48 protein-coding genes (1 of these 48 running past the window's edge) are annotated in these 57,671 nt (G+C 69.3%); 30 read left to right on the forward strand and 18 right to left on the reverse strand.

The annotated features are described in order from the left end of the window. A partial coding sequence (locus ON38_RS03220; protein ID WP_245563889.1) for a helix-turn-helix transcriptional regulator occupies nt 1-779 on the reverse strand: 779 nt, incomplete at its 3' end. 72 nt (nt 780-851) lie between these two features. Here ON38_RS03220 and ON38_RS03225 point away from each other — a divergent pair. Next, nucleotides 852-3,098, forward strand: a complete 2,247-nt coding sequence (locus ON38_RS03225; protein WP_039822235.1) for an ATP-binding cassette domain-containing protein — start codon at nt 852-854, stop codon at nt 3,096-3,098. A 104-nt stretch (nt 3,099-3,202) separates the two neighbouring features. Then, the gene (locus ON38_RS37860) at nt 3,203-3,325 is read left to right on the forward strand and encodes a hypothetical protein (RefSeq protein WP_281004592.1); all 123 of its coding nucleotides are present in this window, start codon (nt 3,203-3,205) and stop codon (nt 3,323-3,325) included. A 25-nt stretch (nt 3,326-3,350) separates the two neighbouring features. Here the strand turns inward: ON38_RS37860 and ON38_RS03230 are convergent, their stop codons facing one another. The 3 genes from ON38_RS03230 to ON38_RS03240 form a co-directional block, all read right to left on the reverse strand. Then, nucleotides 3,351-4,061, reverse strand: coding sequence for a GAP family protein (locus ON38_RS03230; RefSeq protein ID WP_039822237.1), 711 nt, complete (start codon nt 4,059-4,061; stop codon nt 3,351-3,353). Between the two features lie 155 nt (nt 4,062-4,216). Then, nucleotides 4,217-5,563 (reverse strand): benzoate/H(+) symporter BenE family transporter, encoded by a 1,347-nt coding sequence (locus ON38_RS03235; RefSeq protein ID WP_083872178.1) that lies wholly within the window; start codon nt 5,561-5,563, stop codon nt 4,217-4,219. A 409-nt stretch (nt 5,564-5,972) separates the two neighbouring features. Next, complete coding sequence (locus ON38_RS03240; RefSeq protein ID WP_218000730.1) at nt 5,973-6,611, reverse strand: hypothetical protein; 639 nt, start codon at nt 6,609-6,611, stop codon at nt 5,973-5,975. Nucleotides 6,612-6,774: 163 nt separating this feature from the next. Between ON38_RS03240 and ON38_RS03245 the strand changes: the two genes are divergently transcribed. The 6 genes from ON38_RS03245 (at nt 6,775) to ON38_RS34630 (ending at nt 11,924) form a co-directional block, all read left to right on the forward strand. Continuing rightward, nucleotides 6,775-8,022: a sensor histidine kinase gene (locus tag ON38_RS03245; protein ID WP_051164315.1), complete on the forward strand. Its 1,248-nt coding sequence runs from the start codon at nt 6,775-6,777 to the stop codon at nt 8,020-8,022. Beyond that, nucleotides 8,015-8,716: a response regulator gene (locus tag ON38_RS03250; protein WP_051164316.1), complete on the forward strand. Its 702-nt coding sequence runs from the start codon at nt 8,015-8,017 to the stop codon at nt 8,714-8,716. Before ON38_RS03245 ends, ON38_RS03250 begins: the two co-directional genes overlap by 8 nt. Before the next feature lie 406 nt (nt 8,717-9,122). Next, the gene (locus ON38_RS03255; protein ID WP_039822239.1) at nt 9,123-9,941 is read left to right on the forward strand and encodes a hypothetical protein; all 819 of its coding nucleotides are present in this window, start codon (nt 9,123-9,125) and stop codon (nt 9,939-9,941) included. A 114-nt stretch (nt 9,942-10,055) separates the two neighbouring features. Beyond that, nucleotides 10,056-10,244, forward strand: a complete 189-nt coding sequence (locus ON38_RS03260; protein ID WP_051164317.1) for a hypothetical protein — start codon at nt 10,056-10,058, stop codon at nt 10,242-10,244. 66 nt (nt 10,245-10,310) lie between these two features. Next, nucleotides 10,311-11,081 (forward strand): hypothetical protein, encoded by a 771-nt coding sequence (locus ON38_RS03265; protein ID WP_039822356.1) that lies wholly within the window; start codon nt 10,311-10,313, stop codon nt 11,079-11,081. A gap of 390 nt (nt 11,082-11,471) precedes the next feature. Next, a complete protein-coding gene (locus ON38_RS34630) occupies nt 11,472-11,924 on the forward strand; it encodes a transposase (protein WP_245563890.1) in 453 nt (150 codons plus the stop codon). Here the strand turns inward: ON38_RS34630 and ligA are convergent. Beyond that, nucleotides 11,812-13,803, reverse strand: a complete 1,992-nt coding sequence (gene ligA, locus ON38_RS03270; RefSeq protein ID WP_039822240.1) for an NAD-dependent DNA ligase LigA — start codon at nt 13,801-13,803, stop codon at nt 11,812-11,814. The genes ON38_RS34630 and ligA overlap by 113 nt on opposite strands. Nucleotides 13,804-13,928: 125 nt before the next feature. Beyond that, nucleotides 13,929-14,891 carry a zinc-binding dehydrogenase gene (locus ON38_RS03275; RefSeq protein WP_039822242.1) on the reverse strand — a complete coding sequence of 321 codons (963 nt, stop codon included), beginning with the start codon at nt 14,889-14,891 and terminating at the stop codon, nt 13,929-13,931. 81 nt (nt 14,892-14,972) lie between these two features. Between ON38_RS03275 and ON38_RS03280 the strand changes: the two genes are divergently transcribed. Beyond that, the gene (locus tag ON38_RS03280) at nt 14,973-15,608 is read left to right on the forward strand and encodes a TetR/AcrR family transcriptional regulator (protein WP_039822243.1); all 636 of its coding nucleotides are present in this window, start codon (nt 14,973-14,975) and stop codon (nt 15,606-15,608) included. 166 nt (nt 15,609-15,774) lie between these two features. Here ON38_RS03280 and ON38_RS03285 read toward each other — a convergent pair whose 3' ends face one another. Continuing rightward, nucleotides 15,775-17,607 carry a helix-turn-helix domain-containing protein gene (locus tag ON38_RS03285; RefSeq protein WP_245563891.1) on the reverse strand — a complete coding sequence of 611 codons (1,833 nt, stop codon included), beginning with the start codon at nt 17,605-17,607 and terminating at the stop codon, nt 15,775-15,777. Nucleotides 17,608-17,798: 191 nt separating this feature from the next. On the opposite strand from ON38_RS03285, the gene ON38_RS03290 reads away from it, so the two are divergent. The 6 genes from ON38_RS03290 (at nt 17,799) to ON38_RS03315 (ending at nt 24,658) form a co-directional block, all read left to right on the forward strand. Then, a complete protein-coding gene (locus ON38_RS03290; RefSeq protein ID WP_083872184.1) occupies nt 17,799-19,286 on the forward strand; it encodes an aldehyde dehydrogenase in 1,488 nt (495 codons plus the stop codon). 97 nt (nt 19,287-19,383) lie between these two features. Next, nucleotides 19,384-20,793, forward strand: a complete 1,410-nt coding sequence (locus ON38_RS03295; RefSeq protein ID WP_039822245.1) for an MFS transporter — start codon at nt 19,384-19,386, stop codon at nt 20,791-20,793. Then, on the forward strand, nt 20,790-21,980 hold the full coding sequence (locus tag ON38_RS03300) for an FAD binding domain-containing protein (protein ID WP_039822246.1): 1,191 nt from the start codon (nt 20,790-20,792) through the stop codon (nt 21,978-21,980). The genes ON38_RS03295 and ON38_RS03300 overlap by 4 nt, the downstream gene beginning before the upstream one ends. Nucleotides 21,981-22,009: 29 nt before the next feature. After that, entirely contained in the window at nt 22,010-22,471 is a 462-nt protein-coding gene (locus ON38_RS03305; protein WP_039822247.1) for a cupin domain-containing protein, read from the forward strand. Next, nucleotides 22,468-23,451 (forward strand): amidohydrolase family protein, encoded by a 984-nt coding sequence (locus ON38_RS03310; protein ID WP_039822249.1) that lies wholly within the window; start codon nt 22,468-22,470, stop codon nt 23,449-23,451. The genes ON38_RS03305 and ON38_RS03310 overlap by 4 nt, the downstream gene beginning before the upstream one ends. A 52-nt stretch (nt 23,452-23,503) precedes the next feature. Continuing rightward, nucleotides 23,504-24,658, forward strand: a complete 1,155-nt coding sequence (locus ON38_RS03315; RefSeq protein WP_051164319.1) for an NADH:flavin oxidoreductase/NADH oxidase — start codon at nt 23,504-23,506, stop codon at nt 24,656-24,658. A 155-nt stretch (nt 24,659-24,813) separates the two neighbouring features. On the opposite strand, the gene ON38_RS03320 is transcribed toward ON38_RS03315, so the two are convergent. The 4 genes from ON38_RS03320 to ON38_RS03335 form a co-directional block, all read right to left on the reverse strand. After that, nucleotides 24,814-25,461 (reverse strand): LysE family translocator, encoded by a 648-nt coding sequence (locus ON38_RS03320; RefSeq protein WP_039822363.1) that lies wholly within the window; start codon nt 25,459-25,461, stop codon nt 24,814-24,816. Nucleotides 25,462-25,728: 267 nt separating this feature from the next. Then, entirely contained in the window at nt 25,729-26,832 is a 1,104-nt protein-coding gene (locus tag ON38_RS03325; protein ID WP_157181644.1) for a GGDEF domain-containing protein, read from the reverse strand. A gap of 237 nt (nt 26,833-27,069) precedes the next feature. Continuing rightward, on the reverse strand, nt 27,070-28,458 hold the full coding sequence (locus ON38_RS03330; RefSeq protein ID WP_085995333.1) for a wax ester/triacylglycerol synthase family O-acyltransferase: 1,389 nt from the start codon (nt 28,456-28,458) through the stop codon (nt 27,070-27,072). Further along, on the reverse strand, nt 28,455-29,846 hold the full coding sequence (locus ON38_RS03335; RefSeq protein WP_083872209.1) for a wax ester/triacylglycerol synthase domain-containing protein: 1,392 nt from the start codon (nt 29,844-29,846) through the stop codon (nt 28,455-28,457). The genes ON38_RS03330 and ON38_RS03335 overlap by 4 nt, the downstream gene beginning before the upstream one ends. A 327-nt stretch (nt 29,847-30,173) precedes the next feature. On the opposite strand from ON38_RS03335, the gene ON38_RS03340 reads away from it, so the two are divergent. Then, a complete protein-coding gene (locus ON38_RS03340) occupies nt 30,174-31,082 on the forward strand; it encodes a universal stress protein (RefSeq protein ID WP_169333241.1) in 909 nt (302 codons plus the stop codon). 369 nt (nt 31,083-31,451) lie between these two features. Here the strand turns inward: ON38_RS03340 and ON38_RS03345 are convergent, their stop codons facing one another. Beyond that, entirely contained in the window at nt 31,452-32,432 is a 981-nt protein-coding gene (locus tag ON38_RS03345) for an Acg family FMN-binding oxidoreductase (protein WP_039822251.1), read from the reverse strand. Between the two features lie 289 nt (nt 32,433-32,721). On the opposite strand from ON38_RS03345, the gene ON38_RS03350 reads away from it, so the two are divergent. The 5 genes from ON38_RS03350 to ON38_RS03370 all read left to right on the forward strand — a co-directional run bounded on the left by ON38_RS03350 (nt 32,722) and on the right by ON38_RS03370 (nt 38,607). Continuing rightward, nucleotides 32,722-33,276 (forward strand): flavodoxin domain-containing protein, encoded by a 555-nt coding sequence (locus ON38_RS03350; protein ID WP_039822253.1) that lies wholly within the window; start codon nt 32,722-32,724, stop codon nt 33,274-33,276. 31 nt (nt 33,277-33,307) lie between these two features. Then, entirely contained in the window at nt 33,308-35,602 is a 2,295-nt protein-coding gene (ppsA, locus tag ON38_RS03355; protein WP_039822255.1) for a phosphoenolpyruvate synthase, read from the forward strand. Continuing rightward, complete coding sequence (locus ON38_RS03360; RefSeq protein WP_083872192.1) at nt 35,599-37,104, forward strand: bifunctional aminoglycoside phosphotransferase/ATP-binding protein; 1,506 nt, start codon at nt 35,599-35,601, stop codon at nt 37,102-37,104. The genes ppsA and ON38_RS03360 overlap by 4 nt, the downstream gene beginning before the upstream one ends. Before the next feature lie 247 nt (nt 37,105-37,351). After that, nucleotides 37,352-38,131 (forward strand): 1-phosphofructokinase family hexose kinase, encoded by a 780-nt coding sequence (locus tag ON38_RS03365; protein WP_051164321.1) that lies wholly within the window; start codon nt 37,352-37,354, stop codon nt 38,129-38,131. A 218-nt stretch (nt 38,132-38,349) separates the two neighbouring features. Continuing rightward, the gene (locus ON38_RS03370; protein WP_039822257.1) at nt 38,350-38,607 is read left to right on the forward strand and encodes a DUF1918 domain-containing protein; all 258 of its coding nucleotides are present in this window, start codon (nt 38,350-38,352) and stop codon (nt 38,605-38,607) included. Here ON38_RS03370 and otsB read toward each other — a convergent pair. Both otsB and ON38_RS03380 read right to left on the reverse strand, forming a co-directional pair. Continuing rightward, nucleotides 38,586-42,614: a trehalose-phosphatase gene (gene otsB / locus ON38_RS03375; protein ID WP_281004594.1), complete on the reverse strand. Its 4,029-nt coding sequence runs from the start codon at nt 42,612-42,614 to the stop codon at nt 38,586-38,588. The genes ON38_RS03370 and otsB overlap by 22 nt on opposite strands. A 130-nt stretch (nt 42,615-42,744) precedes the next feature. Next, on the reverse strand, nt 42,745-43,725 hold the full coding sequence (locus ON38_RS03380; protein ID WP_039822259.1) for an Acg family FMN-binding oxidoreductase: 981 nt from the start codon (nt 43,723-43,725) through the stop codon (nt 42,745-42,747). 318 nt (nt 43,726-44,043) lie between these two features. On the opposite strand from ON38_RS03380, the gene ON38_RS03385 reads away from it, so the two are divergent. Continuing rightward, on the forward strand, nt 44,044-44,910 hold the full coding sequence (locus tag ON38_RS03385) for a universal stress protein (protein WP_039822261.1): 867 nt from the start codon (nt 44,044-44,046) through the stop codon (nt 44,908-44,910). Nucleotides 44,911-45,017: 107 nt separating this feature from the next. Here ON38_RS03385 and ON38_RS03390 read toward each other — a convergent pair whose 3' ends face one another. Beyond that, complete coding sequence (locus ON38_RS03390; protein WP_039822372.1) at nt 45,018-46,013, reverse strand: zinc-binding alcohol dehydrogenase family protein; 996 nt, start codon at nt 46,011-46,013, stop codon at nt 45,018-45,020. Between the two features lie 11 nt (nt 46,014-46,024). Then, nucleotides 46,025-46,477 (reverse strand): pyridoxamine 5'-phosphate oxidase family protein, encoded by a 453-nt coding sequence (locus ON38_RS03395; RefSeq protein ID WP_245563892.1) that lies wholly within the window; start codon nt 46,475-46,477, stop codon nt 46,025-46,027. A 397-nt stretch (nt 46,478-46,874) separates the two neighbouring features. Between ON38_RS03395 and ON38_RS33895 the strand changes: the two genes are divergently transcribed. The 8 genes from ON38_RS33895 to ON38_RS03435 all read left to right on the forward strand — a co-directional run bounded on the left by ON38_RS33895 (nt 46,875) and on the right by ON38_RS03435 (nt 57,003). Then, nucleotides 46,875-47,735 (forward strand): DUF302 domain-containing protein, encoded by an 861-nt coding sequence (locus ON38_RS33895; protein WP_051164322.1) that lies wholly within the window; start codon nt 46,875-46,877, stop codon nt 47,733-47,735. 125 nt (nt 47,736-47,860) lie between these two features. After that, complete coding sequence (locus ON38_RS03405; protein ID WP_039822262.1) at nt 47,861-48,505, forward strand: response regulator; 645 nt, start codon at nt 47,861-47,863, stop codon at nt 48,503-48,505. Between the two features lie 68 nt (nt 48,506-48,573). Beyond that, nucleotides 48,574-50,313 carry a sensor histidine kinase gene (locus ON38_RS03410; protein WP_039822264.1) on the forward strand — a complete coding sequence of 580 codons (1,740 nt, stop codon included), beginning with the start codon at nt 48,574-48,576 and terminating at the stop codon, nt 50,311-50,313. A 351-nt stretch (nt 50,314-50,664) separates the two neighbouring features. Further along, entirely contained in the window at nt 50,665-51,696 is a 1,032-nt protein-coding gene (locus ON38_RS03415) for an Acg family FMN-binding oxidoreductase (protein WP_051164323.1), read from the forward strand. 242 nt (nt 51,697-51,938) lie between these two features. Further along, nucleotides 51,939-52,652, forward strand: a complete 714-nt coding sequence (locus tag ON38_RS33900) for a DUF2267 domain-containing protein (protein WP_083872195.1) — start codon at nt 51,939-51,941, stop codon at nt 52,650-52,652. Continuing rightward, nucleotides 52,649-53,587: a universal stress protein gene (locus ON38_RS03425; protein ID WP_039822265.1), complete on the forward strand. Its 939-nt coding sequence runs from the start codon at nt 52,649-52,651 to the stop codon at nt 53,585-53,587. The genes ON38_RS33900 and ON38_RS03425 overlap by 4 nt, the downstream gene beginning before the upstream one ends. Nucleotides 53,588-53,597: 10 nt before the next feature. Next, on the forward strand, nt 53,598-56,306 hold the full coding sequence (locus tag ON38_RS03430) for a cation-translocating P-type ATPase (protein ID WP_245563893.1): 2,709 nt from the start codon (nt 53,598-53,600) through the stop codon (nt 56,304-56,306). A 133-nt stretch (nt 56,307-56,439) separates the two neighbouring features. Next, entirely contained in the window at nt 56,440-57,003 is a 564-nt protein-coding gene (locus ON38_RS03435) for a CBS domain-containing protein (protein WP_039822266.1), read from the forward strand. A gap of 20 nt (nt 57,004-57,023) precedes the next feature. On the opposite strand, the gene ON38_RS03440 is transcribed toward ON38_RS03435, so the two are convergent. Next, a complete protein-coding gene (locus ON38_RS03440; protein WP_039822267.1) occupies nt 57,024-57,428 on the reverse strand; it encodes a DUF302 domain-containing protein in 405 nt (134 codons plus the stop codon). Nucleotides 57,429-57,459: 31 nt separating this feature from the next. Further along, a protein-coding gene (locus tag ON38_RS03445) for a metal-sensitive transcriptional regulator (RefSeq protein WP_039822268.1) crosses the window boundary here: on the reverse strand, nt 57,460-57,671 show its 3' portion. Its footprint extends 55 nt past the window's final position; the window shows 212 of its 267 coding nt (coding positions 56-267); its start codon lies beyond the right edge, outside the window; it ends in the stop codon at nt 57,460-57,462.

The raw sequence follows: 57,671 nt of genomic DNA on the forward strand, positions 1-57,671 counted from the left end.
ATGTCCGCGTGCTGATAGGTCAGCACGTCCGCGACCCGCTCCGGCGGCGCCGCGACCCGCAGATCGACGCGCTGTTTGCCGGCGTCGAGGCCACGCTGCAGGTACTCGACCGCGGAATCGGCCGGTAGCGGTCGCGGTTCGTATCGCGCGCCGGTTCGCCGCAACTCACCGACCCGATCCACCCGGAACACCCGCCAGTCCGCGCGATCGGTATCCCAGGCCAGCAGGTACCAGCGCAAGTGCTGATGGATCTGGCGGTAGGGGTGGACCCGTCGGGGGCTCGTCGCACCACGGCCGTCGGTGTAGGTGAAGGTGACGATCTCCCGTTCCGCGGTCGCGGCGGCCAGGGTGGCGAGATGGTCGGGCGACACCGCGGGCGCGGCCCGGCGGCCGGTATCCAGACCGGCGCGGATCGCCGCCACGCGCGACCGGAGCCGGGCGGGCAGGAACTGGTCGATCTTGCCGTAGGCGCGGTTCGCGGCGTCGTCGAGCCCACCGGCGGTCGCGGGGCCGGTCGCGCCGAGCGCGGCCAGGCCGAGCAGGGTGGCGATCGCCTCGTCGTCGTCGAGGAGCAGGGGCGGCATCGTGCGCCCGGCCCGCAACCGGTAGTACCCGCCCGGACCCGGCCGGGTCTCCACCGGATAGCCGTAACCGCGGAGCCGCTCGATATCGCGGCGCAGCGTCCGCGGGCTGGTATCGAGCCGCCGCGCCAGGTCCGCACCCGAGTAGGCGCCTCCGGTCTGCAGTGTCGACAACAGCGCAAGCATTCGTTCGGTCACATCCGCCACCCTGCCGATTCTTCCGTGGATCGCGGTCAGGAACCGGCCACATCTGTTTCTAACGTCGGATACATGGATACGAGCAGCATCACCATCCGCGGCGCGCGCACCCACAATCTGGCCGGTCTCGACCTCGATATCCCCCGCCACCGGCTGGTCGTTTTCGTCGGCCGGTCCGGCTCCGGCAAATCGTCCCTGGTCTTCGACACCGTGGCGGCGGAAGCCGGCTATCAGCTCAACGAGACCTATCCCCCGTTCGTGCGCAACCGGCTGCCGAAATGGGCACGGCCGCCGGTCGACCGCATCGACGGAGTGTCGCCGGTGGTGGTGATCGATCAGCGGCGTATCGGCGGCAACGCCCGCTCCACAGTCGGCACGATCACCGATACCTGGACCTATCTGCGGCTGCTGTATTCCCGGATCGGTGAACCCTGGGTCGGGGAGTCCGGCCACTTCTCCTTCAACGAACCCGCGGGCATGTGCCGGGCCTGTTCCGGATTGGGCGAGGTGGTGGTGAGCGCGACCGAGCGCTTCCTCGACCTCGACAGGAGCCTGGCCGACGGAGCGATCCTGCTGCCCGGATTCGGCCACGGCGGCTACTGGTACGACCAGTACGCGGGTATCGGCGTCTTCGACCCCGGCATCCCGCTGCGGGAGTGGAGCCGAGCCGAGCGCGACGCGCTACTGTACGGCGGCTCCGCCGCGGCCCGGCTGGACCGCCGCCTGCCCAAGGACTACGAGGGAATCGTCGAGCGATTCGAACGGATCCATCTGCACACCTCCGACAACCTGTCCGAGCGCAAACAGGACACGATCCGCCGGTTCACCCGCTCCGAGTGCTGCGCCGAGTGCGGCGGTGACCGGCTGAACGAAAAGTCGCGCACCGTGACCGTGCTGGGTCACACGATCGGTGAGATGGCCCGGATGGAAGTGAGCGAACTCGCCGGGCTCGTCGCCGGCATCCGGGTGCCGCGGGTCGCGCCGGTGGTCGAGGCGCTGGGAGCCCGCCTGGACGCGATGACCACCATCGGACTCGGCTACCTCACCCTCGGCCGCGCCACCACAACACTGTCCGGAGGCGAATCACAACGCATCAAGACGGTGAGACACCTCGGTTCGAGCCTGGTCGAAATGACCTATGTCGTCGACGAACCGACGGTCGGCCTGCATCCCACCGACGTCGCAGCGATGACCCGGCTGCTCGCCCGGCTCCGCGACAGCGGTAACAGTGTGCTGGTGGTCGAACACGATCCGGCCGTGATGGCGTGTGCCGATCAGATCGTGGAACTGGGCCCCGGTGCCGGTGCCGAGGGAGGCCGGCTGGTATTCCAGGGCACATTCACGGATCTGCGCACCGCCGATACACCGACCGCCCGCGCACTGGCACGGCAGCGCACCACACGCCGGAATCCCCGGCAGGCGACCGGCAAACTCACCGTGGCCGAGGTGTACCGCAACAACCTGCGCGGCGTCACCGTCGACATCCCGACCGGGGTACTGACCGCGCTCACCGGCGTCGCGGGCTCCGGAAAATCCAGCCTGGCCGCCGAATTCGCTGCCCGGCACGAGACGATAGCGCTCGATCAGAAACCGGTGAGCGCCGGCCGCCGATCCACTCCGCTCACCTACACCGGTATCGCGCCCGCCGTCCGCAAACTCTTCGCCCGGCACAACCAGGTACCCGCCGCGCTGTTCAGCGCCAACTCCGCGGGTGGCTGCCCGGACTGCGGCGGACTCGGCGTCGTCCATACCGATCTCGCGTTCCTCGACGGCCAGGAAACCGTCTGCGACAGCTGCCACGGGCGACGTTTCACCCCGGAGGCGCTCTCGCACACGGTGGACGGCCTGTCCATCGCCGATATCGACGCCCTCACCGTCGCCGAGGCCGTCGAGCGACTGCCCGAACCGGCGATCACCCGGGCCCTGGAACGGCTCGCCGAAGTCGGGCTCGGATACCTGCGGCTGGGCGAACCGCTGAGCGGCCTGTCCGGCGGCGAATGCCAACGGGTCAAGATCGCCAGGGAACTCCGGGAAGCCGCGGAACCGGCTGTGTATCTCCTGGACGAACCGACCACCGGCCTGCACCCGGCCGATATCGAAACACTGTTGCGCGTACTGGATGCCCTCGTGGACGCCGGGCACACCGTGGTCGTCATCGAGCACAACCTCGAGGTGATCCGGCACGCGGACTGGCTGATCGACCTCGGCCCCGGCCCGGGCAGACACGGCGGGACGGTGCTCTTCGAGGGACCGGTCGCCCACTACACCGGTCACGCGACGCCCACCTCCCGGGCGCTGGACACCGCGCACGGTGGGTAGCCGGCCGGAGGGTGCAGCGAACGCGCATCTGGCGGCAGCAGTCGGTGTCACGCCGATGACCGTGGCGAAGTGGCGAAAACGGTTCATCCTGCCCGGGCCGGCCGATGAGCCTCGGGCCGGGCCGGCCACCGTCGATCCTGCTGGACCGCGTGGAACAGGTGCTGGCGTTGACCCTGGAGCAGACGCCGCGTGATGCCACGCACGGGTCCCGGGCCGTGCCTCTGTGACGCGTGCAGAACGTCTGTGGTCGGTTCAGGCCGGGGTGAAGGCGAGAACGGTGGCGGCGTTGAGAGTGATGCCGATGCCGAGCCCGCCGACCGTCCACCCGAGCGCTTTTGCGCTGTTTCGGGTGAACCAGTCGTTGATTCGTTGCAGGAACGGATCGACCCGCTGGTGTGCGGCGAGGCGGGCCAGCGCCAAGGCGATGGCGGGCAAGGTCATGACGACGCAGTAGGCAGCCAGCACGAAGCCGGTCAGCTGCCAGGCGAGATCGGCGTTGGCGATCAGGCCGACGGCGGCGAGGTAGGGCAGCATGGTGGCGGCTTCCAGGGCGGCGGCCACGAGTGCGAGCTTCATCAGACTCCGTGCGTTGCCGCTGCCCGACATCGTTCTGGACCGCCAGCGGTGGATCTTGCCGGGGCTGCCGGACCGCCGTTCGGCCCTGGCCTCGAGCCGATAGCTCAGCGCGATGATGAGGATGCCGAGAATCAGTTGCCCGATCCGCAACGGAACCGGTGGGAGGTCGATCGCGCCGACCGCTGTCAGCGCAGCATCCGCGCCGAGGACCAGCAGAATTCCGATGCCGAAGTAGAACGCCGCGACGGTCCCGAGGTAGGCCGCGATCCGGCCTGCCCGCAACCGCCCCGGAGTCAGCAACAACCAGATGGGGATCAGCAGCGTGCCGAAACTGGTGCTGTCGATGAGCGCGAGTCCGATCAACGCCGCGACAAGTGTGAAAGTCATCCATTCCCTTTCGGACCGGTAGGACTCCCATCGTCGAGCAGCCGAACTTCTACCCACATCCGACAAAAGAAGGACACCGGGTCGTACATCGATGCGCCCCGGTGCGTCGCAGACTGCTCCGCCCTGTGGTCTAAGTCACGGTCGGGTCGTATGTATCACGGGCCAGGCTTCGGTGGCACGTGATCGACCATATCGACTTCCATGGCGGCCGATGTGGCCGATTCAGCGCTGCTCGGCCGGGGCGCCCGGCAGGGACGGAATCCAAACGACACCGTTGCCCACGACCACGGCGACGAGCGGTTCAGCACTGCTCGCACGGCCAGGCCCGCCAGCAGAGCCCAGAGCGCCGCGCCAATCCCGCCGAAGCTCATCCCCGATGCTGCGATGAGAATCGTTACGATGCTTGCCTCGCGATTTTCGCCGGAAGCGAGGGCGCCGGAGAGCGCTGTACCCAGCGTAGCCAGCAACGCCAATCCGGCAACAGTCGCGAACACGCCCTTCGGGGTAGTGGCAACCAGGGCGATGAGCACACCCGAAATCAGCGCGAGAAAAAGGTAGGTCACGCCTGCGGCGAACGCCGCGATCCATCGCCGCCGAGGGTCGGGGTGCGCTGTGGGAGCGGCCGCAAGGGCCGCGCTGATCGCGGCGAGGTTGATCGCGTGTCCGCCCGCAGGGGCCCCGATGAGGGTGCCGAGGCCGGTAATCGTCATGGACGCACGCCACGGGACGGTGTAGCCGTACGACTTCATGACAGCGACGCCTGGAATATTTTGCGACGCCATGGTGACAACATAGAGCGGAACCGCAATTCCCACGATCGCCTGCCAATTCCACTCCGGCACAGATACCGCCACGCTCGGAATGATCCCGCTGACATCCAGACGACCATGGTGCGCAGCGATGCCGATCGCAGCCTCGAGCACTGCGGTACCGAAGGCCGCGAGAACCGACCAGCGAGGGGCAAAGCGCTGCAGAATCAGCCAGACCAGGATCACCGGTACGACCAGGACCGGGCTGGTCTGGACTGCCCGCACCGGAGCCAAGCAGATCGGCAGCAACACCCCCGCCAGCATCGCCTGCGCGATCTCCACAGGAATCGCGGCCACGAGATCGCCGAGCCGACGCCACAGGCCCGTGCACACTATGAGTACACCGACCAGAAGGAACGCACCGACCGCGGCAGACCACCCGCCGGCTACTGTCCCTGCGCTCGCGAGCAGCGCCGCGCCCGGCGTGGACCACGCGAGTGTGATGGGGATGCGATACCGGAAGCTGAGCAGCAGTATGCCGAGTGCTTGAGCGATGCACAGGACACGCAGGCCCGATGCGGCTTGCGCCGGCTCGGCCCCGACCGCAGTGAGACCGGCGAGCACTACCGCGAACGAACTCGTGAACCCGATGAGCGCGGTGACCACGCCCGCGCTGACCGGTAGAGCCGGTCCTACCGTCACAGTGAGCGACTCGTGATCGTGGTCGCCGGGAGCATCGAGGGCGCGGGTCATCTGCTGAACTTTTCCCCAGGGCAGAGTAAATGTCGCGTGCCAGCACACGAAAACTGGTTTGAATACACAGCAGACGTGAACACCTCCTCACCGCACGTACCACTTGCCTGACCGGTCAACCGCACCCCACCCCGTGGGAGCGTGGGGTTAGCCGTCCAGATGGGTTGCGTCGGTAATCCGGGTGTCGGTTTGAGCTGCTGCTTGTCGTCGGTGATGCCGCTGGTGGAGGTGGTTCGTAGAGGCATGACCTCGATGGAGCCGCGTGCCGAGATCCGGGAAGTCCTGCGCACCCGCCGCGCCCGGATCACCCCCGGAGCCGGCCGGGCCATCCGCCTGCGGTGGCGCTCACCGCCGGGTGGCCGGGTCGCGCCGCGAAAAGGGCGCCCTGCTGACCGGGGGCATTTGTCGATTACGCACTCGTCGAGGTGTCCGCGTGCGCTGGGCGGCGAGACGTTCTCCCGGTCGTGCCGAGCGGCAAAAGCAGGAGGTCCAGCAGGCCGGCTGCCGTCGCCATCAGCAGGGCGCCGTCAAAGTAGTGGCACGCCATTGCGCCCAGGTAACTCGGGCCGCCCCAGGCGTTGACGGTGAAATTGGGGTCGAGGCCGGCGAGTATCTGCTGCCCGATACGCCACGGGCTGTACACGAGGATCGTCATGGGCACTATGCCGATCAGCAGCCGTAGCAGCGCTGTCGGGTGGCGGAAGACCGAGGACAGAGTGTGCGCAACTCGTTTCGCGGCGGTGGCGCCCATCGGGGCGAGCAGTAGGAGACCATCCGGATGTGCGCGGCGGCGTCGGCGCAGTACAACACCGGCGGCAATGATGGCAGGCACGAACAGCGCGAGGTGTGGCCACCATGCGGCCGTGCCGTCGACATGCGCCTCGAGGTGGCGGGATCGCTGGAGATAGGAGACCCCGCCGGACACGATGCCTACCGCGAACGACGCGGCGGCGATGGCGACCAGCGGGCCTGACAGCTGCGATCCGATGCTCGCCGCGCGGCCGTGCCGAGACCCGGACCGGAGATGTTGGGAGCCTTGGTTGTTCATGCCCCTACCTTCGTTTCTCACCGTTGCCGTGTCGTCATCCTCTGGACGCGAGAAGTCGGGCAACCACGGGTGGAGGCCGTGGGGTCTGTCCAACTTGCGGATGATGCGTGACCCCGGCTCCGGGGCGATGCACGGTACTCGCCGGCCGATTACCGTCAGCGCCATGTCGACCACTTCATCGCTGCCGGGCCGGGCCGCGCGGCCACCGTGGCATCAGCGGCTCGCTCCGGTCCGGCGCGGGGAAGACTCCACCGGGCCGGATCGGATCGATATCGCGATCGCCATTGCCTGCTTCGCGGTGATAACCGGGCCCGTGCTCATGGACTGGATCAGCGGGATCGGGTCGACGCCGGCGATCGCCGCGTTTGGTGGTGCCGCCGTCGCGCCGCTGATCGTACGGCGGCGCCTGCCGCTGGCTGTCCTCGTCGTTGTATCGGCTGTACTGTGCCTCGCTGCGGTAGCCGGGATCCGCTTCACCCCGTGGGTGAGCAATGCGGGGCCGGTCGTCGCCGTCGCCGTCTTTACACTCGCCGACCGGCGACCACGTCGCGAATCGCTGCTCGGTACCGGTATTGCGCTCATCGCTTTGTGTTTCGCCGCGCGGATCGGTGTGGACCTGTACATCGATCAGGATCAGAACTTCGTACAGCTGCCGATTGCGGCCGCCGCCTGGCTGGCCGGCGATATGACCCGAACGCGGCGCGAGTACCGGCGCAGTCTCGCCGAGCAGCAACGCCGACGAGCGGTGGAGGAGGAACGCCGGATCCGGGCCGAGGAACGATTGCGAGTGTCGCGAGACGTGCACGACCTCCTCTCGCACACTCTGAGTATGGTCGCGGTCCGGTCAGGAGTGGCTCGTCTGCTGGTCGATGAGCAGCCGGGCGAGGCACGCCGGGCGTTGAGCACTATCGAGACGGCCAGCCGGTCGGCGCTGAACGAATTACGGGCGGTGCTGGCACAGATCCGGGAGCCCAGGCAACCGGACGAGCCGAGCGAGCCCGGTCTCGCGGAGATCGACGACCTTGTCGACGGGCTGCGTCATAACGGTCTCGTCGTGGAGAATCACGTCGTCGGTGCGGCATTCGGCTACCCGGCACTGTTGCAGACCACCGTGTACCGCATCGTCCAGGAGGCACTCACCAATGTGGTCAAACACGCGCACACCAACCGTGCGCGGGTCGAGATTCGTCATGCTCCGCACGAGTTGACCGCATCCATAACCGACGACGGACCGGCGCCCGGCACTGCCGGGCGGTCCACCGGCATCGCCGACAGCGGCTCCGGTCTCGGTCTGGCCGGGATGCGGGAACGGGTGTCGTTGTTCGGCGGTCGGCTCGACGCCGGACCACGACCCGAAGGCGGATTCGGCGTCACCGCAAGTTTTCCGATCGATCGGGAGCATCATGTCTGACCCCACCCACCGGGCCGGAAAACGTGCTGGCCCGATACGGGTACTCATCGCCGATGATGAGGCGCTCGTGCGAGCCGGGTTTCGTGTTCTCGTCGATTCCGCGCCGGATCTCACCGTGGTCGGCGAGGCCGGCAATGGCGGCGAGGCCGTCCGGCTCACCCGCGAATTCCGGCCCGATGTCGTCCTGATGGATATCCGGATGCCGATCATGGATGGCCTCGAGGCGACGCGGCATATCGCGGCCGACAGCACCGACGTCCCGCATGTATTGATTGTGACCACCTTCGACCAGGATGAACACGTCTTCCGGGCGCTACGCAGCGGTGCCGGCGGCTTCATCCTCAAGGACTCCCCACCCGAGCAGCTACTGCACGCGGTCCGAGTCATCGCCAGTGGCGACGCCCTGCTGACACCGAGCATTACTCGCCGCCTCATCAGCGTGTTCGCTCGTCAACCCGCGGCCCCGGCACCACAGTCGAACGTCCTGGCGACGCTCACCGACCGCGAGCGCGAAGTCCTCGCACATATCGCCGCAGGACGGTCCAATGTCGAAATAGCAGCCGCGCTGTACATCAGTGTTGCCACGGTCAAAACCCATGTCGGCCACTTGCTGACCAAACTGGATGCCCGCGACCGCGCCCAACTCGTAGTCTTCGCCTACGAATCCGGCATGGTCGTGCCGGGTGGGAGTTGACGGCGAGTATGGAGCCGGTGCAACCTGTCGGAGTCTCGGTCGACTACTACGTGCGCATGGAGCGCGGTAACCTGGTCGGCGCCTACGGCCGCCACGTCATCCCGGCCACTAACCACCTTGTCCGTGCCCACTACGCCCCCGTGCCGGCCGACCCCCGCCGCCCGGCCCACCGAACAGGGCACACCCAGCACCACCCGGCCACACTGAAAACCGGTGCCGTCAGGGACATACCCGTGCCGCGGGCCTTCCAGGACCTTCTGCTCGCCGGTTTTGGATTTGGCATCGATACAAAACGGCCATCATCTTCTGATGAGTCCTTGTGTGGTTGTTCAGGGGTCTGCGCGAAGGAGCGAAACGATGCAGAACGAGTGCTCTCTGGTTTGGTTGGTGGGTTTCATCGATGTGGATGAGCTACAGCATCAAAAAGGCGGTACTCGAATCCGCCCGCCGCGTCGATGGCGCTTTCACCGATTTCAGTCGGTGTGCCAGCGGTCAAGTGCACAAGATTGCCGGCAACTCCAGTGAATCAACCCGCTGGCTACCCGAAGTGGATGGCGCCGGCGGCCAGATCCTGCGCTACGGCGACAGCGACACCAGCATCGGCGGGAGCAGCGGCGCGTGGCGGCAGCTCGATTCCTACCGCTCTGCCCACCACAGAATGGACGACGCGCCCGGGTTCATGCGGCGCTGGAATCAATGGCGATCCGGTAATCCGGAACCACAGTTGCATCACGTCCATGTCGCCGAGGACGGCGGTATCGATTCGGCCGAGGGCAGTAGTTGGATCGGGACGGCCGAAATCGTGCCCGGAGACCAGGTGAGCGTGGACGGTGGTCCACCCGGGGCGTGGACCGACGGTATCGACGAGGATATGCGCGATCTCATAGAGAGGGTGAACCGTGAGGTAGGGCCGACCGTCAGCGCCTGCGCAGGCCATCACCACCCAGATTCCGACAGCAAGCGCCGGCTGATGCGTTTCGTGTGTTCGGATGGATCCCACGCGAACGAGATGGTGGACAAATTGTTGCCCGCCGCGAAAGCCGCATCGACCCCCGCGGTGCAGCTGGTGTTACAGCGTGGCGACGTACTGTCCAAGACCGACGGACAGCGCTATCCCATGATTCTCGCTGCCTTCGAACGGCGTGCGGGGGTGTCGGATGAAAAGTACTTTGCCGAGCTCGGTCCGATGACCGAGACGTTCGCCGAGCATTTGGGGTCTCGATAGTTTCGAGCCGAAGCAACGGTTTTAGCAGATACTGCAAGAGAAGCACGGACTCCCTCGTCAGCACTTCTGGCCGACATAACCGCTGGTCAAGCCCCCTCGGTACGCCGCGTAGCCATGGCCGAAGTGCCGCTCCCCTACGCCATGGAGGCGCCGATGGCGGCGCCGAAGTGGGTGGCCGACGGTACCTGGGGACGGGTCTTCACCGCTCTGACGGCGCAGGCTGACGCCGAGAGCGACCGGGAGTGGGTCGTTGTCGATTCCACCGTCGACCGTGCCCAGCAGCACGCCACCGGGTCCCGTTGAAACGGTCCCGGTCGGCCCCCAGACGCTTAGGCTGGCGCGCATCATGGAGTGATGGATTACACGAGGGTGGACGACGGAGCCGCGACGGGGTGGCTGGAAGAGCGGCTCACGAAGTTCGATGGGACGGTAATCGGTGTGGTGCCGGACGGTTTCGCGGCGTACGCACGGATACTGCACCCGGCGTACCGCGACGATGTAGCCGTTGCCTGGCGCGAAGTGGCCGCTGCCAACGGGCGGGCCGCGTACCCGCTGATGCAGTGGGACCACATCGTCGGAGCGCGGCAGGTGCGTGAGCAGCCGGGGGTGTGGGACGAGGCGCCGTACGAAGGGAACGTTCCCGAGGCGCTGTTGCGGCAGCTCGCGGGGGTTCTGCGCAAGCACACCAGTACACCCGGCAATTGCTGGTTCGGCTTGTGGGAGGGATGGGGTGACTCGGTTGTCGGGCCGGGCGACACGGCGCGGTTCGAGATTCCGGACCGGGAGATGCTGCTGCTGGCCGGCTTTTTGGACACCGTTTATCGGTCGTCGCTGCAGCCCGGGCCGTGGGGCACCGACGACCCGTCGGTGGCCGTCGCTGTAGGCCCGGAGCCGTGGCAACCCGCCGCTGTGGAGCAGCCGTTGGACCGTGACCCGTTCTGGCGGTCGCCCAATTTGTGGTGGCCCGACGACCGGGCCTGGTGCGTTGCGACGGACATAGACCTCACCTGTACGTACGTGGGCGGTTCGGAAGCGTGCATCGACGCCGTTCTGGCGGCGGACGGCATCGAGGCGTACCGCGCGTACCCGATCGACCCGGTCACCGACGAGAGTGACCACCTCAACCCCTGCCCGGGATGACGGCGGACGGCCCACCACCGAGGGTGGCGGGCCGTCGGAATGCGGGCCAGGTGCTCTGCTGGATTCAGGTTTCAGGTGGCCTGGGTCCGACCCGGTCGGCGCACTTCTTCTTGCACTTACTGATCCTGACCGTCGCTCAGTTCCGCGGTGCGGGGCGAGAGCCGGGCGGGAAGATACCGGAAGCCTTGGCGTAGCCGGCGTAATTCTGGTTCTTCACGCAGCGGCGTTAGGCGTTCTGCTTGTCGATCCGGACTCGGCGGGGCTCCCCAGGAAAGCCCATTTGCACCTGATTCAGGCCGGAAACTCCAGCCGGGTCGAGCAGCTCCGGTTTCGCGGAGCTCTACGGGCCGACAGCGGCCGCGCAAGTTCCTGGTCACGATCGATAAGACCATGCCCGCCGCACTGGAGGTCCATCCGGTGTGCGACAACCTAGCCACCCACAAGACACCGATCGTCAACGAGTGGCTCGCCTGGTACCCCCGCCTCCACGTCCACTTCACCCCGACCGGGTCGTCCTGGCTCAACCAGGTCGAACGCTGGTTCGGATACCTCACCGACCAGCTCACCCGCCGCGGTGTCCACAAAAGCGTCGCGGCGCTGGAGAAAGACGTCACCACCTGGATCCAGCACTGGAACGAAAATCCCCGGCCGTTCGTCTGGAAGAAAACCGCAGAGGAGATCTGCGACTCCCTCGCCCGATATTCAACGGATTTCAGGCGCGGAACACTCGCTAGACGACATTGGCGGCGATCAGCAGATTCCAGATCTTCTCCTGATCGACGACTTCCACGCCCAGTTTCGCGGCCTTGGACAGCTTGCTCTCACCCACTCCCGCACCGGTGACGAGCAGATCGGTGTTGGCCGAGACCGAGGACGCCACCGCGGCACCCGCCCTCTCGCACAGGCGTTGGAATGTCGGGCGGGCCACCTTCTCCCCGGAGCGCGGGTCACTGATCGCGCCGGTGATCACCACCGTCTTGCCGTCCAGGGGCGCACCGGCCGCGACGACCGGCGGTAGGTCCTCGTCGAGCACGTCCAGGCTCACGCCCGCGTCGCGCAACCGTTGCAGTTCCGGGCGCAGCCGGGTGAGATGCTCGACCAGGGAAGCCGCGACCTTCGGGCCGATGTCCTCCACCGCCACGAGTCGTTCCACACCCGCCTCGGCGACCTCTTCCAGGGACCGGAACCCCGCTCGGGCCAGGCGGGCGGCGGTGCCCTCGGAGGCCATCGGGATCGCCAGGCCGATCAGCGCGCGGCGCAGACCCACCCGGCGGGAGGCATCGACCGATTCGATCATGCGCGCGGCCGAGGTCTCGCCGATACGGTCGAACTCGAGCAGGCGCTCGGCGGTCAGCGTGTAGAAATCCGAGGGACGCTCCAGGATGCCCGCCTCGGCCAGGCGTTCGATCCACACCTGACCGAATGCCTCGATATCGGCCGCCGGCCGCGATGCCCAGTGGATGAGCCTGCGCACCGTCTGCGCGGGGCAGGAGACATTGGTGCAGAACAGCTCCCGGCTGTTGCCCTGCTCGGTCACCGGCTGCGCGCAGGACGGGCAGTCGGTGGGCGGCACGATCTCACGCTCGTCGCCGGTCCGCTTCGAGGCGTCGAGTACGCCGGCCACGAACGGGATCACATCACCCGCGCGGCGGACCAATACGGTATCCCCGACCAAGATGTCGCGGGCGCGGATCACCTGCTGGTTGGCCAGCGTCGCTTTCGTGACCGTGGTCCCGCCCACGAACACCGGCTCCAGCCAGGCGACCGGGACGATCTTGCCGGTCTTGCCGACATCCCAGACCACCTCGTTGAGCACGGTGGTCTTCTCCTCGGCGGCGAACTTGAAGGCGAGCGCCCCACGCGGGCTGTTGGACCGGGTCCCGGCCGCGGCGTAGGCGTCGCGGTCGGCCAGCCGCAGCACCGCGCCGTCGATGTCGTAGTCCAGGTCGTTGCGCCCCTGCTCGATCACGGTGATCGCCGCCTGGGCCTGCTGGGCGTCGGCGCACAACCGCATCTGCGCCCCCGCGATCCCCAGCGCCCGCAGCCCCTCCGCCAGATCGGCCGCGGCCCCGCCGGCGGAGGTGTCGAGATCGAAGCCGAAGAACCGCAGCCGCCGCTGCGCGACCGTGGCCGGGTCCTTCGCCCGCAGCGTGCCCGCCGCGGCATTACGCGGATTGATCAGCGGCTTGTCCGGGTGTGCGGCGTTGTAATCGAGGAAGGTCGACCGCAGCATCACCGCCTCACCCCGCACCTCCACCCGCCCCGGCACGTCGATCCGATCGGGGACACCGTCCACCAGCGCACGGACCAGCATCGTCACATCGTCACCGGTGGTGCCGTCACCGCGGGTCACCGCGCGCACCAACCGCCCGTCCTCGAAAATCAGGGCCAGCGACAAACCGTCGAGCTTCGGCATCACCACCACCGCCTGGCCGGGAAACCGGTCGAAGAACGCCGCGACCTGATCAGAGGTGGTCGCCTTCTCCAGCGACAACATCGGACGTGAATGCCGGATCGGGGCGTGCAGTACGGCGGGCGCACCGACCTGCTCCAGGGGGTTCGGGTCGGGTGCGAGATCGGGATGCGCCTCGATCAGGCCCCGTAGTTCGTCCTCGATCGCGTCGTACTCCGCGTCGGCGACCAGTGGCGAACCACGGTAATAGGCGTCCCGCAACGCCACCACACGGTCCGCGAGCTCTCGGATGCGTTCCCCAGTTTCCACGACACCAGACGCTACCCAGCCCCACCGACACCGATATCCGTGACCGGCACGTTCGGCGGCGCTGCCGCGCGGATTCGGGGTCGTCGCGGGCGGGTCGCCGAGCGGACCGATATCCGGAGCGCCGGTCAGGGAGTGAGCACGATCCGGCCGAAGACTGCGCCCTCGTCCATCCCTCTGTGCGCGTCGGCAGCCCGTCCGAGGGGCAGGACCTCGTGCACGACGGCATGCAGTTCGCCCCGGGCGGCGGCCGCGAACTGCGCTGCCCGGACCGCGTCCCGCGTGGGTACCGGGACGGTATCGAGGCTGAACGTGGCGAACGAGCGGGACTGCTGGAACGTGCCCAGAAGTCGCATGCCGAAGTCTGCCGGCGGCAGCCCGGCCACCACGCCGACCAGGACGAAACGCCCGTTCGGCGTGAGCCGGTCGAGGAACGCCGGTAGCTCCGCCCCACCGGCGATATCGAAGATCACGTCGAAGGACGGTGGGGCAGTCGGATCGCCTCCTCCGGACCGGTCCAGGACATGAGTCGCACCGAGGTCGCGGAGCCTGCTGCCGCGGTCCGCAGAGGAGGTCGTGACCGCGACCGCGCTCGCACCGCCGCGGACCGCGAGCTCCACCGCCGCGATGCCGATACTGCCTGCCGCCCCGCGCACCAGCACGGACTCACCGGCCGCGAATCGCGCATGGGCCAAACCGAAATGCGCGACGGGCACCGCACTGCCGAGCGTCACCGCCTCGACCGGTGACAGGCCGGCCGGAAGTTCGACGACATCGCCGACCCGCGCGACCGCCTGTTCGACATAACCACCGCCCATACCGGTGAACGCCCACACGCGCCGGCCGGTCCACGATTCGTCGACCCCCGCACCGACCGCGCGCACCGTGCCCGCGACCTCGCTGCCGGGTATCAGTCCCGCGGTGAACCCGTATCCGCCGAGTGTCCCCCGCCGGATCACAGCGTCGACACCCCCGACTCCGATCGCCTCGGTCTCGATGACCACCTGCCCGGGACCCGGCGCCGGCGCCGGCACTTCTATCACCGTCATGCCGCTCGGATCGCCGAATCGCTGGATCGCCACTGCTCGCACCGTCGTGTCCTGCTCTCGTCGTCGGAGGTACCGTGACCGAAAGTAACGGACGCCCCCGTCCATTTCCGCGAAGTGAGAAGCATGCCGGATCGATTGCCTCATATGCTCCGCGCCGACGCGCAGGACAACCGCGACCGGATCCTCGAGGTCGCCCGCACACTGTTCGCCGACAAAGGAATAGACATCACCATGCGCGAGGTCGCGCGCCGGGCCGAGGTGGGGCCCGCCACGCTGTACCGGCGGTTCCCGACGAAGCAGGCCCTGATCGACGCGGCCTTCGCGGACGAGATGCGGTCGTGCCGGCAGATCGTGGAAGACGGCTGCGCCGATCCCGACCCCTGGCGCGGATTCAGTTCGGTGATCGAGCGGATCACCGTACTCAACGGCCGGAACCAGGGCTTCGTGGACGCGTTCATGTCCGCGAACCCGGAGGCCGAGTCCTTCACCGCCCACCGCGCGGCACTGCTCTCGCAGCTCGCGGGCCTGGCCACCCGCGCCAAGAAGGCCGGTGGGCTGCGGCGCGACTTCGCCATCGACGACCTCGTGCTCGTCCTGCAGACCGGCCGCGGACTGGCCGCGGTGCCACCGGCCCGCCGGGAGGCCTCGGCGCGCCGGTTCGCCGCCCTGGTCATCGACGCGTTCCGCGCATCCGGGACGAGCCCGGACTTCCCCCGGATGTCGCACGCCCGGTCCGGGAGGCCACGGACCGCCGGGTAGCGGACACCGGGACGCCCGAGTATGTCCGCGGCTACCGCTGCTGGGCATGCCGATCCCGCGGACGTGACGCAGGCGCTCCGATCCGATGGCGGCAGCGCATGTGCACACGGTGATCCACGCGGTCCCCAGCCGATCATCCGCGAGGACCCATGCGGATGACAGCGAATCATCTGCCGGCTGCGCCGACCGCCACCGGTGCGGATTCACGGCCGGCGTGCGCGACATCGCGGAGGGTGAGTGCGGTACCGAACTGCACGACCGTATCGAGATCGGTGAAGTCGGAGCCGGTGAGCTCCTCGATGCGGTGGATACGCTGCTTCACGGTGTTCACGTGGACGTGCAGTGCCGCCGCCGTTTCGGGTCGGCTCAGCTTGCACCGGAGATACGCCTCCAGGGTCTCGACGAGGTGGGTCCGGTGTTTGCGGTCGTAGCCGGTCAGTGGAGCCAGAACACGATCGGAATAGGCCGCCAGCTGGACCGGGTCGTCGAGCTGTAGCAGCAGACCGGCCAGGCCGAGATCGCCCAGTTCCACCACCACGCCCCGGTTTCCCGACCGGGCGGCGACTTCGAGTGCGCCTCGGGCGACACGATAGGACTGCGCCACCGTACCGCCGCTGTCGGCGAGGGCGACACTCGCGCTGACCGCGCGCGAGCCCGTCGCCAGCGCCATCCGGACACGTTCGGCGACCGGCCGGCCCACCACCTCGACGGCACCGGTTTCGGTCTCGGCGCCGTGCGGCCACAACACCACGATATGCCCGCGGTGCATGGCTGCCAGCGGTCGCGGGCGGTAGCCGCGGACCAGTTGGGTCACCGCGGTGAGAGCGCGCGAATACGTGCGGAGATCGGCTTCCGCGCCGTCGGCCGCCAGCGATCCCACAATCGCGCAATGCGGGCGGGACAGGTCGTGGCCGAGCCGCTGCGCCCTGCGCATCGCCTCTTCCGCAACCTCGCCGCCGGTGAGCAGTTCCGCGAGCAGCTCACCGCGGAGCCGGTGCTCGACCTCTGTTCCGGTGCGGAGGCGGAAGAGCTCGAGCGAGACGACCAGCGCCGCATGCTCCACCGCGCGCTCGCCCAGCGCGTCGAGGGGTCCCCGGTCGCCCGGATACCAGATCCGGGCCACCACCTCCCCGTCGAGCCGCACCACCGACACCCAGTACGGCCCCGATTCCGTGGATATCGCAACGGGTTTCGCCGAGACGGCCGCCGGGATGTCGGCATCGCCACGGTAGCGCGGATCGGGCAGTCCCGCCGTATCTCCCGTCGTCGCGAGCACGGCGCCGCCGGCGTCCTCGACGAGCACCGGCCGCGCGATCAGCTCACCGAGGACCTCGGTGATACCCGGCAGTCCTCCGGATCGCAGTGTCACGTCGAGCAACCGCTCGTGAATCTGTTCCGAGCGGGTCAGAACGTCACGCTGAGCGCGCAGGGACGCGTTGAGCCGGCTCAATTCCGCGAGCCGGCGCGCGGAGGTGAGGGCGATCGCCGCATGGTTCGCGAGCAGCGCCATCCGCTCCGTCTCGTAGTGGGTGAAGGTGTGAACCGGCTTGTAGTACCCGTTGAGGGTGCCGAGGACGTGTCCCGCCGCGACGAGCGGCACCGACACCATGGCGCGGTACCCCTGGTCGCGGGCCACATCGCCCCACGGGCCGAACCGCGGTTCGGCCGCGATATCCCGGATCACCACCGGCCGCCCGGTCCGGAACGCGCGCGTGGAGGGGGCGGCGCTGTCCATTCCCACCGGACGGTCGGCGTTGATGCGGGCGACATAGTCGTCGGACAGCCCACTCCAGCCGGTGATGAGCAGACTCTCCTCGGCGGCGCCCGGGGTGAGGACTCCGCAGAAATCGAAACCGAGCAGTGAGCGGGCCGTCGCGGCCACCAGATCGAGCACCTCACGCAGCTCGTCGCCCGATACCGCGGCCGCACTGAGTGTGCGCAGGCTGTTCAACCAGGTCACCAACTCGGCGGAGTGGCCGCCGCTCTGTCCTTCGCTCACCGGCCCAGACTGACACACTGTGTATTCATCGGACATACATTTCGGTCAACTATGTAGCCGGAGACATTGATGTGGCTCACGCCGGACTCGATACTCGATGAGCACCCACGTTGTGACGAAGTTCTCGGCCCGAGCACAGTCGTCACAACCGGGTGCTCCCCATCGACAAGCGACACGAAGGGCTCGGCGCCATGACCGACACCACGACCGACCTGTCCTCGGACCGGACCGCGGCAGCCACGCGCGAAATCCTGGATCCGTCCACCGGTGCGGTGATCGATATCGTGGCCGAGCAGGGCGCCGAGGCCGTCGACGAGGCCGTCCGGGTCGCCCGCGCGGCCTTCGAGTCCGGTCCGTGGCCGGCTCTACGGCGCAGCGAACGCGCCACACTGCTGCTGCGTATCGCCGACGCGATCGAAGCCGCCTCCGAGGACCTGTTCCGGCTCGAGACCCGCAATAACGGCCGGCCGGTCACCGAAACCCGCGCCCAGCTGTCCCGAGTGCCCGAATGGTTCCGGTACAACGCCGCCCTGCTCACCGCCCAGCGGGACGCCGTCCTGCCCGGTGACGGACCGTATCTCACCTATCAGCGCCGCGCCCCGCTCGGTGTGTGCGGCATCATCACGCCGTTCAATCACCCCATGCTGATTCTCGCGCGCAGCCTCTCGGCCGCCCTCGCGAACGGCAACACCGTGGTGGTCAAGCCCTCCGAGATCACGCCGCTCACCACCCTCGCACTGGCCCGGATATTGCGGGACGCCGGACTTCCCGACGGAGTCGTCACCGTCGTCACCGGCGGCCGCGCGGCCGGTGAGCGGCTGACCCACCACCCCGACGTCGCGAAGATCACTCTCACCGGGGGCACCGAGGCCGGCCGCTCGGCCGCTGTCGCCACCGCGTCCCGTTTCGCGCGCGTCACCGCCGAACTCGGCGGAAAGACACCGATCATCGTCTTCGACGATATCGATCCGGTCGTCGCCGCCGAGGGCGCGGCATTCGCGGCGTTCGTCGCCGCGGGCCAATCCTGCGTCGCCGGCTCCCGGTTCCTCGTGCAGCGCGCGGTCTACGACGAGTTCGTCACCGCGCTCGCCGGGCGGGCCCGCGCCATCCGGATCGGCGATCCCGCCGCAGCCGACACCCAGTTGGGTCCGCTCATCAGCGCACGCCAGCGCGACCGCGTCCGCGAACTCATCGATATCGGTGTCCGGGAAGGCGCTCGCCTCGTCGCGGGCGGCGGCGTCCCCGACCTGCCGGCGCCGCTGCACGGTGGGTTCTTCCTCGAACCCACCGTGCTCGCCGACGCCACAAATGACATGACGGTGTCCCAGGAGGAGATCTTCGGTCCCGTCGCGGTCGTCATCCCGTTCGACAGCGAAGGGGAAGCCGTCGCGATGGCCAACGACAACCGCTACGGACTCGGCGCGGGCGTGTGGACCCGCGATATCGCCCGCGGACACTGCGTCGCGGACCGGATCGTCGCCGGCATGGTGTGGCTCAACGACCATCACCGGCTCGAACCGTCGCTGCCCTGGGGCGGGGTCAAGGAATCCGGTATCGGCAAGGACGCCGGAACCGAATCCTTCGACGACTTCTCCTGGATCAAAACCGTCGTCGTGCGCATTGCCGACGACCACGTCGACTGGTACGGCAGCCCGGACGACAACACCCGCCTCAACTGATCCCTCGGCGCCACGGCCACCCCGGCGAGCCCGCCCGGGGCGATGCCGCGCGCCCACCTCCCCTTTCGACCACGCGACCTTCGCGGAAGGAGCGTCGATGATGACGCCACAGACCGGTGCCGGCACCGTGCGCACCGAGATCAGCCGGATGCAGTGGCTGGTACTCGTCGGTACCACCCTCGGGTGGGGCCTGGACGGATTCGCCGGCAGCCTCTATGTCCTGGTCCTCGGTCCGGCCATGTCCGAACTGCTGCCCCGCAGCGGAATCACCGCCGACAGCTCGGCGATCGGCTTCTACGGCGGCCTCACCGTCGCCCTCTTCCTCCTCGGCTGGGCGGTCGGCGGCATCCTGTTCGGCATACTCGCCGACTATTTCGGCCGGACCCGGGTCCTGTCCCTCGGAATCCTGACCTACGCGGTGTTCACCGCGGTCGCCGCGTTCGCCGATACCTGGTGGCAGATGGGTATCCTGCGCTTCATCGCGGGCGTCGGCTCCGGCGTCGAGGCACCCGTCGGCGCCGCGCTCATCGCGGAGACCTGGCGTAACCGGTATCGTGCCCGCGCGGGCGGCGTCATGATGTCCGGCTACGCCGCCGGATTCTTCGTGGCCGCGGCCACCTACGCGCTGCTCGGCAGTCACGGCTGGCGAACGATGATGGCCCTGGCGGTCGTTCCCGCGCTGCTGGTCTGGTTCATCCGCCGCTACGTTCCGGAGCCGCCCGAGATCGAAGCGAACATCCGGGCGCGCCGGAATCGCAAGAGCCGCGAGAACCCCGCTGCCGAAGACGTATTCGTACTGCGGCGCCTGTTCTCGGGACACCTGTTGCGTCCCACCCTGGTATGTACCGCGCTGGCAACCGGCTCACTGATCTCCTTCTGGAGCGTATCGACCTGGTACCCGCAGATCATCCGGCAGATGACCGCGAACGAGGCCACCGTGCCCGTCGGCACCGCCGATCACCGGGTGGCGCTCGCCTCGATGCTCTTCAATGCCGGCGGGATCCTCGGCTACGCGTCGTGGGGTTTCCTCGCCGAAGCGCTCGGGCGACGCCGCACCTTCGCCCTGAGCTTCGTCCTGTCGGCTGTCGCGATCGGCTACGTATTCCCCTTCGAACACACTTATCTCGGCTTCCTGATCGCGATGCCGGTACTCGGTTTCGGACTGTTCGGTGCCCTGTCCGGCACCTTCATCTACGGACCCGAGGTCTTCCCGCCGAGCGTGCGGGCCACCGCCCTCGCCGTGGTCAACAGCGTCGGGCGGGTGATCACCGCGGCCGGGCCGCTGGTCGCCGGGGTGATCGCGACCTCCTGGTTCAGCGGCGACCTCGGCCTCGCCACCGCCGCGATCGCCGCACTGGGCCTCGTCGCCTTCCTCGGACTCGCGTTCGCGCCCGAGACCCGCGGCAAGCCGTTGCCCACCGATGCGCCATCCCCGGACTCCACCGGCGCACCGGAACCCTCCCATCCCTGCGCACCGGCCACCGGCCGAGAAGAGAGCCATTCATGAACACCTACGACTCGGCCCGGGCGATCGTCGTCGGCGGATCCATCGGGGGGCTGACCACCGCGCTGCTCCTGCGCGACCTCGGATTCTCCGTCGATATCTACGAACGCACGCCCACCGCCCTCGACGGGCGCGGCAGCGGGATCGTCCTGCAACCCGATACGGTGCGCTGGTTCGCCGAGCGCAGCACCCAGCGGCTCGCCGACCTGAGTACCTCGACCTCGTATGTGCAGTACCTGGACCGGGCGAACACCATCGTCTACCGGGAGGAACGCACCTGGACCTACACCTCGTGGGGAACCTTCTACCGGGCGCTGCTCGCGGATTTCGGCACCGAGCACTACCATCTCGGCGAATTCGCCTGCGGCTTCGAACAGGACGACGACGCGGCCACGGTCCGGTTCGTCAGCGGCCGTACCGAGACCGCCGACCTGGTGGTCTTCGCCGACGGCATCACCTCGGTCGCCCGCGCCCACTTCGACCCCGACGCGACACTGCAGTATTCCGGCTACGTCGGCTGGCGCGGGACCGTCCCCGTCCGCGACGTCTCCCCGGCCACCTCCGAGCTGACCGGGGACGCCATCACCTACAGCGTGGTACCGAACTCCCACCTCACGCTCTATCCGATCCCGGGCGATGAGGGCCCGGGATCGGAGCACCGGCTGATGAACTACGTCTGGTACCGCAATGTCCCCGCCGGACCCGAGCTGACCGAACTACTACTCGACAAACGCGGTTTCGCGGGTACGGTATCGGTCCATCCAGGCCAGGTGCAGGACCGCTACATCGCGGAGATGAAAGAGACCGCGGCGGCCGTGCTGGCGCCGGCCGTCGCGGAGGTCGTCACCGCGACGGAGCAGCCCTACCTCCAGGTGGTTTCGGACTGCCGCGCCACGAGCACCGCCCTGGGGCGGGTGGCATTGATCGGTGATGCCGCCTGCAGCGCGCGTCCGCACGCGGCGGCGGGCACCGCGAAGGCCGCGGCGGATGCCTGGGCGCTGGCTTCGGCGCTGGCCGACGCCGACGGGCATATCGCCGCGGCGCTGGCGAAATGGGAACCCGGCCGGCTCGAACTGAGCGCGTCGCTGCTGGCCCGGGTACAGGCGATGGGCACCCGCTCCCAGTTCACCAACACCTGGACGCCCGGTGATCCCGAGCTCCGCTTCGGCCTCTACGGGCCGGGCCACTGACCCACCACCCTCTCGAGACAGGAGAAGATATGACCGACAACAGGTTCCTCGACGACCTGCCGATCGCGGGCGAACTCGTCGCCACCGATTTCGACAGCTGGCCGGGCTGGCTGCGCACCGAGTTCGCCGATCATGCCTACGACGGCCACGTCGGCTCGGCCCTGCTCAGTGAATCGCCCCGGGTACGGGTATGGGAGATCCGGCTCGCCCCGGGCGAGCGATGGCATGCCCACCGGCACGTCCTCGACTACTTCTGGACCGCCGTCGACGCGGGCCGCAGCCGACAGCACACCCACGACGGCACCGTCCGGGAGGTGTCCTACACGGCCGGCGAGACCCGGCACTTCCACTTCGGCCCGGGCGAATACCTGCTGCACGATATCGAGAACATCGGTGATACCGACCTCGTCTTCACCACGGTCGAACACCTCGACAGCGCGAACCCGCCGCTGCCGCTGAGCGATGCCGGCACCGAAGGCGGCCGGGCATGATCGAGTCCGATATCGCGCCCGGCGTCGTCGATGTCCACGCCCACTGGCTGCCGCGCGAACTCTTCCACCTGCCGCCGGGTTCTCCGTTCGGGCGGCTGCACGACCGCGACGGCGAGCTGTACCTCGGGAACGTCCCGTTGTCGATCCGGGCCACCGCGATGAGCGATGTGCCCGCGATCCGCGCGGATATGCGCCGCGCCCGGGTCGGTGTCCGGGTGCTCTCCGCGCCACCGTTCGCCTTCCCGGTGCACGACGCCGACGGGACCGAGGACTACGTCGCCGCGTTCAACACCGCGCTGGCCGAAGTCGTCGCCTCGTCGGCGGGCAGCCTCGTGGGCCTGGGCATGGTCACCTTCGGCAATCCCGGCCGGACCACCGCGCAGCTCGAACAACTCGCCGGGACACCGGGGATCGCCGGGGTCGCGATCCCGCCGCTGCTCGGCAGCGAATCCCTCGACCGAGGTCCGCTGCACCATGTACTCGCCGAGGCCGCCCGGCTGGATCTGGCGGTGCTGGTGCACCCGATGCAACTCCCCCGGCCCGAATGGCCGGACTACTACCTGGTCAATCTGATCGGGAACCCGGTGGAGACGGCCACCGCGGTGGCTTCGGCCCTGCTCGGCGGCGTCCTCGAGGAACTCCCGCGACTTCGCCTGTGCTTCGTGCACGCCGGCGGCTGCTCGGCCGGGCTGCTCGGCCGCTGGTCCCACGCCTGGCACGCACGCGCCGATGTCCGGAGCGGATCCGCGCGGCCACCGGCGGAGTCGTTCGAGAAGCTGTGGTTCGACACCGTCGCCCACGACCCCCAGCTGCTGACTCTGCTGCGCGGCCACGCGGGTGCCGGCCGGATCGTCTGCGGCAGCGACTACCCCTTCGATATGGCGGAACCCGATCCCGTCCGCTTCGCCGTCACCCACGGAGTCGCCGAAGCCGAGCTCGTCGCGTCCGCCCGGGAATTTCTCGGCCTCGCGTCGCTTTGACAGGCAGCGGGGACACCACCCGCGTCCCACCGAGTATCAGGACAGGCAGGCCATGAGTCAGCTCTTCACCCCGCTCACCCTGCGGGAGATCACCATCGCTCATCGGGCCTGGATGTCACCGATGATGCAGTTCGCCGCCGTCCCCGACGGCCCCGACGTGGGCACCGCGACCGACTGGCACCTCCAGCATCTGGGGTCCCGGGCGGTCGCGGGAGCGGCGCTGATCGTGGTCGAGGCCACCGCCGTCACCCCCGGCGGCCGCAGCAGCGACTACGACCTCGGGCTCTGGAACGACCGGCAGGTCCAAGTGCTGCGCCGCCACACCGGATTCCTGCGTGCCCAGGGCACGGTGCCGGGAATCCAGCTCGTACACGCCGGTCGGAAGGCGGCGACCGGGCGGCCGTGGCGCGATCCCGACCGCGCGCAGCAGACCTGGCCCACGGTGGGCCCGAGCGCGGTGCCGTTCGGCCGGTTGCCCGCCCCCGCCGAGATGAGCACCGCCGAGATCGCCACTGTCGTGGAGGAATTCGCCGCCGCCGCCCGCCGCGCCGCCGCGGCCGGGTTCCAGGTACTCGAACTACACGGCGCCCACGGATACCTCATCCATCAGTTCCTGTCGCCGCAGTCCAACACCCGCACCGACAGTTATGGCGGAAGTTTCGACAACCGCATCCGGTTCGCACTCCAGGTCGTGACCGCGGTCCGCCGCGAATGGCCGGCGGAACTACCGCTGTTCTTCCGCCTCTCGGCCACCGACTGGCTCGGCGGCGATACCGAGGACCCGCGGCCGGGATGGACCGTCGCGGAGTCGATTGCGCTCGCGCCACATCTCGAGCGGCTCGGAGTCGACCTGGTCGACGTGTCCAGCGGCGGCTCCGTGCCCGACGCGGCGATCCCGGTGCGGCCGGGATACCAGGTTCCCTTCGCCGCGCGGCTCCGCGACGAAGCCGGGGTCCGCACCAGCGCGGTGGGCATGATCGTCGCCCCAGAGCAGGCGGAGGAGGTCATCGCGCAGGGACAGGCGGACGCGGTCTTCCTCGGCAGGGCCCTGCTGCGCGATCCCGCCTGGATTCGGCAGGCCGCGGACCGGCTCGGCGCGCGGCTGCCGCACCCGCCACAGTACGACCGCGCTTTCCGGACTCCCGCGCCCGCGGTGGGGTCGCGGGAAGACGGCAGGCGGCAGCTCACCGAAGTTCGTGCGGTGTGAGCACGCACCGTGCCCGCACGAGAGCACAATATTTCGTCAGCCGGGAAGGAGTTGACAGCGCGGGTCGCATCGGTGCCCGGCCTACGTCGGGTGGGCATCGGATCACGTGAGCACCGGCAGCGGGAGGACGCGGCGTGCGACCGGCGCCGCCGGGCTCACCGGCGCGCGAAGGCGAGCCCGCCCGCCACCGCGAGCATGGTGACGCCGGTGCCCCGATCCAGACAGCGCCGGGTGCGCGGCGGCATATCGAACGAGTTGAGCGCTCCGCCCGCCCCCGCGTACACCGTCGCCGCGATGAACTCGATGACGAGGTAGCCGAGGCCCAGTGCGATCAACTGTGCGGGAACGGCCCCTGCCGCGTGGTCGACGAACTGGGGCAGGAGCGCGGCGAACAACAGCAGCGCTTTGGGATTGGTGAGCGCCACCGTGAACTCCTGCCGGGTCAGCTGCCGGCGCGTCCGGCGCAGCGGCGACACGTCCGGCGGCGGGCTGCCGGACGAGTCCGGTGCACCTGCCGAGCGGCTCCGGTAGAGCATGGACACCCCGAGGTAGAGCAGATACGCGACGCCGCACCATTTCACGGCCGTGAACACCGGCTCGGAGGTGACCAGCAATTCACCCAGACCCACCGCTGTCGCGAGGACCAGCAGCAGGAAAGCCGACAGCCGGCCGGACACGGCCACGAGCGCATCCACGGCGCCCTGCTGCACCGCGTTCCGCAGCGACAGTAGTTGGTTCGCACCCGGAGTGAACGCGATGAGCGGAGCAGCGATCAGGAACGGCTGCCAGTGCGGAGTCGGCATCCCCCCTGTATACAGCTCGTTGCCGAGCGCGGAAACCGGGCGGTTCACCGGGAGGATTCCGCCCGGTCCCACCGGCTCCGGGACGAACAGACCAGGGCCGATGCGAGGAGGGCGGGGAGGGCCAGTGCGACGGCGAGCCCGGTGTTCCCGGCCGCGGCGAGTCCGAGACCGCCCAGCAGTATGGCAGGGGGATGTTCCAGCGCTGATCACGCCGGATGAGCCGATTCTCACGACCGGCGCGGGTGCCCGCCCGGCCGTGCCGTCGCCTCATCCGGCGGCCGGATGCCGGTGATCCCGCGCTGGGGTGAGTTCGTCGACCACCACCAGATTCCCGCCGCACTGCTTGGCCCGGTACATGGCGGCGTCGGCGCATTGCAGCAGCCGATCCGGGGTCGGGCGCGGGCACCGGGGACAGATCGTCGTGTCGAAAACCGCGACACCCACACTCGCGGTGACCTCCACCGCGGTCTCCGGCGGGTCGGCGACCGCGAGGCGCAGCCGTTCGGCCTCGGCGCGCGCGGCCACCGCGTCCATCGGCGCGGCTACCACGAACTCCTCCCCACCCGTACGCGCCACCACCGCCCGGTCCCCCACGGCGGCGTGCAACCGCCGGGCGGTCCGTACCAGGACGGTATCGCCGACGCGATGCCCCCAGGTGTCGTTCACGCTCTTGAACCGGTCGAGATCAAGGCTCATGACGCAGACCGCGGGAAACCCGTCGATCAGCTGCGGCAACCGGATCTCCAGACCCCGGCGGTTCAGCAGTTCGGTCAGCGGGTCCGACAGCGACTCGGTGCGCAACAGCCAGTAGAGGATCTGCAACGCGGGTAGCGCGCTGACCACCGAGACGAACAACAGCAGCCCGACCGCACAGGCCAGCCGGATATCGCCGCCCCCGGTGGCTATCCGCACCGAGAACACGATCACCGACAGCAACGACCACACCGAATGCGCCGCCAGGGCCCGAGCGCTGTGGAAGAAGCCCAGGTAGCTACCGGTGACCATGAGCAGCACCGCACCCATCGCCCCGAACAGCCGATCCGGCACCTGGAGGAACTCCACGGTGAACAACACATCCGCGCCGCCGATCAGCGCCAGCGACTCGGTCTTGCCCGGCCAGGGCAAAAGCCACCAGCGCAGCGCCCACAGCGTCCCGCACAGCACCCCGGCCGTCGACGCGAGGCCGGGATCACCGGCCGGGCCCACCGGAGTACCCGCGATCACCGAGCCCATCACAGCGATCGCCGCGCCCGCGACGCCGACCAGCACCTTCAGGGGACCCAGCGCCGACCGCGCCGCCAGCGTGCGCACCAGCCAGCGGTAGTCGACCGGGTCGTTCCACCAGGCCCGCAGTGTTCTGCTGTCATTCATCGGCTCACCCTCGGTCTCGACCGCGCTGCCCACCGTAGCCCGTACCGAAGGCGAGAACTCGGCAATCTCACCGGCTGGCCCGGGGCGGTCCAGACCGGCCATTATTCCCCTGGCCGCAACATCCGGAGCAGGCAGACCGAGGTGTTCCACCCGAGACGGCGCCGGCCGGCCTATCGACAGCCGATGGCTCCGTCCGCTACCCGGGAGCCGGCCCGAGGGATCCGGCAATGAGCGCGTTCACCGCATATCCGGCGTCCGGGGTTCGGGTACCGGTGGACGGGGCGGAGTCCGGTCCACCGGGTCGGCCGCCGCCACACCGCAACCGGCCCGCTCGGCGAGTGCCCGCACAGCACCGCGGATTCCTGTCGCGAGCACCTCGATATCGGGGGTGGAGTCGTAGTCGCCGGTGATGCCGAACACCAGGTGATCGTGATAGCTGAGGATCGCGATCGCGGTCCGTAGGCGCATGGCGATCGGCACCGCGGGCAACAGTTTCAGCACCGGCCGGCCCTGGAGGGTGAGCGGATGCCGGGGACCGGGCACATTGGTCGCCAGGCCCGCGACCCCGTGCTGCGGAAATCTGGCGACGAGCCGCAGCGTCCATGCGACGGCGGCGAACGGCAGCCCGCGCGCCAGCCCCAGCACGAGGTGTTCGGCACCCGGCGCACCGCCCGACTTGTGCGCTTTCATGGTCATATGGACCGCGCGGAGCTGGTCGACCGGGTCGGCGCGGCCGACGGGAAGGTCGGGCAGCACCGCCGAGACCCGGTTGTCCATGACATATTTCGCGTGAGCGGCACGCATGGAGACCGGCACCAGTATCCGCAGCGGGCGCGCCGCCGGATCCTCGCCGCGCCCGAGCAGCAGGTCCCGGTATCCCGCGGTGATCGCGGCCAGTACGACATCGTTGACGGTCACCTGGTAGGCGGCACCGATAGCGGAGACCACCGGCAGCGACAGGCGCACCGCGGTATATCGGCGCCGGTGCCCGATCGGACCGTTCAGCGACGACACCGGCCCCTGCTCGAGAACCGTGGCGGCGACCGGAACGAGGCTGCGCACGGCGCCGAACACCGCCGCGGGAAGCTTCGCCCACCCGGTACCTCCCGACTGCTTCTGTGCCCCGCCGGTGCCACGGGCCGCCCCATCGTCCACCGGTAGCGGATCGCAGAGGGTCTCGAACACGGCCAGCCCCGATATCCCGTCCACCAGACTGTGATGGGCCTTCAGGATCACCGCCCAGCGATCGTCGGCCAGACCCTCCACCGCAACGCACTCCCACAGGGGACGGTCCCGGTCGAGCCGCTCCTCGATCTCGGCCGCCACCAGCTCCCACAGCGCTGTGTCCCGTCCCGGCCGCGGTAGTGCCACCCACCGTAGGTGATGGCCCAGATCGAAAGCCGGGTCGTCTTCCCATTCCGGTGCGGCCAGCTCGAGCACGGTGCGGTGCACCCGCTGCCGCATCCGGGGCATCCCGGCAATGCGCGTGTTCAGCAGACTCGCGAACTCCTCGTGTCGCGGCGGCGGGCCGGCCAACACCGCTGTCACCGCGATACCCAGACTGATCCGGCGGTCGGCGTCCTCCAGCTCGATGAATCCGGTATCGAGCGGCCGTAGCTCGTTCACGATATGCCCGAACGCGCGCCGGATCGGGCCACCATCCCGTCGCGACGCGGGGCGAACGCCGCCACCTTGCGGAATCCGGAGGCCAGGCATTCGGTGAACTCCGGTAGATCCGGCACTGCCGCGGTGTCGGCGTTGATCCCCACCGCACACGTTCCCATATGGGAAATGAGCGTCGCGTTGAACGCGGTACCGATGGTCGGCCCGAAGGCGTGTATCCGCTCGACCTCCGCACCCGCCAGATACAGCGGCACCGGGGAGCCCACCACATCCGAGGCCACGAAATCGATATGTCTGAGCATCTGGGCGACGGCACCCGCAGGAAGCCGGTTGAACACCGCCGCCACCGCGTTGGACCACGGGATCGCCGGTTCCCGGCGCCAACGCTCCACCAGGTCACGAACCGCCCACATCAGTTCCCCGACATCGTCGGTGTCGACGGGGACGGCGAATCTGGCCAGGGTGATGCGGTTACCGCCGGGCGGGTCGTCGGCGGTCCGGGTACTGATCGGCACGGTCACCCGGACCCGGGTGAGCGACACGTCGTAGCGCCGATGGTAGGAACGCAATCCGAGCAACAGCGCAGTGAGGAAGGCGTCGTTGACGGTGCACCCGGCCCGCACCGCGGGCTCCTCCAGCTGGGCGAGTGGCACTTCCAGCACGGTCAGCCGCCGACCGAGCCCACGTCCGATCATCACCGGCGACATGGTCTCGGTCACCGGACGGGCCAGGCGAGCCAGTGAGGAAACCATCGCCGTACCGTCACGTACAGCACGCACCGGATCGGCCGCGGCACGCACCGACGCGGTGGTGACCGCCGAGATGCCGCCCCGCACCAATCCCCAGCCGGCGGACCAGTTCCACGCGAGTACATCGGCTACCGCCGCCGCCCGATGCGGTTGTCGTTCTCGTACCGGTCCGCGTTCGGTTCCCTCCCGGGTGAAGTCCAATACCTCCGTGGCGATCTGCATACCGCCGACACCGTCGGTGAGGCTGTGATGAACTTTCAGCACGGCCGCGCTTCCGCCGCCGGGCCGGCCCGACAGCAGAGTAAAGGTCCACAGCGGTCGCACCGGATCGAACGCTGTCATCACCTCGTTGCGGGCGAATTCGAGCACCGCCGCCTGATCCGCCGGTGGCGGTAGCGCGATACGCCGGAGATGCCAGGACAGATCGAAATCGGGGTCGTATTGCCAGCGCGGCGGGGTGAGCCCGAGTGGCGCCGCGGCCAGTACATGGCGGAAGCCGGGCGCGACCCGTGTTCCCCGGTCGAAGACGTGGACCAGCCGGTCCCACTCCGGTTCCGAGTCGAGGACCAGTACCGAGACGATCGTCGACCGGAGCGCGGGATCCTGTTCCATGCTCCAGGTGAACAGGTCCGACTGGGTCATATGGGACTCGTGAGTGCCCATGCGCAGCCGCTTTCGTCGGTCGGAGTCGATCCCTGCGGAGTCGACCCCTCTACTGTCGCTCCGGTCGCCGCGCGGCCGGCAGAGGCAAAGGTCACCGATCATAACGAATGAGTTCCGAGCACCGTGCGCAACGACGGCCCGCGGTCGTCCGGAGGACTTACGGCCCCGGCACCTCCGACATCGGCCTCTTGCCCGCAGGTCCGCGTCTGGGGAACGATGGTCTCACCGCTGCACCGGATCGGGCAGCCGGACATTCGGGGCCATGGTTTCGGAGGATGTCATGCGTATACCGGGCAATCGCAAGTCGTGTCGAGTACCGGCGACTGCGTAGCCATGGACGAATGCCCGGGGGGCGGCCGGGTACTTCCGGTGATCCTCGGTACGGACGGCTCGTCCGCGTCGTTGAACGCCGCGCGCTGGGCCGCATACATCGCCGGAGCATTACACGCCCCACTTCTGGTGGTACACGTCCTTTCGCTTCCCGGGCACCGGCACGCCTCAGGTGCGCGACCGTGGTTCCACGGGCCCCGCCTCCCGGACCCGGACCAGGTCCCGGACGCGGCGGTCGTCGTCCGCCGGACCGCGTTGATCATCGGCACCTGCTCGGCACCCGCCGTCGCGGAGCCGGCCACCGAAATCGCCACCGGGTCGGCCACGGCGGTCCTCGTAGAGCGCAGCCGCCGAGCCCGGATGCTCGTGGTGGGCGCTCAGACGGCGTTCGGGGAGAGGCGGACAGGCCCGACGACGACGGGCGTCGTCGCACGGGCGTACTCCCCGGTGGCCGTGTGGCGGGGTATGCCGGGCCATCCGATCCCGCGGGAGCGGCCGGTGGTCGTCGCGTTCGATGGCAGTGAGTCGACACTGCCGGCGCTGGTCCAGGGGTTCGAATTGGCGGAAGCGCTCGGCGCCGGCCTCGAAGTAGTACGCCCCCGGTGGGATATGCCCGGCGGTCGCTACGGCGCCGCGGCGCTGGCACCGCCGGCCGGGATCGCCCGCGCGCCGGCCGGGATGGCCCGCGAACATCCAGCGGTCCGGTCGAGCGAGACCACAGTTTCCGGTTCGCCCGCACATGTCCTGGCACGCAGATCGGCAACGGCCCAACTTCTGGTCGTCGGGGACCGGCGCGCGACCGGCGCATCGGTGGCACCCGGCCCGACTGTCATGTTCCTGCTCCATCATTCGAAGTGCCCGGTGCTCGTCTGCCGTCCCCGGTGAGTGCGCCCGCCGGCTCAGCCGGATCCGGGTCAGGAAATCGACACACGACCGGATTGTGGTCAGCCGCAGATAATCGCCTTCCTCGATGCGCCGGGAGCCGACGGAGAGGCTTCGACGAAGGTCGGGGAAATCTATCGAATACGTTGGGCAAGAATGACTTTGTGGACATGGACCGCTCCCTTCGGTGTGCCGGTGGTTCCACCGGCCGCGCGGTCCAGGCCGGCCCACGCCCCGGCACGAAACGACGAGCCGGATCCATCGACCGCTGTCGTGATCGGTGTCGTGGGCGGCCGGGCGGTCGTCTCGCTCATAGCGCACTCCGTGCTCGATCCGATCGGCCCGAACCACTCCCGGCCGCCGACGAAACTGCTACCGCAGCCGGCCGACTACTTCGGCGAGCGGGCGCCGCGGCGAGACGGGCACGGTGCCGGCGGCGACTTCCGCCCAGCCGACGCGAATGATCAGTTGCGGGAACCCGATACCGGCGAGAACATCGCCCTGTACTGCCGCCCGGGTATCCGGTAGTTCCAGGGCCTCGCTCATGGGGCAGGTCGCCATCCCGAGCACGGTCGCCGCGAGCAGTACGGCACTTCCGGCTTCACCTGCCCGCAGCCGGGACAAACGATCGTCGGCAGCAGTGTGGATGAGGAGAAGACTGCCACCCTGGGTCATCTCCCGCACCCCGGATTCGCTGAGGGTGGCTTCCGCGAATTCCCGGGTGAACGGATCGTCGTCCGCGACCGGTACCGCATTGCGCGCGGGCACTCCGTCGGCCGAGGCGTGCCGCCCGCTCCACATCGACAGCTCCGCCCGGTACGACGGGTCGCGGCGATGCTGTCCGGCCGCCCGGGTGAACGCCGACATCAGAGCGGAACGCCCGGGGCCGATGGTGATCTCCCGGACCTCGGCGCCCTCCTCGGTGCCCGCGGCCAGCAGCGTGGCCAGATCGGCGGGCGGAGTCTCCCACGAGGACACCCGCCGGCGATCGGTATGCCTGCGGTTGATGGCACGGGCCAGTTCCTCGTCGGCCGCGGTCGGCGTCACGCGGGCGAATTCGATCGCGGCCAGATGCGCCGGATCGGCGGGGTTGGGGATGCGGTGCACGATCGTCCGCCATCCCAGGGACCTGGCCGCGACCCGGAAATGGTGCAGCGCAGCCCCGCAACTGAGGATCTCGTCGCGCCCGTCCGGGTCCGCGCAGGCCAGTCGTCGGCTCTCGTCGGCGTACAAGTGCACTGTCCGGTCACCCACCCGCCACTGCCAGGGTTGCGTATTGTGCACCGACGGGGCGCGAACGGCCAGCGCGAGGGCGGCGTGGACGGCTTCGGCGTCGGGGTGGATCCCGGTCATAACAGGTCCTCACTCTCGAATCGGTCCGCGCCGTCGGCCCGAAGAAGGCTGTGGCGCCTGCACACCCCGGCCCTTCAGTGGTCGCGGGCAGGTGTTCGCCTCTCAGCTTTGCGGCCGCCCGAGCGCGCCGAGACAGGCGAAAGTCACCTGTCGAAGTGTCCTCCGGCAGTACCTCCACAGGGTCGTGCCGAGGCCCGGCGCGGACCCCGACCGCGCTCGGGTCCATGGTCCCGGCGCCGGAGGTATCAGGACCCTCCCCCCGTACTGCGACTCGTTGGACCCTGAGGACATGACACCGAAGCGCCCGCGTATCGCAGTCCTCTATGCCACCGAAGAGGGTTCCACCCGTGATATCGCCGAATACGTCGCGGCCGATCTCAAGGAGCGCAGCGCCGAAGTCGAACTGCACGATATCGACCACGCGCCCGACCCGTCTCGGTTCGATGCCGTGATCCTGGGCAGCGCCATCCACGACATGGACTTCCTCCCGGCGGCCGCCGACTACCTACGCCACCATCACGACCAGCTCGCCACCACCGATCTCCGGCTGTTCGGTGTGGGACTCGGCCCTGCCCTGCGCGGCCCTCTCGGCCGCCGGCTGGGCAGGACACCCCCGCCGAAGATCACCGCGCTGTGCAAGGAAGTCGCCGCCCGGGACTACCGGACGTTCGCCGGGCACTACGAACGCGTGGGGGTGTCGTTCAAGGCCCGTGCCCTCCACCGGCTCATGGGAGGCGGACGCTACGGCGACCTGCGCGACTGGCCCGCGATCATCGCCTGGTCCACGGACCTCGGCGACTCGCTCGGTCTACCCCACGCCCCCGTGACCGTTATTCATCCCTGAGACATCGCCGCGCATTCACGGAGGAGCGACCATGGGCCGATATGTTGCACCGTTCGATCAACTCGGCATCGGCGATGTGGCGGAGGCAGGCGGCAAGGGCGCCAACCTCGGCGAACTCGTGGCGGCGCGACTGCCCGTCCCGCCCGGTTTCGTCATCCTTCGTGCCTGCTACGAACACGTCATCACCCACGGCCGCCACGGTGCCGAATTGGACCGTCTGCACTCCGCGACGCTCGACGCGGTCACCGACGGGCCAGAACTGGCGAAACGGTGCCGCGCGATGCGCGAACTGATCCACGACACCGTCCTCGAGCCCTCGGTACGCGAGGTCATCGGCTCGGCGTACCGCGCACTCGGCACGGGTATCCCGGTCGCTGTGCGTTCCTCCGCGGTCGGGGAGGACAGTGCGACCGCTTCCTTCGCGGGCATGAACGCGACCCTGACCAACGTGCGCGGTGAACAGAAGCTGCTGGACGCGGTGATCGAATGCTGGGCCTCCCTCTTCACCCCGCGCGTGCTGGCCTACCGGGCGCGGCGCAAGATCACCGACCGTCCGCAGATGGCCGTGGTGGTGCAGGAAATGGTGACCGCGCGGGTGTCCGGAGTCGCGTTCACCGCCGACCCGGCCACCGGACGCGAGGACCGCGTCGTGGTGGAGGCCGCCCGCGGCCAAGGGGAGGTGGTGGTTTCCGGCGCCACCGAACCCGATACCTATCTGCTCGACGCCGCCGGGCCGACGCTGCTGAACACTCGCGGGGGTCATCAGGAGTACGCCGTGGTGGCCGGCGCAGACGGTGACCGGCGGGTCGCGCTGTCCGCGGCCGACACCGCCGCACCGGTCCTGCGCGAATCCGAGGCCGTCGCTGTCGCACAGATGGCTCTGGCCGTGCAGGAACATCACCACGGCACACCACAGGATGTGGAGTGGGTTTTCGACAGCGAGCGGTTGTGGCTGGTGCAGGCTCGGCCCATCACGACCCTGCCCGGGCGGAGCTCCGGCGATACCGGCGGTACGCCGGAGGACTCCGGGATTCTGGTCCGCGGGCTCGCGGCGGCGCCCGGCTCGGCCACCGGAGCGGTCCGGGTCCTCGACTCCCCCTCCCGGGGCGATACGCTGCGCGACGGCGAGATCCTGGTCGCGCCGATGACCAACCCGGACTGGCTGCCCACATTGAGCCGCGCCGCCGCCGTGGTCACCGACAGCGGCGGTATGACCTGTCATGCTGCCATCGTCGCGCGGGAACTCGGCATACCCTGTGTCGTCGGCGCGCGCACCGCCACCACGACCCTCACCGATCACGCGCTGGTCACGGTCGACGGCGCCACCGGCGTGATCCGTGCCGGAGCCGCGCGTGGCGGTGCGAAAGCCACGGCCCGCGCGCCGGACGGCGCGGCGATCGCGGGAGCGGAACCGACCGCCACGCGGGTGTATGTCAACCTCGCCCTCCCCGAAACCACCGAACACGTCGCCGCGACCGATGTCGACGGTGTAGGACTGCTGCGCGCCGAGACCCTGCTGACCCGGGCCCTGGACCACCGGCATCCACGTGATCTGATCGCCCGTGGCGAGCAGGAGCGGTTCGTGGCCCGCATGTCCGAATCACTGCACCGCATAGCGACCGCTTTCCGGCCCCGGCCGGTGGTGTACCGGGCCAGTGATTTCCGCAGCAACGAGTTCCGCGGACTGGCCGGGGGCGATCGCTACGAACCCCTCGAGAACAACCCGATGATCGGTTACCGCGGCTGCTACCGCTACGTCCGCGATCCCGAGGTGTTCCGGCTCGAGCTGGCGGCACTGGCGCGGGTGCGCGAGCAGTCACCGAACCTGCACCTGATGATCCCGTTCGTCCGTACCCGCTGGGAACTCGAGTCCTGCCTGGAGCTGATCGATTCGAGTCCGCTCGGGAGTCAACGCCATCTGCATCGCTGGATGATGGCCGAAGTACCCTCGGTGATGTACTGGCTTCCGGAGTACGCCGGACTCGGAATCGACGGCGTCTCCATCGGCAGCAACGATCTCACGCAGCTCATGCTGGGCGTCGACCGGGACTCCGAACAATGCAGCGATCTGTTCGACGAATCCGATCCGGCTGTACTCGACGCGATCGCACAGATCATCACGACCGCCCGCGGCGCGGGCATCACCTCGTCGCTGTGCGGCCAGGCGCCGTCGAATCGTCCGGAGTTCGCTGAGCACCTGGTGCGGATGGGGATCACCTCGGTCTCGGTGACACCCGACGCCGTTCCCGCGGCCCGCCGCGCGGTCGCCGCCGCCGAACGCCGTCTGCTGCTCGACCACGCGCGGTCCGCGGCGGCCCCCCGATGACCCTCTCACCGACAGACTCCGCCAAGCCGGTGACCCGCACCGACGCGGCCGAGTTACGGGAAACGCACACCGGTGTGGTCGTCCTGTTCGGCGACCGTGCGTACAAGGTCAAGAAGCCGATCACTACCGATTTCCTGAACTTTGCCACGCCGCAGGCCCGTGAACGGGCGTGTCGGCGCGAGCTCGAACTCAACCGGCGGCTCGCTCCGGATGTCTACCTCGGTCTCGCGCATCTCACCGATCCGATCGGCGGTGCGGACGAGCCGGTTCTGGTCATGCGCCGGATGCCCGAGAGCCGCCGGCTGTCCACTCTGCTCGCCGAGCCCGGCCGTCCGGTGCACGATCTGCGCGCACTGGTCGCCACCCTCGTGGCCTTCCACGAGAGCGCCCGGCGGGGCCCGGATATCGATCGCGCCGGGACGGGCGCGGCCCTGCGCGACCGCTGGCGGAGCATCCTCGACCCGCTGCGCGAACAGTCTCCCGAGGTCGTCGATCCCGCCCGCCTCGCCGCGATCGAGGAACGCGCGCTGGACTACGTCCGGGGCCGGGGTCGACTGTTCGCGCAGCGGATCGCGGGCGGGTGGCTGGTGGATGGGCACGGCGACCTGCTCGCCGAGGACATCTTCGATCTACCCGACGGGTTCCGGATCCTGGACTGCCTGGATTTCGACGACGAGCTCCGCCATATCGACCGTCTGGACGATATCGCCTTTCTGGCCATGGATCTCGAATTCCTCGGCCACCCCGGGGACGCGGCCCGCCTGCTCATCGACTACCGGCACCTCGGCGGCGACCGGGCGCCGTCTTCGCTGGACCATCACTACCGGGCCTATCGCGCGGCGGTGCGGGCGAAGGTCGATGTGATCCGCTACGGCCAAGGCGACAGTGCGGCACGAGACCGGGCCGGGCGACACCTGACTCTGGTGGAACAACACCTGGGGTACGGCGCGATCCGGTTGGCACTGGTCGGCGGGCTCCCCGGCACGGGCAAGACCACGGTCGCCGAACAGCTCGCGAAAGCCACCGGTTCACGCCTGCTCTCGAGCGATCCGATCCGCCGGGAACTGATGCGCGCGGGCGGGGTAGCCGGTGCGGTCGGCGCCTACGACGCCGGAGCCTACGCACCGGAGAACAGACACCGGGTGTACACCGAATTGCTGGAACAGGCCCGCCCGCTGCTACAGACGGGAGTGCCGGTTGTACTGGACGCCGGCTGGCCCGACGCCGACGAGCGGCGCAGGGCCCGCGAACTCGCCACCGCGCTCGGCGCCGAGCCGGTGCAGCTGCGGTGCGAATGTCCCCGCGACGTCGCGGACCACCGGCTGTGGGACCGGCCCCGCGGCGCATCCGACGCCACCCCGCCGATAGCGCACGCGATTTCGGCGACCGCCGAACCCTGGCCCGAGGCCGTCGTGCTCGACACCCGGCAGCCGCCGGCTCTCGTCGCGGCCGAGGCGTTGCGCCGGTGGCACAACAGTGGGCACCACCGGAGCCGGCCGTGAGCTGCACACCGGACGGAGCGGGACGGGTACTCACGGTGACGCTGAACCCGACCGTCGATATATGCCTGGAAGTGAACGAGCTGATCGCGGAGGGCAAGAACCGGGCACGGGTCCGCTCTGTCCGCGCGGGCGGCGGCGGTATCAACGTGGCGCGCTGTATCCGGCGGCTCGGGGGTACGGCCACCGCCCTGTACCTTTCCGGCGGCGATACCGGGCTGCGCCTGGACCATCTACTCGCGGAGAGGGCATGGACAGGCGTCGGGTACCGGTCGGAGGTGGAACACGGGAAGCCTTCGTCGTCGCGGATACCGGGACCGGGCACAGCTACCACATCGTCCCGCCGGGTGCGACGATCACGGAGCGGGAAACGGCCGGTGCGCTCGCGGCGATCCGGGCCGGGCTACCCGGCAGCGCGGCCCTCGTCGTCACCGGCAGTGTCCCACCGGGGATCCCCGACGATTTCACGGCGACCGTGGTCCGCCAGGCCCGGCCGGGCGGGATTCCGGTACTCATCGATGTGACGGGCGGGCAGCTGCGCCGGTTGCCCGGCGAGAACGTATTCCTCATCCGGCTGGACCGCAAGGAGGCCGCCGGGCTGATCGGCTCGCCCATCCGCTCCTTCGACGATGCCCGGCGGGCGAATCACCGGCTGCTCGAATCCGGCGCGGGTCGGCACGCCGTGACCACCGTGGGCGCACTCGGGGCCGTGTATTCCGAACCCGGTATCGATTACGAGATCTCCGCGCCACCGCTGCCCGGCCGGGCCCGCAGCGACGCCTGCGCCGGCGACAGTCTCGTGGCCGCCCTCACCTATCGCATCGTCCGCGGCGACGGTTGCCTGCGAGCCTGTGAGCTCGGTGTCGCGGCGGCGGCCGCCACGGTGTCCCTGCCGGGCACCGATGTTTTCGAACCCACAACCGTCGACGAACTCGTCCGGCGGGTCCGGGTCCGCAGTATCGCGCACCGGCCGGGTCCGGCGGGCGCGAAGCGACCCGGCACGGATGTGGGAGCCGCTTTCGACATATAGGCCCGCGACCGCGCCGATCACACCGAACACGTTCGACGGAGGACCTAGTGCCCCTCGGCCGATGACGATCGGGACTCCCGGCCATTTCGGCCCGGGAGGAAGCTGGAAGCACTTCGGCAGGTCGATGGGGCGGCCGGACGGATCGCGCAAGGCTCGGTCCGTCGGCCTCTCGTCTGCCGGACCGCCGATCGGACCCAGCGCGAGGAGGTCATCGTTTCATGCGAGCCGCACCCGGAGATTGGCTGATCGTGGAAGGACACGCGGTCGGGGAGACGGTGCGGCGCGGTCTGATCGAGGAGATACACGGCGCCGACGGAGGCCCGCCCTATCTGGTGCACTGGGTAGACACCGGCAATCGCGCCCTGACCTTCCCGGGACCGGACTCGCGGGTGGTCACCAGCGCGGAACTGCGTGCGCAAGAGGAAGTCGTGGCACATCACTTCTCGTCGAGGCACTACCCGGCGCCGGGCTCCTGAGGACGACCTATCGCAGATCCCGGCCCGGGCTCCGGATACGGCGCCCCAGTGGGCGAGCGATCGACCAGCCGGACCGTCTCCCCCGGCGCGAGCCACACCGGCCGGTCCCGGCAGACCACCTCGATCGGCGGCGCGTTACCCGGCTCGGACCCGATCTCGACGCGGCGGCCGTCGACACGGACGATCAGCCGGTGGCCTCGATACATCATCGGGAAGGACAGAGTGCCCATGGTTTTGGGCCAATAGGGACAGAAGATGAGACGGTCGCGCCGTATCTCCAAACCGGTGAAACAGCGCTGCAGCAGGTCGACGCTGCCCGCCATTGCGGCCAGGTGGATACCTTCGCCGGTGGTCCCACCCTGGATATCGGCCACGTCCGAACGTACCACCTGATCGAAGAACTCCATGGCACGATCGCGGTGGGCCCGGGCCAGAACCCACGAATGCACCAGAGCACTCAGCGTGGAACCGTGCGAGGTCCGCGCCGTGTAGTAGTCGATCGTCCGCGGAATCATCTCCCCCGGCAGCTCGTAGCCCGCGCGCGTGAACAGTTCGCGGAGTTCGTCGGCGGAGAACAGGTAGAAGAGCATGAGCACATCGGCCTGTTTGCCCGCGCGATAGCGGCCGATATCGTCGCCCTCGGCCTCCAGTATCCGATCCAGCCGCTGGATATTGCCGTAGCGGCGCCGGTAATGCTCCCAGTCCAGCTCCCGGAGCCGCTCGTAGCCGTCGAACTGGCTGATCACGCCGTCGTGGAACGGCACATACATCCGATGGGCGACCTCGCGCCACCGGGCGGGCTCCGCCGGACCCACCCCGAGCCGCTCCAGTAGTTCGGCCCGAACCCGCGGGGCGAGCGTATCGAGGGCTTCGAGCGCGCAGGTGATGGTCCAGGCGGCCATGACGTTGGTGTAGGCATTGTTGTCGACGCCCGCCAGGGGAGCGTGCGGGTAGCCCGTGTGGAATTCGTCGGGACCGATGACACCGCAGAGCACATACCGCCCCCGCCGCGGATCGTAATCGGCCAGCCCGGACCAGAACCGGGCGATCTCCACGAGCAGCTCGGCGCCGTGGTCGGCGAGGAACTCGAGATCGCCGGTGGCCTGGTAGTACTGCCACACCGTGTAGGCGACGGCGGCGCCGATATGGTGCGCCCGCCGGCTCGGATCCGGATTCCAGCGGCCCGAGAGCGGGTTCAGGTGCAGTTGCTGGCTCTCCTCACGTCCGTCACTCCCCGACTGCCAGGGGAACATCGCACCCGGCACGCCGGCCGCCGCGGCCGCCCGGCGGGCTTCCGGGAGCCGCCGGTGGCGGTAGCGCAACAGTGATCGGGTCAGCGCCGGGATACGCGGATTCAGCACCGGGAATACGAACAGTTCGTCCCAGAAGACGTGACCGCGATAGGCCTCACCGTGCAGTCCACGGGCCGGCACGCCCACGTCCAATTCCACGGTGTTCGGCGACAAGGTCTGGATCAGGTGCAGCAGATGCAGCCGCAGCACGCGCACCGACCCCGCGTCGTCGTCGAGATCTATTCGCATCCTGCCCCAGATCCGCTCCCAGGCCCGGCTGTGTCCGGCGAAGAGTGCCGCGTAATCCGGCGCCGCCGCCAGCAACCGTCCGGCCTGGTCCGCGGGGCCGGAGGAGGCCCGGTCCCGCCCCGTGCACACCACTGCCGTCTTCTCGAGGGTTACCGAGCCGCCCTCTCCGATCTCGAGTCCGAACTCGTGACCGATGCGGCCGCGCTCCCGCACCTCCACGGCCCGCGCGGGCGCACCACGCAGCAGGTCGCGGATCGCCACGGCCAGCGGGATCTCCGAGTCGCCGGTGCGTGCCACGAGGAGTACGGCCGCCTCGGACAACCGGGCGGTTCGCACCGCGTCCAGATGTACTCCGGACAGGGCCCGGTAGCGTTCGACCAGGCTGTTGCTCACCTCCCCGTCGATCATCGAGCGCAGCTGGAGTATGCCCGACCAGTTCTCGGCCGTAACAGTCGTGACGAGGGCTCCGAGGTGCGGACGGTGCATCGCCGCGAATCTCCGCTGCTCTACCCGGGTGATACGGCCCGCGCCGTCCCGGAATCGGAACCACCGGATCAGCTCGGCGCGCCGCAGGTCCAGACGCTGCCGGTAGTCCAGCAGGTCGGCGGTATCGAGATCGAACCAGTCACCGTCGGCGATCCGGAACGTCACCGGCAGCCAGTTCGGCAGGTTGACCATGCTCTCGTTGACGACCGTCCGGTCGTTCACCCGGTCCCGGAGCCGGTTGTAGATCCCGGCCACATAGGTGCCGGGGTAATGACAAGGTCCGGCCCGGCTCTCCGGTGCCGCCCCGCGCACGGCGAAATAGCCGTTTCCGACGGTGCAGAGCGCCTCGCGCAGCTTCTCCTGTTCAGGGGCGTAGCCGTCGTAGGCGAACGACCACGTCTCCGATTCCGCCGCGGACGGACCGATGCCGATCAACCGCACGCACCGGGCGAGCAGATCCGCGGCCCGGCGCGGACCGTCCACCGAGAAGTGGGCGGAGGTGTATCGGCCGGTGTTCTCCGCGGCCCGCACCGCGACGGCGATCCCGTCCGGCCCGACGACGTCGAAGGCATCCTCATCGGTCATATCGTCGCCGAGGTACAGCGGGACCACCGGTCCGTCGATCCGTTCCAGGATCCAGCGCAGTGCGTCTCCTTTTCCCCAGGCCACATCCGGCCGCAGCTCGATCACCTTGCGCCCGGAGGTCACCCGCAGACCGTGGGCGCGCCCGGCCGCGCCGACGACGGTGATCGCCTCGGCGGCGGCCGCGTCCGTCGCCGCCCGGAAATGCACGGCCACGGCAAACCGCTTGTGCTCGACAGTGACCCCTGCGATATCTCCCACTCGCGCCCGCAGATCCGCAGCGGCACTGGCCAGGTCGGCCTCGGCATCCGGTAGCGCGCCGGGCAGGTGGCGGGTGCCGTCCGGCGCCATCAGTTCGACCCCGTGGCTACCCGCGAGCCAGATACCGGGAACCGGCATCCGCGCCCGTAGATCGTCGAGCCCGCGGCCGCTGAGCACGGCAACCGGGCACCGGGCGGCCAGGTCCGCGAGCGTCGCGGCCACGCCCTCCACCATCTCCGCCGCGGCCGGGTCGGTGACGATTTCGGCCAGTGTGCCGTCGAAGTCCATAAGTACAGCGGGTTTCTCGGTTTCCAGCAGATCCGCGAACCGCGGCCAGTACTCGAAAGCATCGGGAACCTCACCGACCCGCCGGAACCCGCCGCGGACACCGATCCGCGCGGCATCGTCGACCACCGTATCGGCCCCCGCGGACAGCAGTCTGTCCCCGTCACCTGCCCGGTCGATGCCCACCACCAGTCCGAAACCCCCGTTGCGGCCCGCCGCCACACCGGCTTCGGCGTCCTCCACCACCACGACCCGGCCCGGCGCACTGTGCAGACGCGCCGCGGTCTCGCGCAGCACGGCCGGATCCGGCTTCCCCGGCAGGCCGAGCTCTTCCGCGTCCACCCCGTCGACCCGGATCTCGAAGAGGTGGCCGAGACCGGCCGCGGCGAGCACCTGCTCGCAATTGCGGCTGGCGGTGAACACGGCGGTCCGGATGCCTTCGGAGCGGAGCCGGCGAACCAGCGCCACGGTGGAATCGAACGCCACGACACCGTCGCGCGCGATACGCTCGCGGAACAGGTGGTCCTTGCGGTTGCCCACACCGCATACCGTCTCGGCCGATTCGGGATCGGCCGGTACGCCCCACGGCAGCCGGATATTGCGGGAGGCGAGAAAATCGGCGACACCTCGGTAACGGGGCTTACCGTCCACATACTTCAGGTAGTCGACCTCGGTGAACGGTGACCGGTCCTGTCCGGGGGCGGCCGGCCGGGCAGCGAGGAAGGCATCGAACAATTCGGTCCACACCGCGGCGTGTATCGACGCGCTGTCGGTCACCACCCCATCCATATCGAAGATCACCGCGTCGTGACGGCGCGTATCAATCCGCGGCGCGGCAGCACTGTGAGCCACGAATCGAGTCTGACCGGCCGGGCGGCCGGCCGACAGGGGCAAAGGTCCGCTCTTTCATCCGACCGGGACTCCCGGCCCCGGGTGCCCCGCGCAGGGCCTGCCGGGCGGCGGCCGCACGCGTCGTGACGGCTCACCCCGAAGAGATGTCGAGGACCTCGTCGGTATCGCGCCGCGGGGTACGCGGTGGTGGCGGCGCCAGCGAACGCCCCAATCGGACGAGCATCTGCGGGAACCGCGGACCGACCAGTTCGGCGACTCTCGCCCGGGCCGAGGCGAGCTCGGTGACATGTGTGAGAACGCAGGTCGACAGGTCCTCGACAGTGCACTCCAACAGTACCGCCGACAACGCCTCCCCGCACCACAGCAGCGACTCGACCGTATCGTCGCGACTGGACAGTACGACGATCATCGCCTCGTCCGGGCGGGCGTCCTCGTCGCCCGCGCCCAGCGCGCCCACCGGGAAACTGCGGTTGACCGGCACCCGATCCGATAGATCGGCCGAGGGCAGCCGACCGGCCGGAATCCCGGCACCGCCGTGAGTTCCGGCACCGGCCCACCACAGCAGTTCCGTCTGATATCGGGGATCGTGCCGGCGCAGCTTCGCAGTGGTCCGGGAGAGACCGTCCAGATCGGCGCGCAGACGCGGGTCCACCACATGCAGTGCGGTATCGCGATGCCGGCACAGACTCTGCAGCACCGGCTCGAGTTCGGCCCAGCCATCTGGGGCGGCCATGGGCGCTCGGTCGGTGTATCGGCTGTCGATGGCGGCGGCGGACAGCCTATCGATCTCGAACGGCTCGCGCCGCCCCGCGAACGACAGCGCGGCCAGGTTCGCCCGCACGGGGGGCTCGGGGAACCGGGTGACACGCACATCCCAGCCGGCGGCGGCCCACGCGACGAGGGCATGGTCGAGCAGCGCACCACAGGCGAGGATGCCCTGGCGGTTCAAGGGATCGGTACCGGGCAGCAGCCGTTCGGCGTCGACGAAGAGTTCCAGCGTGCTACCGTCCCAGCGCCAGCGCCAGGGTTGACTGTTGTGCAGGGACGGCGCGCGGCAGGCGCGCTCCAGCACCGCACGCACCGTGTTCTCATCGGGCCTCTGCTCCCGCATGCCGACACCTCCGCTACCCCGCGCACACCACCCGTGTCGCCGCGACCCCGCTTCCTCCTGCATACTGACCGACCCCGGCAGGATCGCGAGAGTGCCGAAGGTCCCCTGTCCCGGAGGATCAGGGCCCGATCCCTCCGGACCAGCCCCCCAATGTCGCCACCGGGAATCGACTTTGGTCTCTTCCGGCCGGGACCAATGCCCCCATCGTCGGCGTGGTCCGCGCTTTAACCTCGCTGTATCCGGAGGAACCGGAGCGGCGGAGAACCGTGGCCGGCAGAGCCCGGATTCGGAGCCGATGAGCGAGAAGGTGGGCCCACCGTGAGCACACATACCCGAGAGCCCGTTGTCGTCGGCGTCGACGGCTCCGCCGCGTCGTTCGCCGCCGTCCAGTGGGCGGCCCGGACAGCGGCAGGACACGGCGACCCGCTGCACCTGGTGTACGCCGTCGGGGCGCCGCTGGATTTCGGGCCCGGACTCGGAGTCGTCGCCTTCGACAATCAAGCGCTGCGGGCCGACGGCGAGGCCGTATGCGCCTCCGCCGCGAAGATCGCCCGCGAGATCGCCGGTGAGCTGGAGATCACCACGGTCGTGGTCGATCCGGACCCGGCGCCCACCCTGATCGAGAGATCCCGGACCGCACGCCTGGTCGTGGTTGGCACCTACGGCCGTAGCGCGATCGGACGGGGGCTGCTCGGCTCGGTGAGCACCTCCCTGGCGCGGCACGCGCACTGCCCGGTCGCCGTGATCCCGCAGAGTTACGCCGAACACGGCGAACGGCCGGGCACGCCCGTGGTGGTCGGGGTGGACGGATCACTGCGCAGCGCCGAGGCCCTCGATATCGCCTTCGCCGAGGCCTCCCGGCGCGGCATCGGTCTCGTCGCGGTCACCACCTGGTCGGAGTTCTTCCGGTACCGGTCGCGGTCGGAGATGCAGGAGCAGGCCCGTGCGCTCCAGGCCGAGAGCCTGGCCGGGCAGACCGAGCAGTACCCGGACGTCCCGGTGACCCGCGTCGTCGTCGAGGACCGGCCCGCACGGAGGTTGCTGCACGAGGCCGAGAGCGCGCAACTGGTTGTCGTCGGCAGTCACGGTGGCGGCGGTTTCGCCGGGATGAGCCTGGGCTCGACCGGCCAGGCGGTGTTGCACGGGGTATCCGTACCGCTGATCATCGCCCGGCCCCGAGCCTGAGCGGACCCGGATCGACGAGGCGGCGCGGTCGGGCATACCCGGCCCACCCGCCGCGTCGAGCGCGGCCCTCGCAACCGGCACCGGAGAGCGGACCCCGACTCCCGGTGTCAGGGCAGTATTACGGCGGCACCGTCGAAGCGACCGTGCGCGAGATCGGCGAGAGCCCGGTCGGCCCGCTCCAGTGGGTAGGGGTGAGTGGTCACCCGGAGCCGATGACGCGCCGCGAAGGCGAGAAACTCGCGGGCGTCGGTGCGCGTATTGGATGTGACGCTGCGGATCTGCCGCTCGCGGAACAGATGGCGCCGATAGTCGAGCGGCGGAATATCGGTGAGATGGATTCCCGCCACCGCCAGGGTCCCGCCCGGCCCGAGGGCTTCCATCGCCGGCCGTACCAGTTCGCCCGCGGGTGCGAACAGAATGGCCGAATCCAATCGCTCCGGCGGTGGGTCCGCGGCGTGCTGTACCGACGCGACACCGAGGCCGAGCGCGAGTTCGCGGGCCGCGGCGCCGCGGGTCATGACATGGACACGAGCGCCCCGGGCGAGAGCGACCTGAGCCGTGAGGTGGGCGCTGCCGCCGAATCCGTAGATACCGAGTACCCCGCCCTCCGGCAGGAGGGCCCGGGTGAGCGCCCGGTATCCGATGATGCCCGCGCACAACAGGGGCGCCAGCTCCCGGTTCGCGTATCCGCGCGGCAGTGCCAATGCGAAATCGGCCGGGACGGTGACATATTCGGCGTAGCCGCCGTCGGCGTCCCATCCGGTGTACCGCGATTCCGGGCACAGGTTCTCCGCGCCCTTCCGGCAGAACTCGCACACCCCGCAGGTATGCCGCAACCATGGGATCCCGACGCGATCCCCCACCGTGAAGTCACCCCGATCCGCGGGGGCTACGACCTCCGCGACGACCTCATGGCCCGGTACGACATGCGGCCGGTGCACAGGCAGATCGCCCTCCACCACATGGAGATCCGTCCGGCACACACCGCAGGCCAGGACCCGGGCAAGCAGGTCACCCGGGTCCGGTCGCGGAAGTGGCTCCCGGCGCGCGATGAGCGGTTTCCGGTCGATACCTCTGGGCGCGTCCACCCGCCACGCCCGCATGGTCGCCGCGTTCACACCGCAACCTCCGCGATCAGCCTCGTCCCGGCGACCAGGGTGGGTTCGATACCGATGACGACGCCGCTGTCCGGATCGCCCCAGGACCCGAGTCGCCGCGCGTACTCCGCGGCGAGTTCACCGCCGGTGACCAGCCGCGCCGGCCCGGTGACAAGCACCGACCATCCGATCCGCCGCACCGGGTCGATCTCGTCGGCGTGATAGGCGACGATGGCCGGGCGGCCGAGCGCCGTCCGGGTAAGCCCGGCGAACGGCTGGGTCCGCACGATCACCTCCCCGCCGTCCCCGATGAGATGATTCACCGGCCGCACCGCGGGTAGCGCGTCGGCGGTGAACACGAGGCGCCCGAATGGGGCGGAGGCGAGTAGGCGCAGAGCTTCGGCGCGCTCCAGCTGCACTGTTCGCCGCGGAACTTCGCCGTAGCCCGGCGACAGTTCGGGACCTCTCACCTCGTTTCCCCGCTTCCTCTGTCGGCACCTCCCTCAGATCACCACCACGACCAGGAAAGAGACAGGGCCGAATGCCCTCTGCCGTCGCTCACCAAGTACCTCCCGGCTCGCCGCGGCCGTGGGGTACGCCGGCGGATCCGAATACCACTTCCCCGCCTCCGCGCCCGGATGCCCATGCTCCCGTGCCGGGGCCGAATGTCCCCGGCACGGGAGCCGAGCGACCCTGGGACGTCCGGCCGGCCCCATCTATCGTCGAAGCATCATCGCGGGTAGCGAAACGGAGATACGAGTAGCGCCCCCGGTCACGGCGGCGAGTTCGGTCACGCGTGCGCGCACCCGATACACGGGCGACGCTCTCCACCGCAGCGGCCGACGGCGGCGAAAGGATCGGCGCGACATGGCATATCAGGTGGATCTCCACGAATCGGATCCGCACACCGTTCTCACCATCCGCCGGACGGTACGGAGCGACCGGGCGGGTGACGATATCCGGGACGGCATGACCGACCTCTATCGCCTCGTCCGAACCCTGGGCCTGCTGCCGGTCGGTCCCCCCGCCACCACTTACCACGGCGATTTCCGGTCCGGCGCGGCCACCGAGGTCGAGTTGATCCTACCGGTCGAGGCCGCCGGCACCTCGGACGGCGAGTTCACCCTGCGCCGCACCGAACCCCGGTGCTACGCGCGCACCTGCCACTACGGCGACTATGCGGACATCGGCACCGCCTACCGCGCGCTCGACGAATGGCTGCGGCACTCCGGCCTGCAGGCCATCGGGCCGCCCACCGAGGTCTACCGGATCGCGCCGGACCAGGCCGTCACCCCTGCCGACCTGCTCACGGAGATACGCGTCCCGGTTACTTCCACCACGCTGCGCGTGCGGATTCCCAGGTCCATCCCGGTAGTGGTTCGAGCGGTCCGCGAAGCACTGCGGGACTGCGACTTCGAGATCTTGTACGAACTGCCGGTCCCCGCGGAAACGAGTAGACGGGCCCGCGCCGGCACCACCGAGCACCTGCTCCTCGGCGCCTTCGACCCTGCCCTCGCCGCCTCCGCGGCCCGGGCCAACGGACGGATCACCCCACTGCTGCCCTGCGATATCACCGTACGGCACGCGGATTCGAGCACTGTCGTCGAGACGGCCGACCCGAGGTTGCTCGTGGAATGCAGTGGGCAACCGGCACTGGGGCCGGCGGCCGAGCAGGTCGGGGAACGGCTCATCTCGGTACTGGCAGCGGTGGCACACGCGCACGAGTAGGGCGCCTGCACAGAACGAGCGGCCGGTCAAGAGCCGTTCGTCGTCGAATGCGAGGCCCTTGCCGCCGCCCCGGGGTCTCTTCGCTCCGTACGCTGAGAACAACTCATTCCCGAGAGGGGCGAAACATGGTCAGGGTGTTCCTGGTCGACGACCACGAGATAGTACGGCGCGGGGTCGCCGACCTGATCGAGGCGGAAACCGACCTGGAGGTCGTCGGTGAGGCGGCCAATGTCTCCCAGGCGCTGGCCCGGATCCCGGCGCTACGGCCCGATGTCGCCGTCCTCGACGTCCGCCTGCCCGACGGCAACGGCATCGAATTGTGCCGGGAACTGCTCTCGGCGAATACGGGGCTCCGGTGTCTGATGCTCACCTCCTTCACCGACGACCAGGCCATGCTCGATGCCATCCTGGCCGGCGCCAGCGGCTACGTCGTCAAGGACATCACCAGCCTGGAACTCGTGCGCGCCATTCGCGAGGTGGCGGCCGGCAAATCTTTGCTGGACAATCGGGCAGCGGCCGCGCTGATGGCGAAATTCCGGGCCGAGGCCGAAACCGCGACGGGGCCGCTCGCCGGACTGACCGAGCAGGAACGCACCCTGCTCGCACTGCTGGGCGAGGGGCTCACCAACCGGCAGATAGCCGGTCGCATGTTCCTGGCCGAGAAAACCGTCAAGAACTACGTCTCGCGGTTACTCACCAAACTGGGGGTCGAACGCCGGACGCAGGCCGCGGTACTCGCCACCAAGATCATCCCGCCCGATCGCAGGTAATCCGTGAACAGACCATGACCAGGTCGGACGGTAGCGGCGCACGACAGGCCGGTGGAAGAATATCGTGTATGGAACGCCCGGTGCCCGCGACGAGTGACCGGCCCCCGGTGACCGAAACGCTGTCCCAGCTGCGGCTGCACGAACTGCTGGACGAGGTGCAGGAACGTATCGCCCAGATCGTCGATGTGCGTGACCGGATGGACCGGCTGATGGAGGCGATGCTGGCCATCACCGCGGGTCTCGATCTGGACGACACCCTCCGGTCGATCGTGCACACCGCCATCGAATTGGTCGACGCCGGATACGGCGCACTCGGTGTTCACGGCACCGATTCGACCAGTGAGGAGTTGGCCGAATTCGTCTACGAGGGTATCGACGATGCCACCCGGCATCGGATCGGCGATCTGCCCCGCGGCCACGGTGTGCTGGGAGTGCTCATCCAGCAACCCGAGCCAATCCGCCTCACCAATATCTCCGAACATCCGGCGTCGGTCGGTTTTCCGGCACACCACCCGCCCATGCACAGTTTTCTCGGGGTACCGGTCAAAGTGCGCGACGAGGTCTTCGGCAACCTCTACCTCACCGAGAAGATCGGGGCCAAGGAATTCACCGAGGACGACGAGGTCGTGGTCCAGGCCCTGGCGGCGGCGGCCGGTATCGCCATCGAGAACGCCCGCCTCTACGAACAGTCCCGGCGGCGCCAGCACTGGCTCGAGGCCACCCGCGATGTGGCCACCGAACTACTCGTGGGCGGCGAGCCCCAGGAGATCCTCGATCTGGTCACCGAGCGGGCACGCACTCTCACCGGCGCCGCGTGCACATTCGTGGCATTGCCCGATGATCCCGACCTCCCCGGTCACGAGGTACGCGAACTGACCATCGCCGCGGTATCCGGTGCGCAGACCCACGATCTGCACGGACGACGGCTGCCACTGCACGGTTCGGAATCGGGTAAGGCCTTCCGGCACGGGCAGGCGATGGCTGTCGATCAGCTGGCCACCGACGTGTCACCGGGTATTTCCGGGGATTTCGGCCCGGCCCTCGTACTCCCGCTGCGCGCCGAGGACACCATCATCGGTGTTCTCGCCACCGTCCAACCACCCGATGGCAATGCCTTCGATCCCGCCGTCCGGGCCATGCTGACGGTGATCGCCAACCAGGCCGCCCTGGCCCTGCGGCTGGCGGAGACACAGCGCCGGATGCGGGAACTCGATGTGGTCGCCGACCGCGACCGGATCGCCCGCGACCTGCACGACCACGTCATCCAGCGCCTTTTCGCCCTGGGCCTCGGCCTCCAGGGCACCCTCCAGCGCGCCCGCAGCGACGAAGTGCGGGCACGACTGGGCGAAACCATCGATGACCTGCAATCGATCATGCAGGAGATCCGGCACTCGATCTTCGATCTGCACAGCACCACAACCACCGAATCGGCCGGCTACCGCCGGCACCTGCACGGTGTCGTCACCGAGCTGACCGCCGAGACCGACCTGCGCACCACGATTCGGCTCAGCGGGCCCGTCACCGTCCTCGCTCCGCCCCTGTCCGACGATGTCGAGGCCGTCCTGCGCGAGGCGGTCAGCAATGTGGTGCGGCACGCCCGCGCCACCACCCTGTCGGTCGAGCTGCGCGTGGGCGACGAGGTGACTCTCGAGGTGACGGACGACGGCATCGGACTGTCGCCGGAAATCCGGCGGCGTAGCGGGCTGGCCAACCTGCGGGTCCGCGCGGAGCGGGCCGGCGGACATTGCACGGTGGGCCGCACACCGACCGGCGGCACCGTGCTGTGCTGGAGCGCGCCGCTGCCCTGACCCGGTGGGCGCACCGCATACATCCCACGGCTACTTGGCCGGGACGAGGGCGCGCCGGCGACCCGTCGGCCTCTCGTCCACGCACACCCGTCCCGAAGGCCACCACAGAACACAGGCCGGGTCCCGATATCGTCGGCGCCCACGCCCATCACGCCATCGGCCACCGGCTCGGGGATCCCGCGCCGAGTCACGCCGTCGGCCACCGGTCCGGGGATCGGTACCGAGGGCGGGGGCCACACCCGACAGGGTCCGATGTCGTGAGACCGGAGGGCCCGCGGACCCTGGCTTCTGTGTCCCACGTACGGTCGACCGGCCCTGCCCGGCACCCGGATACGCCTCCACACTGGCGATATGACCGACAACGACGTCCCCGGCGCCACCTACGCACCCGACCGCGCGACTCTGTTCGCGGCCATGCGCGTAGCGGAACGCGCGCCGTCGGTGCACAATACGCAGCCCTGGCGGTGGGTGTACCGCGACGGCCGGTTGCGCCTCTACCGCGACGACGAGCGGCTGCTCACCTCGGCCGACCCCAGTGGCCGCCAACTCGTGATCAGCTGCGGCGCGATGTTGCACCACGTCCGCGTCGCCTTCGCGGCGACCGGATGGCGGACCCGCGTCGAACGCATGCCCGACCCCGGCGACCCCCGCCTACTGGCCGTCCTCACCTTCGCGCCGTGGCCGGACGCACCGGCCGCGCTGCACACCCTCCCCGCGGTCATCGAACGCCGCCGCACCGACCGCCTCCCCCTCCTGGATCCGGGCGACCTGTCCGGCCGAGCCGAGGCGGCCCGGCTCCTGGCCCGCGAGTACGAGGTCGAGCTGGACGTCCTGGACGCGGAGGCGGCCGCCCGGCTGAGCCGTGCCTCGGAACACTCGGCCGCGCTCCGGCACTACGACATGCCCTACCACAGTGAACTCCAATGGTGGGCCGGGCACGAGAATCTTCCCGAAGGAGTACCCGCGACGGCCCTGGTCTCAGAGGTGGAAGCCGCCCGGGTACCGGTCGGTCGCAAGTTCCCGACCCCGGCGCACGCCGTACACGGCGGCGAGGAGGAGGACCGGGCACAACTCTGGGTGCTCGCCACCGCCGACGAGTCCGGTCTCGCGTGGCTGCGGACCGGCGAGGCGCTGTCGGAGATCCTGCTCGAATGCACCGCGGCCGGCCTGGCGACCTGCACGCTGACCCACATCACCGAACTCCCCACGACCCGGCGCATCGCATCGACACTGATCGGTGGGCACGGCACGCCCCAGGTGGTGCTCCGCGTGGGGCTCGCGCCCCACCGCGCGGACCAGGAGCCCACCCCGCGCAGACCGGTGACCGATTTCCTGACCGTCCACCCCGACGCCTTCGCCACCGGCGACGCGGGCGTCGGCTAGTGGCCGCGCGGCCATCTCACGGCAATGTCATCGGTGCGCGCGAGAGCGATGGACGCTGCCGCGCGACCGGAGCCCGACCGCGGCCGTTGATCCGCTGGACCGACTACCGGTGACTTTCTGCTCTGTCAGCGGCTGTTCCGGAGCGCGAGACTGGCGAAGACAGCGTCCGCGACGGATTTCCGCACACCGGAGAGCGGATCGAGGAGACGCCGCGGTAATCCGACCGTAAGCGAGGACCTCCGATGTCTCATCTCCATGATCCCGTGGCAGCGGCCGCCGGCACAGCGCACGAGTGGATACGCGCGGTAGCGGCCTCTCTCGGGACCGACGAACCCCGCGCGTATCGAGTTCTGCGGGCCTGGTTGCACACAGTTCGTGATCAGCTCGGGGTCGCCGGGTCGGCGCATCTGGCCGCCCAGCTGCCCGAATTGCTGCGCGGCACCTACTACAGCGGCTGGGTGCCGAGCCGGGTACCGCTACCGCACGACGCGGAGGAATTCGCGGCCCGGTTCGCGCGCGAGGCCGGGATCGAGCGCGGCCAAGTCGGTTACACGGCGGGAGCGGTGACCGGGGTGCTCGCCGGCCGGTTCTCACCAGGGCAGCTCGGCCGGGTCTTCGGGGTTCTGCCCGAACCGCTGTGCCGGTTGCTGTCGGGTGCGATGTCCTCGTCCACCGACGGATCCCGGCGCCGGAAGCCGGGCCGGGTCCCCGGGCCCCGCCCGGACTTGAGCGCATCGGTCCGCGCGCTGGGTGAAGCCGTCGGTGTACTCGCCCGGGGCCTCGAACGGTCTCCGGTCGAGCCGGACGAGGCCGACGACGCCCGGATGCGCGCCGCCGCCCAGCAGGCCCATCGCATCCTGCTGGCCGCGGGGGTCACGGTCCCGCCGGAGCTACAGCCGCACCACGACCGGATCACGATCGCCTCCGCTGGCGGTGCGCCCGGAGACGGGCGATGACCCGGAAAGGTGACGCACAGCCGGAACCGGAACCGGTGGCCGATGTCACGTCCACGCGAGGGCAGATCGTAGTCGGCGTCGACGGTTCCGCGGCCTCCGATCAGGCGGTGCGGTGGGCGAGCGAGACGGCCGCGCAACGCCACCGGGCGCTCCGGATCGTGCACGGCTACAACGCGCGCGCGGCTCGGGCCGTCCGGAGAGTCCACGACGCCGTGAAACCGCCCGTGGTCGACACCCTCCGCCGCCGCGGTGCCGAAATCCTGGCGGGTGCACACGAACAGGCGCTCGGCATCGACTCGTCGCTGCCGGTGGAGACCGAACTGTCCGAGGAGAGTGCTGCCCGGCGGCTCATCGACCTCTCGACTACGGCCGACCTCACCGTCCTCGGCGCCTCCGGCCACGGATCGACCCTCACCCATCTCGGTTCGACCCTGCTGTCCGTGGTCGCCCACGGGCACGGACACGTGGTCGTCGCGTGCTGCGCCACGCCCGGCCGCCCCGCGCACCGGCACGGGCCGGTCGTCGTCGGACTGGACGGTTCCCGGTGCAGCGAAGCCGCCGCGGCGGCCGCCTTCGCCGAGGCGGACACGCGCGGCGCGGCCCTGATTGCAATCCACACCTGGCACGATCTGCGCGCCCACTGGTTCGCCGGAATGCCGGACATGATCGAGGACCCGTCGATCGCGGAAGCAGCCGATGCCCAGCTCCGCACCTGGCTGGCCGGTTGGACGGAGAAATATCCCGATGTCCGGCTGAACCGCCGGACCTATCTGGCGGGACCGGACCTGCACCTGATCCAGTGGTCGGAGTCCGCACAACTGATCGTCGTCGGAAGTCGCGGACGCGGTGGTTTCCGCGGACTGCTGCTGGGGTCCAAGAGCAATATCGTGGTCCAGCGCGCCCACTGCCCGGTTCTCGTCGCCCACGCGACCTGAGCCCGCCGGCGTGGCCTTCGTAGCCGAATCCGCACACCCGCCCGAGCGGGTGCGCTCCGAGGCAGTGGTGGACCCTCGCGAACCCATCTCGGCCCTGATGCGAGACCTACGGACAGGCCCCGGGGGGCTGACTTCCCGGGAGGCCGCGCGCAGGCTCGAACTGTACGGCACCAACGAACTCCCGCTGCGCCGCGGACAGCCCTGGTGGGTGGCGCTGGGCCGGCAGTTCAGTCACCCGCTCGCCCTGTTGCTGTGGGTGGCGGCGGCACTCGCCCTCGGCAGCGGGGCAGTCGCGCTCGGTATCGCGATCCTGGTGGTCATCGTGCTCAACGCGGTTCTCGCCTTCTGGCAGGAGAACCAGGCCGAACACGCGGTCCGGGCGCTGGGCCGGTTCCTGCCCGCACAGGTTTGGGCGGTGCGCGACGGAACCCGGACCCGGGTGCCGGCCGGACAGCTGGTACGCGGCGATGTCCTACTCCTCGAAGAGGGCGAACGTATCCCTGCCGACGCCCGGATGATCGACGGAGGTGTCGAGGTCGATATGTCGGCGCTCACCGGCGAATCCGAGATACTGGACCGTCGCGCCGGTGCCCCCGATCATGCCGATCGATCACTGGATTCACCTGTACTCGTCTTCACCGGCACCGCCTGTGTGGGCGGAGCGGGTCGTGCCCTCGTGCACGGCACCGGTGTGCATACCGAACTCGGCCGGATCGCGGCCCTCTCCCAGCACGTCCGGCCCGAGGAGAGCCCGCTCGAGCACCAGGTGCGCCGGGTCGCCTGGCTGATCGCCGCTGTCGCGGTGGGCGCGGGCGCGGCCTTCCTGCCGCTCGGACTGCTGGCCGGGTTGTCGCTGGGATCCGCCTTCCTGTTCGCCATCGGCCTGCTGGTCGCCAATGTCCCGGAAGGCCTGTTGCCCACCATCACGCTCGCGCTGGCCGCCGGCGTCCGATCCATGGCACGACGCGGCGCTGTGGTGAAACGCCTGTCCGCAGTAGAGACGCTCGGGTCCACCACGGTGGTCTGCACCGACAAGACCGGCACCCTCACCATGAACTCGATGCGGGTCGCGGAAGTCACCGGCGCACCGGGCGAGACCGCCGAGATCGTGGCCAGATGCGCTACCGCGGAGTTGGGCGACCACGCCGGCGGTGACCCGATGGAGCTCGCGCTCCTGCACTACGCGGCGGACGGCGGTCGCCTCCTGTCCCCGGCGCAACGGAACGCCGAGCGCTCGGCGCTCAACGCGTTCGACCCGGAACGCAAGATGATGTCGACCGTGGACTCCGTCGAGGGAACACTTCGGGTGCACGTCAAAGGCGCCCCCGAAGAGGTACTCCCCCGCTGCACCCGGTGGCCTGCGGATACGCCGCCGCAGCGGGTCCAGGCGCAGATCGACGAACTGGCCGGCCGGGGGCTGCGGGTGCTGGCGGTGGCCACGCGCCGCTGGGATCCCGGCTCGCCCACCGACCCCGGGCACGTCGAGCGGGACCTGACGCTCGTGGGTCTGGTCGGTCTGCTCGATCCCCCGCGACCGGAGGTCCCCGCCGCCGTGCGAGCCGTGCACGCCGCCGGTATCACGGTGCACGTCATCACCGGCGACAACGGGCGGACCGCCGCCGAGATCGCGCGGCGGGTGGGCCTGGGGTCCGATCGCGTCATCGACGGCACCGCGGTCGACGCTATGTCCGACGACCGACTGGACACCGTCCTGGCCCAACCCGGGGAGATCGTCTTCGCCCGGGCGACCCCGGAAATGAAGCTGCGCATCGCGGACGCGCTCCGCCACAACGGCGAAGTGGTGGCCATGACAGGAGACGGAGTGAACGACGCTCCGGCCCTGCGACGCGCGGATATCGGTGTCGCGATGGGACGCGGCGGTACGGATGTCGCCCGCGAAGCCGCGACCCTGATCCTCACCGACGACAATTTCGCCACCATCGTCACCGGTATCGAGGAAGGGCGGCGAGTCTTCGACAATGTCCGGAAATTCGTGCTGTACATCTTCGCGCACGCGGTGCCCGAGGTCCTACCCTTCCTGCTGTTCGCGCTGTCCGGTGGTCTTATCCCGCTACCGCTGACGGTTTTGCAGATACTCGCGATCGATCTCGGCACCGAAACACTGCCGGCCCTCGCGCTCGGCCGGGAACCGGCCGAACCGGGTCTGATGGACCGCCCGCCACGCCCGCGACGCGAGGGTGTGATCACCGGGTGGCTGCTGGTGCGGGCGTGGGGCCTGCTCGGTGTGGTCTCGGCCCTTCTGGTGACCACCGGTTTCTTCGTCGTCCTGTGTACCGCCAGCTGGCGCCCCGGCGCCCCCGTGGGACCGGGCACGCCACTGCACCATGCCTATGTCCAGGCCACTACCGTGACTTTCGCCGGTATCGTCGCCTGTCAGCTGGGCACCGCGTTCGCGTCTCGTACCGAGTGGGCGTCACTGTTCTCGGTCGGTCTCATGAGCAATAGGCTGCTGCTGGCCGGTTGCGCGTTCGAAATCGTTTTCGGCGCCGCACTCGTCTACGCGCCACCGCTGCAGCAGATCTTCGGCACCACCGGGCTCGCTCCGTGGATGGTCGCGCTGATACTTCCCTTCCCCGTGGTGGTCTGGGCCGCCGACGAAGCGCTGCGATGGCGCCGCCGACGACCACCCCGACCTACAAAGCCGGATCGGCGACTCCCACGTGATGATTACGAGTCCGGGACTTCGGTCCCCCGATAGAGGTATTCGTGCACTGGTGCTCCCGCGCACCGGCAGCGAGTCTGAACTGGAAAGGCGATCCGCGGCGGCTCCCATTCGCCGCTACACCGCGGTCGCGGTTGCTGTTCGTACCGGAAAGCAGTGAGGTCGTCATATGCGCGCACGCGATATTCTGAGCCGCCCGGTGGTCGCCGTCCATCCGGAGACTCCCCTCCCCGAGGCGGTCGCTCTGCTGACCGGTCACGGTTTCGCCGCGCTGCCGGTGGTGGACGATGAAGACCATGTGGTGGGAATTCTGTCCGAATCCGACGCCATGAGAGCCGACCCGAGCACCTCTGCCGTGGAAACCGCCATGACCGTACCGGTCGAGGTGGTCGGGCCCACGACGGATGCGGCCGCCGTGGCCGCGTCCGTCCTGGAACATCACGTGCGGTCGCTGCCGGTGGTCGAGGCCGGTGTACTCGTGGGCATGATCTCCCGCCGTGACCTGTTGCGGGCACTCATCTGCGACGAAGCCGCGATCGAGGCCAAGGTGCGGGCCCTGCTCGACGACTACGCCGGCAGCCATCGCCAATGGGATATCGATGTCGGCAGTGGTGTGGTGACGATCCAGGGGATCTTCGCCGACGAGTCCGAGCAGCGGGTCGTGGCCGCGATGGCGCGCACGGTCTCCGGCGTCGGCGAAGTCCATATCGTGGACACCGCCGCCGACCGGTGATCCGCGCCGATATCGATCAGTTACGCGCCGCCGTTCAGCGACTCGAGGGCCGCCCGCAGTTTCGCGGTGGCTTCCTCGGCCACCGGTTCCAGCGCCTTTTCCTCGGTCACCTGGACCATCACGTCCGGATTCATCGCCTCGACGAGAACGGCGGTATCGGAATCGCGATCGCGGCGCACCACCACATTGCAGGGCAGCAACAATCCGATTCGGCGGTCGACGCCGACGGCCCGGTGGGCCAGCGGCGGATTGCACGCGCCGAGGATCAGATAATCCTCCATTTTCTCGCCCAGTTTGGCCTCGAGCGTGGCCCGCATATCGATTTCGGTGAGCACTCCGAAACCTTGCTCGGCGAGGGCGGCACGGGTGCGCGCAACGGCTTCTTCGAAGCTGGTGTGCAAAGTAGTGGACAGACCGATTTCCATGTGTCGAACTCCTTTCGAGGGCTCTCGATGGTCAGGCCAGGGCGAGGAACAACTTCTCCAGTTCGTCGACCGTCATGGGGTTCGCGTTCTCCCCCGACTCGGTGAGACATTCACGCAGCCCGGTGGCGACGATCTTGAACCCGGCGCGATCGAGCGCACGGGAGACAGCCGCGAGCTGGGTCACCACATCCTTGCAGTCGCGGCCCTGCTCGATCATCGTGATGACCCCGGACAGCTGGCCGT

The organism is Nocardia testacea NBRC 100365 (assembly GCF_000308775.1).
In the GTDB taxonomy this organism is placed as follows: Bacteria; Actinomycetota; Actinomycetes; order Mycobacteriales; family Mycobacteriaceae; genus Nocardia; species Nocardia testacea.

Bases quoted from the DNA above. Each gene is read 5' to 3' on its own strand.
- ON38_RS03335 (WP_083872209.1), bottom strand. From the start codon at position 29,846: ATGACCCAGTCGGACCTGTTCACCTGGAGCATGGAACAGGATCCCGCG.
- ON38_RS03235 (WP_083872178.1), bottom strand. From the start codon at position 5,563: ATGACCCGCGCCCTCGATGCTCCCGGCGACCACGATCACGAGTCGCTC.
- ON38_RS03225 (WP_039822235.1), top strand. From the start codon at position 852: ATGGATACGAGCAGCATCACCATCCGCGGCGCGCGCACCCACAATCTG.
- ON38_RS03290 (WP_083872184.1), top strand. From the start codon at position 17,799: ATGACCGACACCACGACCGACCTGTCCTCGGACCGGACCGCGGCAGCC.
- ON38_RS03295 (WP_039822245.1), top strand. From the start codon at position 19,384: ATGATGACGCCACAGACCGGTGCCGGCACCGTGCGCACCGAGATCAGC.
- ON38_RS03250 (WP_051164316.1), top strand. From the start codon at position 8,015: ATGTCTGACCCCACCCACCGGGCCGGAAAACGTGCTGGCCCGATACGG.
- ON38_RS03245 (WP_051164315.1), top strand. From the start codon at position 6,775: ATGTCGACCACTTCATCGCTGCCGGGCCGGGCCGCGCGGCCACCGTGG.
- ON38_RS03415 (WP_051164323.1), top strand. From the start codon at position 50,665: ATGACCGACAACGACGTCCCCGGCGCCACCTACGCACCCGACCGCGCG.
- ON38_RS03240 (WP_218000730.1), bottom strand. From the start codon at position 6,611: ATGAACAACCAAGGCTCCCAACATCTCCGGTCCGGGTCTCGGCACGGC.
- ON38_RS03260 (WP_051164317.1), top strand. From the start codon at position 10,056: ATGGCCGAAGTGCCGCTCCCCTACGCCATGGAGGCGCCGATGGCGGCG.
- ON38_RS03345 (WP_039822251.1), bottom strand. From the start codon at position 32,432: ATGACCGGGATCCACCCCGACGCCGAAGCCGTCCACGCCGCCCTCGCG.
- ON38_RS03365 (WP_051164321.1), top strand. From the start codon at position 37,352: ATGGACAGGCGTCGGGTACCGGTCGGAGGTGGAACACGGGAAGCCTTC.
- ON38_RS03360 (WP_083872192.1), top strand. From the start codon at position 35,599: ATGACCCTCTCACCGACAGACTCCGCCAAGCCGGTGACCCGCACCGAC.
- ON38_RS03410 (WP_039822264.1), top strand. From the start codon at position 48,574: ATGGAACGCCCGGTGCCCGCGACGAGTGACCGGCCCCCGGTGACCGAA.
- ON38_RS03255 (WP_039822239.1), top strand. From the start codon at position 9,123: ATGAGCTACAGCATCAAAAAGGCGGTACTCGAATCCGCCCGCCGCGTC.
- ON38_RS03405 (WP_039822262.1), top strand. From the start codon at position 47,861: ATGGTCAGGGTGTTCCTGGTCGACGACCACGAGATAGTACGGCGCGGG.
- ppsA (WP_039822255.1), top strand. From the start codon at position 33,308: ATGGGCCGATATGTTGCACCGTTCGATCAACTCGGCATCGGCGATGTG.
- ON38_RS03230 (WP_039822237.1), bottom strand. From the start codon at position 4,061: ATGACTTTCACACTTGTCGCGGCGTTGATCGGACTCGCGCTCATCGAC.
- ON38_RS34630 (WP_245563890.1), top strand. From the start codon at position 11,472: ATGCCCGCCGCACTGGAGGTCCATCCGGTGTGCGACAACCTAGCCACC.
- ON38_RS03440 (WP_039822267.1), bottom strand. From the start codon at position 57,428: ATGGAAATCGGTCTGTCCACTACTTTGCACACCAGCTTCGAAGAAGCC.
- ON38_RS33895 (WP_051164322.1), top strand. From the start codon at position 46,875: ATGGCATATCAGGTGGATCTCCACGAATCGGATCCGCACACCGTTCTC.
- ON38_RS03320 (WP_039822363.1), bottom strand. From the start codon at position 25,461: ATGCCGACTCCGCACTGGCAGCCGTTCCTGATCGCTGCTCCGCTCATC.
- ON38_RS03300 (WP_039822246.1), top strand. From the start codon at position 20,790: ATGAACACCTACGACTCGGCCCGGGCGATCGTCGTCGGCGGATCCATC.
- ON38_RS03350 (WP_039822253.1), top strand. From the start codon at position 32,722: ATGACACCGAAGCGCCCGCGTATCGCAGTCCTCTATGCCACCGAAGAG.
- ON38_RS03390 (WP_039822372.1), bottom strand. From the start codon at position 46,013: ATGCGGGCGTGGCGGGTGGACGCGCCCAGAGGTATCGACCGGAAACCG.
- ON38_RS03425 (WP_039822265.1), top strand. From the start codon at position 52,649: ATGACCCGGAAAGGTGACGCACAGCCGGAACCGGAACCGGTGGCCGAT.
- ON38_RS03280 (WP_039822243.1), top strand. From the start codon at position 14,973: ATGCCGGATCGATTGCCTCATATGCTCCGCGCCGACGCGCAGGACAAC.
- ON38_RS03380 (WP_039822259.1), bottom strand. From the start codon at position 43,725: ATGCGGGAGCAGAGGCCCGATGAGAACACGGTGCGTGCGGTGCTGGAG.
- ON38_RS03370 (WP_039822257.1), top strand. From the start codon at position 38,350: ATGCGAGCCGCACCCGGAGATTGGCTGATCGTGGAAGGACACGCGGTC.
- ON38_RS03325 (WP_157181644.1), bottom strand. From the start codon at position 26,832: ATGAATGACAGCAGAACACTGCGGGCCTGGTGGAACGACCCGGTCGAC.
- ON38_RS03315 (WP_051164319.1), top strand. From the start codon at position 23,504: ATGAGTCAGCTCTTCACCCCGCTCACCCTGCGGGAGATCACCATCGCT.
- ON38_RS03310 (WP_039822249.1), top strand. From the start codon at position 22,468: ATGATCGAGTCCGATATCGCGCCCGGCGTCGTCGATGTCCACGCCCAC.
- ON38_RS37860 (WP_281004592.1), top strand. From the start codon at position 3,203: ATGAGCCTCGGGCCGGGCCGGCCACCGTCGATCCTGCTGGACCGCGTG.
- ON38_RS03435 (WP_039822266.1), top strand. From the start codon at position 56,440: ATGCGCGCACGCGATATTCTGAGCCGCCCGGTGGTCGCCGTCCATCCG.
- ON38_RS33900 (WP_083872195.1), top strand. From the start codon at position 51,939: ATGTCTCATCTCCATGATCCCGTGGCAGCGGCCGCCGGCACAGCGCAC.
- ON38_RS03305 (WP_039822247.1), top strand. From the start codon at position 22,010: ATGACCGACAACAGGTTCCTCGACGACCTGCCGATCGCGGGCGAACTC.